We start from the raw sequence: 47,147 nt of genomic DNA, 5'->3' as shown, positions 1-47,147 counted from the left end.
TAGGCACGCCGCCAGCGTTCGTCCTGAGCCAGGATCAAACTCTCCGTAGAAAGTTCGATGTCTCTGACATCAAAATGAAAATTTATTGACGGGATATTTAAAATATCCCATGTTTCGCTTGGCTTCTGTTTAGTTTTCAAAGGTCAATAGATTTAAATGGTGGGCCTGAGTGGACTCGAACCACCGACCTCACGCTTATCAGGCGTGCGCTCTAACCAGCTGAGCTACAGGCCCTCAAGCAACGTTTTCTATCGTAGCATCTACGATTACGTTTTGCAAGAGGAAATTTTAAAAAGTTTTTATGGAGCGGGTGATGGGAATCGAACCCACGACATCAGCTTGGAAGGCTGAGGTTTTACCACTAAACTACACCCGCATATTTAGATTATCAGATGGTCGGGAAGACAGGATTTGAACCTGCGACCCCTTGGTCCCAAACCAAGTGCTCTGCCAAGCTGAGCTACTTCCCGTTCTATGTTCATAAAATGGCGCGCCCGAGAGGAGTCGAACCCCTAACCTTCTGATCCGTAGTCAGACGCTCTATCCAATTGAGCTACGGGCGCCTATATTTATAGGCGTTTATACTTTTCTATGATATTTTCTCTGTTTGAGAGCAAAAAAATAAAAGTATGTATGGTGCGGTTGAGAGGAGTCGAACCTCCACGGGGTTATCCCCCACTAGGCCCTCAACCTAGCGCGTCTGCCATTCCGCCACAACCGCGTGACATAACTTTTAAATAAAATATATATGGTGCGGGTGAAGGGACTTGAACCCCCACGTCCGAAGACACTAGATCCTAAGTCTAGCGCGTCTGCCAATTCCGCCACACCCGCATATATATGGCGGTCCCGACCGGGATCGAACCGGCGATCTCCTGCGTGACAGGCAGGCATGTTAACCGCTACACCACGGGACCTTTATGAGATGGTGGAGGATGACGGGCTCGAACCGCCGACCCCCTGCTTGTAAGGCAGATGCTCTCCCAACTGAGCTAATCCTCCATCTTTGTATGCACATTCTCAATGAACAGTAGATTTCAAAATTCAATATGGTGACCCGTACGGGATTCGAACCCGTGTTACCGCCGTGAAAGGGCGGTGTCTTAACCACTTGACCAACGGGCCACTTCTCTATAATGGATATATGGCGGAGAAGGAGGGATTTGAACCCTCGCGCCGCTTGCGCGACCTACACCCTTAGCAGGGGCGCCTCTTCAGCCACTTGAGTACTTCTCCGTATGGCTCCACAGGTAGGACTCGAACCTACGACCGATCGGTTAACAGCCGATTGCTCTACCACTGAGCTACTGTGGAATAATGTTTATTATCGGAAGCGACTTTTTATATTCTAAACAACCCGACGGAAAAAGTCAATAACTTTTTTAAAAAGTTTTTTGTTCCGCTTTGCGTGCCGCGCTGTTCTGTCAGCGACTTTTATAATGTAACACAGCCTGTATACTCAGTCAATGTTTTCTCTGAAAAATGTTTTTGTCTTTTTTAACCTGCCTTTGCAGCGGCCGCAGACGAAGCGTTTCACATTAATCTGTCTTTTACGGACGTACTCGGCACGGCATCCAGCACACACATATATATGTCTTTTACCGGACTGCCTTCTGGCACCGGGGATCATTTTGCAGTAGCGGGAACCGCCGACTTCCTCCAGCAGCTTTTTAAAATCCCGGTCCTGATGCCGATATCCTTTCCCCTCAAGATGGAGGTGATAGTGGCACAGTTCGTGCTTAATGATCTTTATAAATTCCTCTTTGCCGAAAAGCTCCAGCTGGGCAGGATTCATTTCAATGTTATGCGACCCGAGCATATACCTTCCGCCAGTGGTTCTGAGACGAGGGTTAAAGAGGGCACGGTGCCGGAAGTCCTTTTTAAAGGATGATCGGGAAATACCCTCTACCAGCTGCTGCAGTTCCTTTTCCTCCATCACTCTTCTGCCTCCTCATATCCCGTAAATCTTATCCTTTATTACAATAACACAGACAATCTGTCACGCATATATGTAGTAGTACTACTCATACCGGACGCCCGTTTCCCGTGCATGATCAGAAGGGAAGGAGGATCCCCCTATGCCCGGATGGCTGAAAAAACAGCTCAAGGAAGCCTATCTTAATAAAGACAGGCGAAGAATCAAGGTGCTCAATCAATGCTGGTTTTATTATAAGAGCAATAACATCACCTGACCCTCCTCCCGTATGACCACAGGACAAACACAGGGCACCGCCGTCGACTCCCGGTGCGCCCTTGCACAAAAAAACGGAAGGCGCATGGCCTTCCGTCTCTGCTCTCTGTGATCAGGTAGTCTGTTTTTCCGGCTGAAGCATCGTCAGGGCGATTCTCCCTTTGTTCAGGTCCACATCATTTACCCACACTGTAACAATGTCACCTACGGAGACAACCTCCATCGGATGCTTAACAAACCGGTTTGTGAGTTTCGAAATATGGACAAGACCGTCCTGCTTCACGCCTATATCCACAAAGGCACCAAAATCCACTACATTCCGGACCGTACCTTTAAGTTCCATACCCCGTTCCAGATCTTCCATGGAAAGGACGTCGGACTTAAGGATGGGGGCCGGAACGTCATCACGGGGGTCACGGCCGGGACGCACGAGGGCATCGAGGATATCCTTTAGTGTCGGTACACCGATCTCCATCTCCCGGGCCAGCTCACTCGGATTAATCCCTTCGAGCTTTTCCCGGGCCTGTTTTGTTCCGAGGTCATCCGGCTTAAGGCCGAATCTGGACATGATCTGTTTGGTCACCGGATAACTCTCCGGGTGGATGCCCGTGCCGTCAAGAGGCTGCTTTCCACCGGGGATCCGCATAAACCCAATCGCCTGCTCATACGTTTTCGCCCCAAGACGAGGGACTTTTTTCAGCTGGGCCCGGCTTTCGAATTTCCCCTCTTCCTCCCGCTTCTTCACAATATTGCCCGCAACTGCCTTTGAAAGGCCGGATACATACTGCAGAAGTGAAGCGGATGCGGTGTTTACATTCACACCAACCTGGTTTACCACCGTTTCCACGACAAAAGTAAGGGAATCGTTCAGCTGGGACTGGCTTACATCGTGCTGATACTGCCCCACCCCTACGGATTTAGGGTCAATTTTCACCAGCTCGGCAAGGGGGTCCTGAAGTCTGCGCCCGATGGAAACGGCACTCCGTTCCTCGACCTGAAGATCAGGAAACTCCTCTTTGGCAAGTTTTGAGGCTGAGTATACACTTGCCCCCGCTTCATTGACGATCACGTAAAAAACCTGTTTATCGATCTCCTTAATCGTATCGGCGATAAACTGTTCCGTTTCCCGGGAGGCTGTGCCGTTTCCGATAGCGATCACATCCACACCGTGACGGTCAACAAGCTTTTTCACGACACTCCGGCTTTTATCCACTTCACTTTTCGGCGGAGTCGGGTAAATAACCGTAATGTCGAGCACTTTTCCGGTGTCGTCAACAACCGCCAGTTTGCATCCCGTGCGGTAGGCAGGATCGACAGCGAGTACTTTCCGCTCCTTTAAAGGCGGCTGCAGCAGGAGGTTCCTCAGGTTTTCGGAAAAAATATGAATCGCCTGCTTTTCCGCTTTTTCTGTCGCTTCTTTGCGAATCTCCCGTTCCACCGCCGGCTCGATCAGCCGCTTGTACCCGTCTTCTGCAGCAAGCCGGATCTGCTCTTCCGTCACAGTCCGGGCAGTCAGGTACTGCTTTTCAATAAAGCGGATAACTTTATCCTTCGGCGGACGAATGCCCACTCTCAGGATTTTCTCTTTTTCTCCCCGGTTCATGGCCAGCACCCGGTGAGGCACGATCTTACGGACTTCTTCCTCATATGTATAGTACATTTCATAGATGCCTTTTTCGTCCGCTTCCTCGTCTTTCACTTTTGACTCAAACCAGCCTTCCCGATGCGTCATGGCCCGGGCCTGTTTGCGGATTTCCGGGTCATCGGAAATGACTTCGCTTATGATATCACGGGCTCCCTGGAGTGCTTGTTCTGCATCAGCCACTCCCTTATCCTCATCTGCAAAACCGGCAGCTTTTTCATAAGGGTCGCCTGATTCAGGCAGGGAAAGAAGCCACTCTGCAAGGGGGTCAAGCCCCTTTTCCTTCGCAACCGTCGCTTTCGTGCGTCGCTTCTGTTTATAGGGACGGTAAAGGTCTTCCACTTCCTGGAGCTTAGCTGCTTTCTCGATCTGCTTCTGCAGCTCCGGTGTCAGCTTGTCCTGCTCGCCGATCAGTCTGATAACTTCCTCTTTCCGGTCAGCGAGACTGTTCGCATATTCCCATTCCTTAAGGATCGAACGAATCTGATCCTCGTCCATTCCTCCGGTAAGTTCTTTTCTGTATCGCGCGATAAACGGAACTGTGTTTCCTTCCTCCGAAAGGTCAATTACGTTTTTTACGCGTTCTTTTCGCAGCTCAACCGAGGCCGTCACCTGGGTAAGCAGCGTTTCAAGGTCGTTCGTCCACTCCATCCGTAAACCTCCTCTGTTTCTGTAACGCTAACCTCAAGTCAGGTTAGGCAGAAGCTCAACTCCATGCCGTACGCTCTTTTCCAGCTTCACCTGCGGGGATTTTTCCCCGACGGCACTGCCTCCATTTTATCCAAGTCCCGGATGAAATACCACCTGCGAAAGAGGCAGTTTTACAGCAGGATCTGCATTCGGCCGTAGTAACACTGCAGCGTGGCCCAACTCTCTCATTTGAATCCGGACGTGCGCCCCGCCGATACCTTCGGGCATATCAGTTTAAGCAAAGGGAGCTTGGGAAACTCCCGGAAAACACAAATCGGGAAGGCAGCTCCTTCAACTTTCCGGAGCCACCTTCCCGATTAAAATTGTTGTATCGTCAGACTGATCGGAAATTCGGTCGATCACCTGCTGCATTGCCTTTTCCGTTGACGGCATGGCCGTCATATAAGCGTGGAATAAAGGATCGAAATGAAGTCCGTCTGAATACAGAATAAATGTTGTTCCTTCTTCGTACGGAATTCGCTGGGATTTGAACTTATGCTTCCGCCCCGACATGTATCCTCTCGATGGAATCGGCCGCACGAGCTTTCCGGACGGCGGATAAAAAATACAGCCGATGTTCCCCACATTGCTGTATACAATTTCCCTCGTGGATAAATCCAGTTTGATGATGGTCAGCACTGCTCCCCTTGTGTGCCAGAGAACGTTATTGCACCTGGCCATCAGATCTTCCACACTTTCCTCCCTGTGTTCCTCAATGCATTTTATGACGGCTGAAGAAGCTTCCATGGCTTCTTCTCCACTTCCAAGACCGTCTGCAATTGCACAAATAACAAAATCCTCATCACCGGCGATGTAATAGGCATCCCCTGAACACCAATTGCCCTTTTTGGCTGTATGATACGAGGTAACTTCCATATCCTGTAATTGGTGGTGTTTAATCATCTATAAACACTCCGAAGGTTCAGTTCTGATGGATTCTCTCAGTTTCTGCAGCGCTCTCCTTTGCAGGCGGGATACGTGCATTTGAGAGATTCCGAGTTTTTCACCCGTTTCCTTCTGGCTGAGGTTATCAAAATACGTCAGATAGAGAATCTGCTTTTCCCGCTCCGTCAGAACGTGAAAGGCTTTCTCGAGCAGCATCTGCTGGTCTGTTTTCTCATATCCTTCTTCTGTGGAGCCGACAAGATCAAGGAGCGTTACCGCACTTCCCTCATCATCAGCTTCGATGGAGCGGTCCACGGACAAAGCCTGATAGCTTTTTCCCATCTCCATTGTTTCCAGCACTTCCTCTTCGGAAACGCCTATATGACCGGCAATCTCCTCAACGCGGGGAGACCGCTGAAGCTCAATTGTAAGTTCCTCGACAGCTGCTTTAATCTTGGGACCAAGTTCCTTAATTCTTCTCGGAACGTGCACACTCCACGTTTTATCCCGGATGAAGCGTTTGATTTCACCTACAATTGTAGGAACAGCAAAGGATTCAAAACTTCTGGCAAAAGAAGGATCGAATCTCTTTAAGGCCGCAATCAGTCCGATCATCCCAACCTGTGTGAGATCTTCGTCGTGACGCTGTCCCTTCGAAAACTTCCGCGCGAGTGAGTGGACCAGGCCCTCGTACTCCAGGACGAGTTTGGTCTGGATTTCCTCATCACCTGTCTGCTGAAATTTTTCGATCCATTCGTAGATGTATTCTTTATTGCTGCGTTGCCGATGTTGAGATTCCGTTGCCATTGGGCTCCACCTCATCTCTGTGAAGGGACTTAGTCATCACAATAACGACCCCTGAATCGCCACTGATCTCAACTTTATCCATCAGTGTTTCAATTAGAAAGAGGCCAAGACCCCCTTCCTTGAGCTCCTCGACCGGCTGATCCCCGCTTACCGGGCCGAGATTCTTTTTTAGCTGGTTAACGTCAAAGCTCTTGCCCTGATCCGCCACCATGATTTCCATTCGGTCATCATACACGCCACAGCCCACAGTCATGACTGCCTGATCATCTTCTGTATTTTTATAAGCATGGTTCACCACGTTGGTGCATGCTTCTGCTACTGCAATTTTAATATCCTCAATATCGTCGTAGGAATAACCGAGCCTGTTTGCAACGCCGGACACAGTCAGCCGTACGACACCGACATACTCAGGTTTTGCAGGAAGCTTAATCTCAATAAAATCCGCTTGGGTACTCATATAGCTTACGCCTCCTCTCTTTCATTAACTTCGATGTCGATCACTTCATCGAGGCCAGTGATGGTAAACAGGCGTCTGACCCGGCTGTTTACGCCGGTAATTTTAAGATGGCTCCCGCTCTGGTCAGCCGATTTCAGGGCTCCAATAAACACACCAAGGCCTGTACTGTCTATATAATGCACACCGGAAAGGTCCACAATAATGTTTTTATTCTGTTCTTCTGTCAGAGGGAGTAATTCCTCTTTCAGTTTCGGTACTGTATAAACGTCAATTTCCCCGCTAAGGGACACAAGGTTTTCGTTCGTGTTCTCTTTAATATCAATTTGAAGATTCATAACTTCCCCTCCTGAGAAACTAATATAGGTACATTATTGTTAGTTACCCGTTCAGGCAAACAGTTAAACGTCCCTTTTTAAAATCAATAGTGTAAAATCATCGCGCAGCTGAAAATCCTGCATTTTCTCCAGTTCACGGTAGACCCGGTTCACGATGTCCTGCGCCGGGAGATGCTGATATTTTCGGATCATCTCCGTAATCTGCTCTCTTTCAATAAAGTCTTCTTCCGTCCGGCACTCCGTTACACCATCGGAAAGCAGCACGAAAAAGTCACCCGGCTGTACATCTTTTACGTACTCTTCGTAGGTGACTTTCTGGGAAAGACCGAGCACGAGGCCTTTGGTGGTCAGTTCCTCGAACGTATCTTTTGAGGCGGAATAGTAAAAGCCCGGTTCATGCCCGGCACCCGCATAGTAAAAACGGTGATCTCTCGGATCGTACGAGCCGTAGACCATTGTAATAAACATGTTGCTGTCGATGTTCCGTTCCACAACCCGATTGAGGCTTTCCAGGAGCGCTGCAGGCTGCAGACGCTGTTCCGGAATACTCTCCATCGCATATTTGATCATGGACATGCACATGGCTGCCGGGACACCTTTCCCGATCACGTCTGCGACAGCCACACCGATGCATCCATGCTCATCCTGAATGTAATGGTAATAATCGCCGCTCATTTTCCCTGCCGGCACACTGATGACCCCGAAGTCAATGCCCTTTGCATCAATATGCTCATCAGGAAGAAGTGTCTGCTGCATTTCCGCCGCAACATTCAGCTCCGATTCCAGCTGTTGCTGACGGTCCCTCAGGCTCTGGTGCTCCCGGTAGGCAAGGCCGTATCCGATCATAACTTCAAGAAGAAGGTCAAAAGAATCGACCACTTCTTCGGGAAGGTCGGGAACCATTTCCTGAAATACAGACATATGGAGGCTGACCATCTCCTCGGGAGACATGTCTTTTTCCATCATCTCTTTACTGAATTGCTGTGCGGCGTAGAGTGCATGTTCACTTTTGCTCTGCAGATAGTTGTCCAGCATATCTTTATAGAGCTGGTACATAGATAGTTTCGTTTTTTCCAAGGCAGGTCACCTCCTTAACGGAGCCACTTCACCGTAGTAATCGTCGTTCCCTCGTCCGGTTCCGAATCGATCTTGAACTCGTCCATTAGACGTTTGACGCCGGGCAGTCCTGCTCCAAGTCCTCCTGAAGTCGTATAGCCGTCTTCCATTACGCGCCTTACGTCTTTAATGCCGGGTCCTTCATCGGTTGCAATAATTTTTATTCCCCGCTTACCGGATGAGGTGGCTTCTTCAATGTGAATTTGTCCTTTATTTGCATATAGGTAGATATTACGGGCAAGTTCGGATATCGCTGTCGTCACTCTCGCCTGGTCTACAGATCCAAACCCGATTTCTCGGGCCAGTTTTCGACCTGCCTGCCGAGCAGCCACAATCCCCCACTCACTGTGTATATCCACATGGGTTTGGACTTGCATTCATCACCCCTCCAATTCTTGCTGGAGCCTGTCTAACCCCTGCTCAAGATCCAAGGCTGTCGGCACCTCTTCCAGCACAATTCCCATATCTATCAATGTAATTGCCACAGCGGGCTGTATACCAGTCAGTACAACTCGTGCGCCCATGAGATTGGACATGTCCACTACGTCACCGAGGACTTTGGCGATGAATGAATCAATCATATCCACCGATGTCAGGTCTATGACGACACCGCGCGAGCCTTCCTGATGTATTTTATTGAGTACATCCTCCTGAAATTGAAGGGCTGTCTGATCATCAAGATCCACCTGGACGGAAATGAGCAGATAGTCATGAAGTTTCAGTATCGGTATTCTCATATTTTACAGTTCCTCCTTATTCCTCGATCTCTACAATCTGATGTGATGTCATTTCAAGGGCAGATTCGATTCCTTTTTTCAGGCTGCTTTTCGTCGGAAATTTCCCGAGATCGATACCGAGGTTGACAATTGTCTGGGCGATCTCCGGACGAATGCCCACAAGAATGCATTTTGCCCCTACAAGTCTTACTGCCTCGGATGCCTGAATGATGTGGTGCGCGACCATCGTATCCACGACAGGAACACCGGTAATATCAATAAGAACGACCTGCGACCGGTGCTCGATTACGCCGGTAAGGAGGTTTTCCATAATCTGCTTTGCCCTTTCTGTATCGATCGTGCCGATCAGCGGCATCACACTAATATTATCGAAAACAGGGATCAGTGGGGCAGAAAGCTCTTTCAGTGCCATTTTCTGAAGAAAAACGGTATTTTCCCAGGAACCGGAGTAATGGCCGACCAGGATATTTACAACTTCATCGACCCAGTCTTCCACTTCCTGATAGAATTCGATGTCCCGGGTCTGGTCATCGTTTCGAATCAGGCTTTCAACGGCTACCTTCCGGAATTCCTGCATACCTCTGATGATATAGTTAAGGGGCCAGCCAAGCTGGATGAGCCGATCTGTGTAGTTGCTGATCGTCTCTTTTACGTCTTCACCTTCCTGCCCCACTGTGTTAAAGAGCATGTCCACAAATTCGCGATTTGTGTTTTGATATACCGTATCAGAAATACTCTGAAGATAGTCATCTTCACGGAATTTTTCCACTTCCTTCATCCACTCATCCGTGATGGTGGATTTATGGACGTGAATAAGCTCTCGGATCTGCTGATTCATTTACACTTTCCCCCATTTTATGCAACTTAGTTAATATCATTATTTCACTGATCACCTGTGATTGCAATGATTGTCTGCTCCCGCTCCAAGGTCAGTTTCGTTGTACCTATCCCCTGATAAGGGAAAAAAGCCCGTTCTCTTCCTTACGGGAGACCTAACCTTTTCCTGAAAAAGGAAGGGGGGTCCATTGGGGAGTCGGTCAACCGGATCCCCCGGTTCAGCTGCCTCCCCGGTGACCGGTCATTCAGTGTCAGCAGGAAATCTTAATGCAATCTCCGGAGAGAAGCAGAATCCAAAATAAAAAACTGCCCTCCACCAGGAAAGCAGCTTCTCCGTTACGACTTACGCAGCCTGGCGCGGTTTAAAAATCAATTAAACCTAGGCTGATCATCAGGGCATCATTCACTTTTGTCATCATATCATCATCCAGATGCGTGATCTTGTCTGTAAGTCTCTGTTTATCAATCGTTCGAATCTGTTCCAGTAAAATTACGGAATCCCTGTCAAAACCGTAGCGCTTCGCATTAATCTCCACATGAGTCGGAAGCTTGGCTTTTTGAATCTGAGCGGTGATTGCAGCGACAATCACGGTAGGACTGAAACGGTTGCCGATATCATTCTGAATGATTAAAACCGGGCGAACGCCTCCTTGCTCGGAACCAACGACGGGTGATAGGTCCGCAAAATAAACGTCACCGCGTTTGACTATCAACCGTTACACCCCACTAACTAAGCGATCCAGAGTGTGCTCTGCCTCCTCCTCAATAAGAAAGGCTTCCGTCGCAATGTTTAGATTAATTTTCGCCATTTCCATATAGCCCTGCTGCATCGTTTCTCTGATCTTACTTTTCTTTCGTTCCCGCAGGTACATCTTCGTTGCCTGATGAATGACTTCACTTCGATTGGCATCTTCCTTCTCGAGCAGTCCGTCCAGTTCATTCACCAGATGCTGTGGTAAACTCACCATAATTCTTTTTGTGTTCTCTTCGGACACAAAAAACACCTCCAACGCAGCTACACCCTGATTTTATTCCTTTTTAATCATATCACTGGTTTACGGCCTTTGCAAAGTCTCATTCGTACTTTTTACCGACATTTTGTCACAGTTCAGGTATTCCTGCACGAAACAGGGGACAAGCCTCAGTGGACTGCCCTTTTTAATACGCACTGTAAACCATATTCTCCGTTTATGCTGAATATCCTTCTTTTATTTTGTGAAATTTGTTGAAGTTTAGTCAGAATCCGGCAGAATTTCCGGACAGAAAATGAAATAATGTGTTCGCCTGTGCTAAAACACCTCGTTATGAAGATGAATGAGATGGCCGTCCCGGTAAATGGCCCGGGGTACACGATAGCTGATCATGCACGGGATTTCATAATTGATCGTATCAAGCCGCCTTGCCACTTCATCTGCAGAAATGACTTCCTTTCCCTGCTGTCCGATCAGCGTCACTCTCGTCCCCCGCGCCACTTCTTCCGGAAGCCTGATCATCATCTGATCCATACAGATCCGCCCGACAATCGGTGCGCGCTCTCCGTTTATAAGCACTTCCCCGCCACTGGCGTTAGCCCGGATCCAGCCGTCCGCGTAACCGATGGGGATCGTACCAATCCATTCGCCTTCATCTGAAGCACGGTAGGTGGCACCATAACTGACTGCCTCCCCCCTGTTGAGCTGCTTCACGTGGGTAATCCGGCTGTGGAGGGAAAAAGCCTGTTCCAGAGGAACCGTGATTTCCCCTGCAATCTCTTCGGAGGGAACGAGACCGTACATGGAAATCCCCACCCGGACCAGCGTATGGGCATACTCTCTGTACCGGAGGGCCGTCGCACTGTTGGCACTGTGAACAACCGGATTTCCAAGTCCCGTACGCTTTTTAAATGCGGTTAGGAAATGCTCAAACTTCCGGTGCTGTTCCCGTACGTAGGCGTCATCAATTTCGTCTGCTGTGGCAAAGTGGGTGTAGATTCCCTCCAGCTGAAAAAGAGAGCTGTATTTTTCCACTGCGGAGGCAAGAGCCTCCCATTCCCCGTCTGTACGGAGGCCGATCCGTCCCATCCCTGTATCCACTTTTACGTGACACTTCACAGGTCCGGTTCTCTCTGAAATCTGTACCGCAGCTTCTTCTATCCATTCGTGCTGGAATACTGTCAGCGTCACATTGTATTTCGCTGCAAGTGACGCATCTTCCGGCCGTACATAGCCAAGGACCAGAATAGGCGCCTCCACCCCTGCGTGACGGAGGGCCAGTGCTTCGTCCAAAATGGCGACCCCGAGGCAGGCGGCACCGGCACTGAGCGCCGTTTTTGCCACATCCACCGCTCCATGGCCGTAGGCGTTCGCTTTGACTACTGCCATAAATCCGGCACCTTCTGGAAGCCCCTGTTTAATACGTGTGACATTCTGTTCGATGGCATTTAGATTCACTTCCGCCCATGTATCGCGGTAAAAAGCATGATTCTTCCTGGTCCTCAACTTGACTGCCTCCTCCATCTGCATACCGTTCCTGGCTGACTGTAATCCATTATCTGACCGTTTCTTTTCTGTGTCAATACTGGGATTGAGGGCAGCCACCTCCTTGGTACAGTCAGGTCCGGGTGTGAAGTTGTCAGTGCCTCCTTCGATTTTACCGGCTGCCAAACCTGAAAAAGCCCCGGAACCTCAGCCCCGGGACTCACTATTTTATTTCTCCTCTGTTCCGTACACACTTCTTGCCACACTCATCATCTCTTCATCGCTCAGGTGCTTGGAAGCGAGGAAGAAGTCGGTTCCCTGATAGGACCAGGAAACGGTAGTTGTGTCACCTTCTCTTGAGATGGCCCCCACCGTAAAACCGAGCTCAACCGGAGAGCCGTCAGAGATGTGAACCGGGGTGGAAGCCGTCACAGCCCGGCTCTGCTGCTGCACCAGGGTAAACGGCTGGTCTCCCTCGTAGGAGAGAATCACGCGCTTGCCGTTGTCTGTTTCCAGCTCTCGGGATTCAGCAAAAGCTGTTCCCTGAGGAGCGTACATCGGGAAGAAGACAGTGAAAGAGTCGTCGCCCGCTTCCGGTGCTTCTTCTTCGGTTACTCCTCCGGCCGCTTCCTCTCCGGACACGTCGTCAGCATCCTCGGAAACATCCGCTCCGTCCACTTCCTCTGTTCCTTCTGTCTGGCCGTCAGTTTCTGCGTCGGCGTCAGCTTCGTCTTCTTCACCCAGAAGACCTTCTACGATGTCCTCAGCGTCACCGCCCATAACCGGCACATCTCCAGTAAGCTGTGCTGCCGTCATGTTGCGGTCCATGTCAAAGTCACCTTCCTCGAAAGCCGTGTTCAGCTCAAAATCACTGAAATTCACTTCCACGAGCGTTTCGAGATCCACATCCATAATTCTCACCGAAGACGGCGTGAGTGACTTTTTATCGAGCATAATCTCCTGCTGGTTCAGGTTTTTGTTCGTATAGTTGGTGTTTGTCTGAAACACGTAATGGTCATCTGTCGCTGTAAATGTGCGCTCAGGGTCCATTAGAATATCATTTACAAGTGATTCATACAGGTACACCTGACTGTTGTTTTCCGGCCAGTCGCTCTGGAATCGGAAACTCTTGTTCAGAGCAGGGGTGAGAACAAACACACCTTCATCGTTTCTCAGAATGATCTGGCTCTGGTCGCTTTCCGCATTGCTCAGGGCCACACGGTAAAATGCAGGCTGCTGATACCACACTTCAACCTCGTACGTCTGCGGCTCTTTTCCTGTCTGCAGTGTCATGGACGCATTCGCTTTGTATCCGGTCAGACCATCGAGACTTTTGTCGAGCGCTTCAATAACGTCTTCCTGACTCTTTTCCCCGCAGGCAGACAGCACCATTGCGAATGCAGCCAGCATAAGAAGTGAAACGATCTTTTTCATGTACTCAGCTCCTCTGTGTCATTTCGACGACAAAGGAGGGATTCGAGTTAAGGGTAACAGGCGGGCACGTGCCGGCTCTCTATTCTATGTTACAGTCTGCTGCTTTCCGCTCATTTCGCTCCCATTCCGCGGCGGTTCGGGAGCAGTCAGCTGAGCTCTAATACAACTGCTTTTTAAGAGAAGCCAGCGCAAATGGAAACTGTTCGATGACGTCGGATGCCGTCACCGATGCTTCGTGCCGCTCCAGGATCAGCTGATCGGCTGCCAGTCCGTGCACGTAAACGGCGTTTAAAACGCCCTCAATTGGATCGTTACTCTGCAGGGCTGCTGCCAGTATCATACCGGTCAGCGTATCGCCGCTTCCCCCTTTCGCAAGGGCGGGATTGCCTGTGGGGTTAACCCACTGCCGGCCGTCAGGATCGCTCACAATCGTGTACGCTCCCTTCAGCACAACCGTCATCCCGTATTCGGTCGCAAATTCCCTTGAAAGAGTGAACCGGTTTTTCTCCACCTCTTCAATCGTTTTTCCCGTCAGCATCGCCATCTCTCCCGGGTGGGGAGTAATAATGACAGAGGCCTTCCGCTTTTGACGCCAGTCGCCAAGCTCCCTGGCGAGATGGTAAAGGCCGTCTGCATCAATGACCACAAGTCCGCCAAATCCGTCAAAAAGACGGGACAGACTGTAAGGGTGTCTTCTTCCCATTCCCGGTCCGAGGGCGATTCCGTCGTAAGGGCTCAGGTCAAGGCCTGCCAGCGATCCGGAGGTGATCTCTCCTTCGTCTGATCTTAAAGGCAGACAGGTTGCTTCGGCTGCAGTCCCAGTCACAATGTGAAGAATGTCTTCAGGCAGGGCCGCCGTTAAGAGGCCGGTACCTGTTCTGAGCGCTGCTCGTGTAGTGAGACTGACTGCACCCGGCATCTGTTCTGACCCGCCGATGATCAGGCCTTTTCCGTAAGTTCCCTTATGGCCGTCCGCTTTTCTTTCCGGCACCGACGTGCGCACCTCTTCCCTCATGCGCATCCGGCAGTCTGCACCGCATGCCCTGAAGGCTTTGTCCGGAATCCCGATGTCTGCCACTGTCCATTCGCCGTAGTAATCTGCATACGGATAAAGAAAGGCAGTTTCCTTCGGGGCCTGAAGAACAACCGTTCTGTCTGCTTTCACAGCATCATCAAACGATCCGTTTTCCTCTGCAGGCAGCCCGCTCGGAATATCAATGGCGATCACTTCGGCACGGGATCCGTTCACCTCTTTTACGATCCGGTCGTACGGCTCTCTGAGCGGACCCTCCACTCCGGTTCCAAGCATCGCATCGATGATGCAGGTGTACCCTGGAAGAGCTCTGAACAGCTCGTCAGGATCGTCCGAAAAAGAAAGACAGCTGTGGCCCGAACTGGTGTAAATATCCATATGGACGCGTGCGGTACCCTGGATTTTTTCCAGAGGGGGTATGATCCAGACGTCAACAGCCGCACCTCTTTCCTTCAGATGCCTCGTGATGACGAATCCGTCTCCGCCGTTGTTTCCGGCTCCAATGAGGACTGCGGTTCTGCTTTCGGGTTTTACGATTGATTTGATCTGACGGAACGCGGCAGTGCCGGCACTTTCCATCAGGGTGGTTTCGCTGATTCCGATCTGATCCATGGTATAGCGGTCGATTTGGCGCATGCGTTCGCCTGTTACCACGTACATTCTTCGGTCCCTCCCATCCGCACTAACACTATATGAGGCTGTCCTGAACAATATGCAGACTGGCCATGACGAGCTGTGCATGTACTTTTTACTCGGTTTCCCAGATCACCTGGGCTGCAGCGGCAGTCTTTGTATGGGTAATGCTGACGTGAAAAATACCGTTTTTGGGCTTCTCACGGCTTGTAAAAATGACAGACGGTTTTCCCCTTTCGTCGGATAAAATTGCCGCATCCTGAAACGACAGCTCTTTTCCGATTCCACAGCCCAGTGCTTTGGCAAGTGCTTCTTTGGCGGCAAAGCGTCCGGCCAGATATTCCGTCCTGCGTCCCGGGCTCAGGGTTTCAAACCGGTCCAGTTCCCCCGCGGTTAATATCCGCCGGGCAAAAGCCGGCTTTCTGCCGTAGAGCGTCCTGATGCGGTCTGTATCCACAATATCCAGTCCAATTCCTCTGATCATCGCGGTGTTCTCCTTTTTCCTTATTTTGTCCAGTTTATCACGGCTGCCCTCTGTTTCCGAAGCCGACGGCATTCATAGGGACGTCCCGCACGGTCATATGCTACTATAGAAGAAACTCATTTCAACGTTAAAGGAGTCTGCCATGTATGTTTATCCGGCATGAAAGTTTTCAGTCGTTTACACGTCTGTACCCGGTTGTAACCATAATTATCGGTATTCATATCGTTCTTTTTTTATGGATGAATCTGCTCCCGGGTCTCGGGGGTAATCTCATTTATATGTACGGAATCGGATCAAACGCCCACGTCTACCTGGGGGAATACTGGCGTCTGCTGACACCGGTGTTTATGCACGTCGATCCGATGCATATGCTGTTCAACTCGTTTTCCCTCTTTCTGTTTGGTCCCGCACTTGAGCAGATGCTCGGGAGAACCCGATTCATTACCGCCTACCTGCTGACGGGAATTCTCGCCAATGTAGGCACGCTCGTCATGGGGGGCATCGGATTCGCTTTTCATCTCGGGGCCTCCGGCGCGATCTTCGGCCTCTTTGGTATCTATCTTTATATGGTCCTTTACAGAAAGGATCTGATTGATGCCGGGAACCAGCAGGTGGTCATGACTATTCTGATCATCGGTCTGATCATGACGTTTGTGAGTCCACGAAACATTAACATCTGGGCCCATATATTCGGCCTGATTGCCGGCGCCGCTATCGGTCCGGCCATTCTTTACAACGCCAGGCAGTTCAGCATGTTTGCCGCACCGCGGCGAAGGCCGCTGGATGACGGTGAGTTCGGGTTTGACCCCCAGCGCTGGCAGAAAAAAGCGAGGAACAAAAAACGACTGCGCGTCATCGTAATCACCGCTTTAGCTGTGCTGGTGGCAATCGGTCTCGCGTCGCAGTTTTTATAGACACTACTTTTAAACCCCTCCGCACCGGGCAGGCGCGGAGGGGTTTACTGTTTTCATATTATTTGACATAGAAGTGTTTATTTATAATAATTATAATTAAGTAATCGTTACAGTTACGTGCTCGGATCGTGTGCGGGAGGGATAATCGTATTATTTATTCCGATTCATTCTGAGTTATAATACGTTTCGCCGCTTATCGCATCACTTCCCACGATTTTTCCTGAGTTATAATACGATTCGCCGCTTATCGTATCTCTTCCCCCGCTTTTTCCGGAGTTATAATACGATTCGCCGCTTATCGTATCTCTTCCCCCGATTTTTCCTGAGTTATAATACGATTCGCCGCTTATCGCATCACTTCCCCCGCTTTCCCTGGAGTTATAATACGATTCGCCGCTTATCGCATCACTTCTCCCCCTTTTTCCGGAGTTATAATACGATTCCACACCTCCAATAAAAAACACCCGATCTCCCAAAAAGAAGATCAGGTGCTGTGTCTGCAGGGGGTTCTATTCCACCAGCGCCACCAGTTCAGGTGTGATATCGAACGAAACGATGGAGCCTACTTCCACGTCCTGCTCGATCGGGGCATATATAATCATTGGTTCTTTTGAAAGCATATGATCGGAGTGCAGACGTACATACAGCTCCTGGTACTCACCGCCGTAAGTTACCCTCTCCACCTTGCCGCAGTACTGGCCTTCTTTAGCGAGACGGCAGCCTTCGGGACGGATGGACAGCTTCACGTTTTCAAGCCGCTCCTTCCACTGCTCAGGCAGGTCGACTTTCCCGATATGCGTATGAATACTGCGCTGGTCGTTGTCCATAGTCCCGTCCAGAAGGTTCGTCTTTCCGACGAACTGGGCAACGAAGCAGTTTTTCGGGCAGCGGTACATTTCCTTCGGCGCTGCAATCTGCTGTATGACACCTTCGTTCATGACAACAACCCGGTCGGAGACGGCGAACGCATCCTTCTGGTCGTGTGTCACAATGATGGCCGTCGTATTGGCTTTGCGGAGAATGTTCGTTACATCGAACCGCATTTTCTCACGGAGACCGGCATCGAGGTTACTAAACGGCTCATCCATGAGCACCACGTGAGGCTTCGGCGCAAGAGCCCTGGCAAGAGCCACACGCTGCTGCTGGCCGCCTGAAAGCTCGGTGGGATAGCGCGTCGCATATTCCTCCAGGCCAACGAGCTCCAGTACTTCCTTCGCACGCTTTTTCTTCTCGCGCATTCCCCATTTATTCAGTCCGAACATCACATTCTTAATGATACTCATATGAGGAAACAGGGCGTAGTCCTGAAACACCATTCCGATTCCCCGCTTTTCGGGCGGAAGGGAATGACGGTCATTGAACACCTGCTGATCGTCGATGGAAATTTCACCTGTCGACGGCTGTTCAAAACCCGCTATCATCCGGAGCGTGGTTGTTTTACCACAGCCGCTTGGTCCGAGCAGGGTAATGATTTCACCTTTATTAATAGACAGGTCGAGTGAGTCGACTGCCGGTTTAAGCGTTTTGGAGAAAAACTTTGTAACATTTTTTAACTGAATGAAACTCATACATTTAACCCCCAGTTCGTTCAGTTGCAAACACAGTCATGTATACAAGCGTCATCTGCCCGCTCAAAAACAGCCTGTGTTGCCACAAGCCGCATCGGGGGCTTATTTAGAATCGTTATAAGTTAGTTGAGAATGATTTTCATTATATGTCTGAATTATAGCACAGCCCATTTTTTCAGGTCAATGCAGAAATCATCCACTGGAGGAAAAAATGAAAACGCTCTCTGCAGACTCCCTCCGCTTATAGTTTATTTCCACTCTCTCCGTGTCATTCGCTGTTTTTATTCCTCCTCCACTCAGTCATGGAAAAATCATGCATACTTTCCACCGATCTTCGCACGATAAGAAAAGCAATCAGCAGGACTGAACTTACAGAGGAGCGGTGAACGATGGATGAAGTACTGTTAGCACGAATGCTGTTCGGGTCCTCCATGGCATTCCACATTATTTTTGCCACACTCGGTGTGGGAATTACGCTAATGATTTTTATTGCGGAAATCATCCGTGCCATAAAAAAAGACGATCATTACGGTGTCATGGCCAAACGATGGACAAAGGGGTTTGCCATTCTTCTCGGTGTTGCTATTCCGTCCGGCACCATTGTCGGGGTGATGCTCTCCCTCCTCTGGCCGGGCTATATGGAAATCGTGGGCCGGGTTATTGCCCTGCCGTTCCAGATTGAAATCTTCGCATTTTTTCTTGAAGCAGTCTTTATGTCCATTTACGTGTATGCAGCAGACCGGCTTACGAACACGATGCGGATTATCAGCGTCGGTCTCGTTGCGATGGGGGCTACTGCCAGTGCGGTTCTTATTACCGATGCCCACGCGTGGATGAACACACCGGCCGGTTTTGACGTCGTTGATGGGACCATTACCAACGTCAGCCCCTGGGACGCGGTTTTTAATCCGAGTGTCGGAGTGACGGTACTGCACGTAGTGAGCACCGCTTATATGGCCGGTGCATTTGTGATCGGATCTGTTGCTGCTTTTATGCTTCTTAAAAAGAACCGTTCCGAAAACGAGCGTTCCTACCATAAAAAAGGCCTCACCCTGGCGCTTATCGTCGGTGCGGCCATGAGCCTCTACACCTCTGTGAACGGCCACGATACGGCAAAAATGCTGTACGAGTATCTCCCGGTGAAACTCGCTGCCGCGGAAGGCCTCTTTGAAACGCAGGATAATGCGCCCCTGGCCATTTTCGGGATTCCGGATCCGGAGCGCGGAGAAGTAGTCGGGGGAATTGAAATCCCGGGCATGCTCAGCTGGCTCGCCTCCGGATCCACAGACGGGGTTGTCCAGGGGCTCAATGATTTCCCGAGGGAGGAGTGGCCGCCGCTCTTTGTCCATACGCTGTTTAACGTGATGGTGGGTATCGGCTTCACACTGCTCGGCCTGTCCTTTGCAGCGCTGTTCTGGCGCTTTGTCTGGCCACGGAAGGAGTTTCCGAAGTGGGCGTTGGTTCCTCTCGTGGCAGGCGGCCCCCTCGCTATGATCGGAATAGAAACCGGATGGATATTCAGCTGTACGGGCCGGCAGCCTTGGACGATTTACGGTGTTCAGCTCACAGCTGAGGCAGCAACCGAATCAGGAAATCTCGGCTTTCTCTTCTTCCTGTTCGTCACGCTGTACGCCACCCTGCTCGTCCTTACCGCCCTTGTGCTGAAGTTTTACTTTGGGCGCAATCCGGTTGCCAATGATCTGAAGAAAGCTGACGTTTAGGAGGCGCGCCTGACATGACAGAACCGTATATTGCCATCACGATAATCTGGGTGTTTCTCTTCGTTTATGCTATTGCCGGCTCCATCGATTTCGGTGCCGGCTTCTGGGCTATGTACTACACGCGGAAAGATAATACAGAGGCTTCAGTGATTGCCAACCGCTACCTTTCCCCGTCGTGGGAGGTAACCAATGTATTTCTCGTTCTTCTTGTAATAGCGCTGGTAGGCTTTTTTCCGGGCGCTGCGTCTTACCTGGGCACACTCATGATTCTTCCGTTCAGCCTTGTGCTGATCCTGCTCACCATCCGGGGGACGTTTATGATCTACGCCTTCTCGTCGAAAAAATACAGCCGGATGCTGACAATCATTTCAGGAACGACCGGCCTGTTCATCCCTGCCCTCCTGGTGGCGACACTGCCGATTGCCATCGGCGGTTTTGTCAGTATGGGGGAAGGGACACGGGATTATCTGCTTTTTGACCGGATCTTTACGAGCCCGACTCTCTATACACACGTCGGATTCGGCCTGAGCACCGAGCTGTTTCTTTCCGCCCTTTTACTGGCAGATTACTCCCGGGAGGCAAAATCCGAGCAGACGTACCTAGTCTACCGGCGCAACGCTCTCTGGCTCGGCCCTGTTACCCTGCTGTTTGCCGTTGCCGCCACCTTCACTCTTCTGCCGGAAGCCGGCTGGATGGTGGATAACATGGCAAGCGTCTGGTACCTGTTCGCTCTTTCCCTGGCGGCGTTTCTGATCGGCTATGGAGCGCTGTTTATGAAATCGGGACGTGAAAATCCCGGGCGGGCCCGGCTTGCCGTCATAATGATTGTGATTCAGTTCGGCCTGGCAAGCTTCGGGTACGGCTTCTCCCACATGCCCTACATTCTTTATCCGGATCTTACAATTCAGGACGCATTCACCGATCCGGCCATGTTCCGCTGGCTGCTTGCAGGCTACGGGGCCGGCCTGGCAATTCTCGTCCCTGCGTTTGTTGTGTTCTGGCGCCTGTTTATGAAAGACAAGCGGTACGTGCAGGCCGAAAAATAAATACAGCATAAGTATCGCTCCGTGCCAGTGTGCTGGCCGGGGCGATTTTTGTGATGGAAAATTCCGGTTAGTCGTGGTTTGCTTTTTAAAATGGCGGGTATTGGAAATAAAGAAATTTTTCTTTACCTGCTACATAAAAGTAGAATCAGAAGAATAAAAGGAGGAAGATCTCTTGTCAGATCAAAGTCCGTTTTGGATCCAGTCAGAAATCGGGCAGCTGGATAGTGTCATAGTAAAGCGCCCGGGATATGAAGTTGAGAATTTAACACCAGATACACTAAAACGTCTCCTGTTTGATGACATCCCCTACCTCCCTGCCATTCAGCGGGAGCACGATGAGTTTACGAAACGCCTTCGTGAACGGGGCACGGAAGTTCTCTATCTTGAAAAACTGCTGGCGGAAACTCTTGAAGACGCGACGATCCGGGAGCAGTTCCTCGACCAGATTATTACAGAGAGCCAGTCGGATCTCCATTGTTCACGTCAGACCCTGAAAGAGTACCTCCGCTCTTTTTCCACTGATGGGCTTGTGGCAAAAGTGATGGGCGGGGTGCGGAAATCCGAGATCAGTCAGGAACGCAAAACAAATCTGTACGAGCTGATGGACGATCATCAGCCGTTTTACCTTGATCCGATGCCTAACCTCTATTTCACCCGCGATCCTTCCTGTGTAATCGGAAACGGCATCTCCATTAACGCAATGTCCGAGCCTGCCCGGAGACGGGAATCGGTGTTTATGGATTATATTGTCCGCTACCATCCTGCATTTGCAGAAAACGAGATTCCGAGATGGTTTGACCGCACGTCCCGTTATGCACTTGAAGGGGGAGATCAGCTCATCCTGAACGAGGAAACGGTGGCAGTTGGCGTCAGTGCACGGACGACCCCTCAGGCGATTGAGGAAATGGCCCGGAACCTGTTTGCCGGGAATCCCTCCTTTACCCGGGTCGTCGCAGTTGAGATTCCGAAATCCAGAGCGTTCATGCACCTGGACACCGTATTTACAATGGTGGACAAAGAGCAGTTCACCATCCACCCTGCCATTCACGGACCCGGCGGGGAAATGCGCATTTATGTGATCCGCCCCGGCATGGAAAAAGGCAGCGTGGAAATCGAGGAGCGGACCCATATCGTGGACACACTAAAGGAAGTACTCAACCTATCCGAAGTTGGGCTCATTCAGTGCGGCGGAGGGGATGAAATCGCAGCTGCACGGGAGCAGTGGAACGACGGCTCGAATACTCTCGCAATTGCACCCGGAGTCGTTGTCACCTATGACCGTAACTACATTTCAAACGAATGCCTCCGGGAGGCGGGTATTGAAGTGATCGAAATCCCGAGCTCTGAGCTGTCCCGGGGACGAGGCGGCCCAAGGTGTATGAGCATGCCGATCCGGCGAAAGGATTTATAGTCTGGAGATCACAAAAAGCGGCCGGCACCTCCAGAAAGGAGATACCGGCCGCCTGTGATAACCGCTGTATTATTATAGAAGTTTCTCGCCGAACAGGGAGCCGATCAGACCGACTGCGGCTTCAGCTGTCTGGTTTTTATCGTCAAGAATCGGGTTTACTTCCACAAACTCGGCACTGGTTACGATGTTGCGTTCAGCCAGCATTTCCATAGCCAGATGCGTTTCGCGGTAGCTTGTCCCGCCGATGACCGGAGTACCGACACCCGGGGCATCATGAGGATCAAGGGCATCCAGATCCAGGCTCAAATGAACACCATCAGTATTTTTGGAGACATGTTCGATCGCTTCCTCCATGACTTTTGTCATTCCCATACGGTCGATCTCGTGCATGGTAAAGACTTTAATGCCTTTTTCGCGAATCAGCTCACGCTCACCCTCATCCAGTGAACGGGCACCGACAAGAACGAGGTTCTCCGGTTTAATCTTCGGTGCGTAGCTGCCGATTTCAGTGAGTGAAGGGTGACCGATGCCGAGGCTTACGGCAAGCGGCATCCCGTGAATATTCCCGGACGGAGACGTTTCTCCCGTATTGAGATCGCCGTGTGCGTCGTACCAGATCACGCCGAGGTTGTCCGACTTGTTGGAAACACCTGCAAGAGTGCCGATCGCGATACTGTGGTCGCCGCCGAGAATAAGCGGGAACTCACCGTCGCCAAAAGATTTTGTAATTGTATCGGCCAGGGCCTGATTCGCTTTTACCACTTCGTTTAGATCCTTCAGATTCCCCTCTTCAACCACGTCAAATTTATCCGGACGGCCGATTTCAATATCCCCGCGGTCGTGTACTTCATATCCGATTTTTTCAAGACGTTCCACAACACCGGCATAGCGGATCGCACTCGGTCCCATATCCACGCCTCTTCGTCGCTGGCCAAGGTCCATCGGCACGCCGATAATCGATATACGTTTATTATTCATTTGAGACTGCACCTCACCTTTTGATGTCATTTCTGTACATGTTCTATCCCGAAAAAAACGATCTATCCGCCTTTCGGACGATCGCTTTTCCTGCGCCTTCTATAGTATTACGAAAGTTCATACCTTCACGCAAACGGGATTAATCAGGATAAAGACGGATCGCAACGCTCAATTACATGCTGACCTTTCCGAGCGTGCGCGATCCGCCTGTATGCAACCGGATACACCGGTTTACTTCTTGATTGTGGAGATTTATCTCCGTTAATGTCTACTTGGAGAAAAATCCTCTCAGGGCAAAAGTCACGTTCTGAGGGCGCTCGGCAAGGCGGCGCATAAAGTACCCGTACCAGTCTTCACCAAACGGGATATAGACGCGCATTTTATATCCTTCAGCAGCGATTTCCTTCTGCAGCTCTGAACGGAAACCGTACAGCATCTGGAATTCAAACTGGTCTCTCGGTATATTATTCTCCTCGGCAAACTTTTTAACCTCGGCAATAATATTATGATCGTGTGTAGCCACCGCTGCATAACTGCCGTTAAGCAGGTGCGTTTTTATGATATTCATATAGTTATTGTCGATATCCTCGGTCCGCTGGTGGGCAACCGTCGGACTTTCCTTGTATGCCCCTTTAATGAGACGGAGGTTCACACCTTTTAAGCTGCGCACATCTTTCTCGGCACGGAAAAGGTAGGCCTGAATGGCTGTTCCCACGTTATCATACTGTTCCCGGAGATCTGCCAGAAGGTCGAGTGTCGGCTGAAGATGTGAGTAATCCTCCATATCAATCCGGACAAAGTTGTTGAATTTCTTCGCTGTTTCCAGAATACGGACCATGTTATCACGGCAAAGATTGTAGTCCACATCCAGACCCAGCTGTGTGAGCTTCAGGGACAGGTTGCAGTTGACTCCTGTTTCGTCCATCGCTTCAAGTGTACGAATACAGTAGTCAGCCGATTCGATCGCCTCTTCACGGTTGTAGACAAATTCACCAAGATGATCGACAGTGCACACCAGCCCGTCCTCGTTCAGTTTGGCCGCCGTTTCCATCGCCTCTCGGATCGATTCCCCGGCAATCACCTGCTTGGCACCAAGTTTTGGGCCCCATTTCGTTGCTCTGTTCTTTATAAACTGATTCTGTGACAGAAACAGAAAGAAATTCCTTGTGATCATTTCCATTCTTGAACCTCCTTACCCTGCACGCTGTGCGCGCCTCGTTGTATTATCTTATTGGCTTTCCCGCCGGTGAAACACGGCAGAAGCCTTTGATGATGAAATTGCCTGTTGGAAAAGCGGCGTCTACGCCTTACGCTCGCATTCCTGCAGCAGATTGATTCTGAATAACGGTATTATTCAGACCGTCTACTCTTTCTTTTCACTATTTCACTAAAATTCAAACAACTAAGCGAAGTAATCTGTAAGCGCTTACTTAACCTTATATTACAGCCCGGCGGACTTTAGTCCGCCCGGGCCTTTATACATTACCTGGTGCTCCTTTTTACGATGCGGAAAGGACTTTGCGGATACGCTCAAGAGCCCACTCCAGATCTTCTTCCGAAATCACAAGCGGCGGGGCAAAGCGGATCACATTTTCGTGAGTTTCCTTACAGAGAAGACCAAGTTCCTTCAGTTCCTCACAGTAGGAACGGGCAGGTTCAGTCAGTTCCACTCCGATAAAAAGTCCTTTTCCGCGCACTTCTTTGATTTTCGGATTATCAATCTTTTTCAGTTCTCCCATGAAGTAGTTTCCAAGCTTCAGGGAGCGTTCCACCAGGTTTTCCTCTTCGATCACTTCAAGAGAGGCTACTGAAACAGCACTGGCAAGCGGATTTCCGCCGAAAGTGGAGCCATGGGAACCCGGTTCGAAGACTCCAAGTACATCGTCGTTGGCCGCCACAACACTGATCGGCATCACGCCTCCGCCGAGAGCTTTACCGAGAATGTACATATCAGGTTCAACGTTCTCCCAGTCGCAGGCGAACATTTTTCCGGTACGGGCAAGGCCTGCCTGGATTTCGTCGGCTACGTAAAGAACGTTATTTTCCTTACAGATGTCAAACGCCTCTTTCAGGAAGCCTTCCGGAGGAATATTGATTCCCGCTTCTCCCTGAATAGGTTCGAAAATAAAGGCGGCTGTGTTCGGTGTAATCGCTTCTTTCAGGGCCTGGGCATCACCGTAGGGGATCACTTTAATACCAGGAAGCATGGGCCCGAAATCGGACTTGTACTCATCGTTTGACGAGAGGGATACTGCAGTCATCGTGCGTCCGTGGAAGTTTTCCTCACAGACGATGATCTCGGCTTTGTCCGATTCCACGCCCTTCACGCGGTATGCCCAGCGGCGTACGGCTTTAACAGCCGTTTCAACTGCCTCTGCGCCTGTATTCATTGGAAGAATCATATTCTTTTTTGTAAGCGACGTTACTTTTTCATAAAATCGGCCAAGCTGATCGTTGTGAAAGGCACGGGAGGTTAGCGTAATCATATCGGCCTGATCCTTCAGGGCCTGAATGATTTTCGGATGCCTGTGCCCCTGGTTCAGTGCCGAGTAGGCGCTGAGCATGTCGATATAGCGGTTGCCTTCAGGATCTTCCACCCAGACGCCTTCCGCTTTGGAAATGACGATCGGAAGCGGATGATAGTTTTTTGCACCGTATTTTTCCGTCAGGCCGATAATTTCCTCTGTTTTTGCCATTTAACTGCCTCCTTTTAAAGGTCTCTTTAGCCCAAAAGGGGGGTGCCCCAGATATACTGCGTGTCTGGACACCCCGGCCTTTCTGTATTGATCTGCACGCCGATTGAGGTTCAGATCGCTGCACTGCGGACAAGCCGGACACCACGTCCGCCGCACCGTTATGCTTTTGCTTCTCTTTCTCTCAATTCGGCTGAACTATTACTGCTGCTTTAAAAGCGATTAAGATTGACTTCAGTCATTTCGCTGCAATAGTAATTATAAGAAGATTCCATCCTTAAAATATGGAGCGGAAGGCGGCGACTCCGGCGGGAAAAGCAAGAGCCGAAGACCCCGCAGGGCGCTTTTCCCGAGGAGGCTGAGGCCTTGCCCGCGGAAAGCGTCCGCCTGCAGCGAAACAAATCACCGTAAACTCTTATTAAAACTGGTCTGTTACGGTTTTCGGCTGCAGGAAGTGAAGCAGATAGTCAGGTCCGCCTGCTTTTGAGTCGGTACCGGACATGTTGAATCCGCCAAACGGCTGGTAACCTACGATTGCAGCTGTACAGCCGCGGTTGAAGTAAAGGTTTCCTACATGGAAGTCCTCACGCGCCTGCTCAAGACGGGCACGGTTGTTGGAAATCACAGCACCTGTAAGACCGTAGTCGGTGTTGTTTGCGATTTCAAGAGCATGATCGAAGTCTTTTGCTTTTGTGAACGCTACAACCGGTCCGAAGATTTCCTCCTGCATCAGGCGTGCTTTTGGATCTACATCCGCAACGATTGTCGGCTGAACGAAGTATCCTTCAGATGCATCGCCTTCGCCGCCTGTCATGAGGCGTCCTTCTTCTTTTCCGATTTCAACGTACTTCATCACTTTGTCAAAGGCCGCCTTATCGTTTACAGGACCCATGAAGTTGGAGTTATCGTTGAACGTTGCGCCAACAGTAAGCTCTTTTGTTTTTTCAACAGAACGCTCAAGCACTTCGTCGTAAACATCTTCATGAATAACCGCGCGGGAACATGCAGAACACTTCTGTCCTGAGAAGCCGAACGCCGACATAACGATGGATTCGGCAGCAAGCTCAAGGTCTGCTTCCTTGTCCACAACGATTGTGTCTTTTCCGCCCATCTCGGCGATTACGCGCTTAAGCCACTTCTGGCCTTCCTGTACTTTTGCTGCGCGCTCGTAAATGCGGACACCAACGTCACGGGAGCCTGTGAAGTTCACAAAGCGCGTGCGCGGGTTGTCAACGAGGAAGTCACCGATTTCGGAGCCGCTTCCAGGAATGTAGTTCACTACCCCTGCAGGCATGCCCGCTTCTTCGAGTACTTCCATAAATTTATATGCAATTACCGGAGTCGTACTTGCCGGCTTGAGAAGGATGGTGTTACCTGCCACCATCGGGCCGACAACCGTTCCTGCCATGATCGCAAATGCGAAGTTCCATGGGGAGATTGTGACACCGACACCGAGCGGGATATATCTGAACTGGTTGTCTTCAATATCACGGGAGTTGATTGGCATGCCGTCCTTCAGGCGAAGAATCTGGCGTGCATAGTACTCAAGGAAGTCAATCGCTTCTGCTGTATCAGCATCTGCTTCCTTCCATGGCTTCCCGGCTTCATACACAAGGTAAGCTGAGAATTCATGCTTACGTCGGCGAATCATAGCCGCTGCACGAAACAGAACATTGGCACGGGACTCCACTTTCCACTTTTTCCATGTTTCAAAAGTTTCGTCTGCAATCTTGTGTGCTTTTTCAGCATGTTCACGAGTTGCTTTTGAAACGTAACCAACAACCTCTTTATGGTTGGCCGGGTTTTCGGAAACGAACTTGTCATCAGTCATGACGCGCTCGCCGCCAATAATTAACGGATATTCCTTGCCGAGTTCACCGCCGACAAATTTCAGCGCTGCTTCCATTTCTTTGCGGTTTTCCTCAACTGTGAAATCCGTGAATGGTTCGTGTGTGTAAGGTACTACCATGGATCAATCCACTCCTTTTAAAAAAGATTCAAACCTTTTCGGTTACGCTTATCTATAGTTGCAAGATTCGTGCCAATCCGAAAACCCTTACATGACTGAGTGTTCAGTCTTCGAAAGTGCAAAATCACATGGCACTGACAAAATATTTTGCATATTTTGCGCAAAATGTGTTTGCGCCTCCAAAAGAGGGAAAGGTAAAATAAAAGACAGAAGTCTGAACGGACGGGGGAAAACTATGGCAGCCAAAGAACGGATGTTACCAAAGCTCGATCACATTTATCACCAGCTTCTCGATGCGGTGGATGCAGGCATACATATTGTAGATCACGAAGGCATTTCGATTGTTTATAACCGGAAGATGAGTGAAATCGAGGATATGGACAAAGTTGACGTACTGCACAGGCGGATTATGGACATTTTTATGTTCGCAGACGAGGAGGAAAGCCGACTCATGCTTGCTCTTCGCAACGGGGATGTGCGGAAGAACGCCAAACAGACTTACTTTAATTACAAGGGCCAGGAGATTACGACGATTAATGATACATTTCCTCTTCGGAGTGACGGGGGCGAAATCATCGGTGCTGTGGAAATTGCGAAGGACATTACCCGTCTGGAGCGGCTCACACGGGAGAACGCCCGTGAAAAACCCGATGCAAAATTTACGTTCGACCAGATCATCGGCAAAAGCCTCCCCTTCCTTGAAGTGATTGAAAACGCAAAGCGGGCGACACGAACCACCTCATCTGTTCTGATCACCGGCGAAACCGGGACGGGAAAAGAACTGTTTGCCCAGAGTATTCATAATGGAAGCGAGCGCTCATCCAAGCCGTTTATCAGCCAGAACTGCGCAGCGCTACCCGATACGCTTATCGAGAGCATCCTTTTCGGTACGGTAAAAGGTGCGTTTACGGGCGCCTCCGAGCACCCGGGACTGTTTGAGCAGGCTGACGGCGGCACACTTATGCTCGATGAGATCAATTCACTCAGTGCACCGCTCCAGGCGAAACTGCTGCGGGCGATACAGGAGAAAACGATACGGCGGATCGGCGATACGAAAGACCGCCCGGTTGATGTCCGGATTCTTGCAACAGTAAACGAGGATCCTCTCGTTTCCATGAATAACAACCACCTGCGGGAAGACCTTTACTACCGTCTGAGCGTAGTTTCCATTGTCATTCCGCCTCTCCGGAAGCGAAAAGATGACCTCCCCCGTCTTGTGGAGCACTTTACGGCAAAGTACAATCACCGCTTTCAGCTTGCTGTACCCGGTGTATCACAGGGAGTGATGGAGCTGTTTGCCGAATACGACTGGCCGGGGAACGTCAGGGAACTTGAGCACATGATTGAAGGTGCGATGAACATGATTTCCTACGACGAGGAAATCGATTTTTCCCACCTGCCCCCTCATGTCCGGCACAAGTTCCCTCTATACGCCACCTACTCCTTCACCCCTTCGGCTCCTGCACCCGGAGCGGGACAGGGGGAGAAAAAAACAAACAGAACGCTCCAGTCATTTATGGAAGAGGCAGAGCGCGCCTATATAGAAGAAATCCTGGAACAGTGCGAACATAACGTTACCCAGGCAGCTAAAGAACTGGGTATCAGCCGCCAGAGTCTGCAGTATCGGCTGAAGAAGTATGAGATAAACAAACACCAATAGGTGCAGTGAGGCTGGGACAGAAGTGTTTTTACGGTTCAAAATCCGAACGATCCATATGTGATGCAGGTTAATTGCTCCTGAAATATTCGCCGCTTGTCAGCTTTTTGTCCGGATACTAATCTAAACACTTTACTTATGTCCCAGCCTTTATATTTGGACGTTTATCCGCCTCAAGCAGCAACAGCGATTTTACCTACAGCTTTGAGGACTTAGTTTCCCTTTTGGCGGGCTTAATCAAAACTTTAACGGACTTAATGCCTTTTCAGCCCCTCAGCCCCCTCAACCTCTACACTTCTTCTCCTCCAAACCCACGCTGCGCTCTAACCCTCATCTCCATTACCTGCTGCAAACTGCTGAGAAGCAAGGCGCCGGTACAGAGGATTGGATTCCAGAAGTTCGGCGTGCGTGCCGGTCCCTGTAATTCTGCCTTTTTCCATGACGATAATCTGATCGGCTCCGAGCACCGTGGACAGCCGGTGGGCAATGACGATCGTCGTCCGCCCCTCCATTACATTGTCGAGTGCTTCCTGAATTTTCCGCTCCGATTCACTGTCGAGGCTGGATGTGGCTTCATCGAGCATAAGCAGGGACGGGTTCCTGAGAATCGCACGGGCAATCGCAACCCGCTGGCGCTGACCGCCGCTCAGTTTGATTCCCCGCTCCCCTACTTCGGTTTCGTAACTGTCCGGGAGCTCCGATACAAAATCATGAACGTTTGCGAGACGACCGGCATGCTCAAGCTCCGGGTCTGTCACTTCCCTGTTCACACCGTACGTCATATTCTCCCGGATACTCCCTGCCATAAGAGGACTTTCCTGGGACACGTAGCCGATCTGCTGCCGCCAGTCCTTCAGATGAATTTCCCGGACAGGCACACCGCCAAGATAAAACGCCCCTTCCGACGGTTCATAAAACCGTTCAACAAGGGAAAACAGCGTCGTCTTTCCGCTTCCACTCGGGCCGACAATGGCAGTCACCCGATTACGGGGAACAGTGAAACTTACGTCCCGCAGCACCGGATCTCCACTGCCATATTGGAAGGCGATATGCTCAGCTGTAAGGTCGCCGCTGCTGGGCTTCCGCTCACGTTCGTATTCCTCTTCCTTCATATTGTACAGCGCGCTGATCCGCTCTGTAGCCCCCATTGCTTTCTGCACCTCTGCAAAGAACGAGGCAAAACGGCTTACCGGAATGATGATCATGAACAGATAAAGAATAAAAGCGACCAGCTGGCCCGCAGTTATAGCGCCTGCCGCTACGCGGACACCACCGTAACCGATAATAAATACGAGAACCCCCATCATGGCGAGTGTAATCAGAGGATTAAGAACGGCAAATACCCGGGCCTCTTTCAGACCGAAACGGAACAGGCCGCTCACACGCTCATGTCCCGAAGCTGTTTCCCTCTCCTCGGCACTGTACGCCTTTACAAGTCTGATTTCCGAGAGAACCTGAGTAAGGACCGTTGTAAAATTCGCCATCTCCTTCTGAATCGACTTCGACACTCTGTACATTTTCCTGCCGAGGGGGATGATAATAAACAGCATCACTGGGACGACTGCCAGCATAACAAGGGTCATCTGCCAGTCCAGAACGAGCAGAATCGCTACAGCCCCGACGATGGAAATTACACCGGTCACCGCTGTCACGAGATGTCGTGTAATCAGGCCTTTGACAATATTCGTATCGTTTGTAATTCTGCTGATCGTCTCCCCTGTCCGGTTCGAATCGTAGTAGGATACCGGCAGGCGGAGCACCCTTCTCCACAGCTTAAGGCGAAGCTCTCTTACGACATGTTCCCCCACATAGGTAAGGAGGTAAATCGAGAAGCCTGTCGCAACGGCCTGGAGAACAAACAGGCTGATAAAGAGGACAATCAATCCCGGCTCGAGTGCTGCTTCCGCCAGCTGATCCACTACGCTCTGGGTAAAAAGGGGAATCACAAGGCCCACCCCGGTCTCGATCAGGCTCAGAATCACCGCCGCGAAAACGATCCATTTCGGCGGCTTTGTACTCTTCACCATTTCCCAGAACACGCGGAACGATATTTTTTCAGAACCTGCTCTATCTGTGTCGTTTTTCAGACTCACGTTTATTCACACCCTATCGACATCATCATTTCCCGGGAAACACCCTTCGACTGTATGCCGGAAAGGCTGTCGCATAACAAAGGATTCCGGATAATTTCCCGAATGCAGGAAGGAAATTCCGTTTCGTTCGTCAACTGCTATTCAGTATAGCAGGAATATACAGCAAAAGAGAAATTCCGCTCCATTCGTCATCCTCACCTGTCAGCGCTTCAGAAAAAGACCCCGGAGCTTCATTACCGGGGCCTGAAAAATTCTTATCTATTCCATTCCGTTATACATTGTTTCCGGTCGAAGTGGTTTGCCGATCGCCACGGGGTGAGTATCTCCGTCACGTGAAACCTCTTCTGCACCGTCACCTTCAAACAGGACAAAATCAAGGTCGAAGTCTGCCGCTGTAAAAAGGATGGCACGAAGCATTCTGTACTGCTCCGCATTCACTTCCTCAAACGTCAGGCTATCTGCGAAACTGACTGTGGCGCCCTCATCATGAAGGTCAACTTCCTCAATCAGCGGCTCTTCGTTTTCCATCCGGTCACCTGGGAATGGGGAGCGGAAGGAGCTGCTTTCGCTTTCGTATGCCTGCATCCATTCAAGAACGGCTTCAAAGTTTTCTGCTCCGGGCTGTTCAGTCTGTACCTGAGAAGCGTGGACAAACAGTGTTTCTTCTCCTGTTTCAAAGAGAAGATAGCCGTTTCGAACCGCTTCTTCACGGATGTTCCATTCTGCTCCGTACTGTCCAAATGCAAATCCGTCTTCCTCTTCACCCTTGACTTCCACACGGTCATATCCGAGTGAAGCGAAAACTTCGTCCAGACCCTGCCGGTAGTAGATGGACTCGGTTGATGAAAGGGCAAGATAGCGCTCTTCCTCCGCCTCTTCAAACGTCAGCTGAACCGTCCCCTCTTCTGAAAGAGCGATATCGGTGAGGCCCGGAAGGAAGAGTCTGTTTTCTTCATCGGAAGCAGTAAGTCTCTCCAGAAGGAGTTCATCAAGTCCCTCTTCGGGATCCATGGTTTCGTGCTTCAGCGCTACAACAAACTCTTCCTCGTCTGTTGTGTACACGTATGGTACCGGCACGGAAACCATCTCTTCATCCGCTTCGGGAACTTCAAGCTCTGCTGTACGTATTTCTTCGTCGCTTCCGTTTTCCTCCGATTCACCATTTCCTGCCGGATCATCGGCTTCCTCAGATGTCTCTTCTTCCTCTTCTTCTGTCCCGGCAATTTCAATGCTCTCTTCACCGTTTTCATTGCCGGTCCCAGTGTCTGACTCTCCTGCAGTGTCTGAGTCTCCTGCAGTGTCTGAATCTCCAGCAGAGCCTCCATCATGTCCGATGCCATCTTCTCCTGCAGAGTCATCATTATTTTCAGCGAACTGCTCAACTGAACCGGACTCCGTTCCGTCTCCGGCAGTGCTGTCCTGTGATGAATCAAGTGTCAGTGTGTCATTCTGGTCCGTGAGCAGCGACGGAACAATAAGAACGAGCAGAAAGAGAGCGGCAGCACTTGCCATAACCGGAAACAGCCATGCGGGCTTCTGTTTCTTTCCGCTTCTCAGCTGAGGCGGCTCTTCCTGGGCACGTTTTTCAATCTTCGCAAAAAGGTCGTCTTTTGACTGCCTGTCTTTTATGGGAGGGAGGTCGTGCAGTGTATCTTCAATTTCCCGGTCATTCCATCGTGACTTTTTGGTCATCCTCATCCCTCCTTTTCTGCAATTTCGGTTTCAAGGTGTTTTTTAAGCGCTTTCACCGCTCTGTGCTGCGTCGTCTTTACTTTGCTTTCGGTCCAGTCGAGAACCGCAGCGGTTTCCTGGATCGACATGGACTGGATATAGCGAAGAATCAGCACCTGCTTCTGGTCCTCAGTACACTTTTCCATCATCCGGTACACGTGCTGAACATCGTCATTCTGCTCGACAATCTCGTCAGGAAGCGGAGAAGGATCCCTCATTTCAAAGGCCCGCTCCGACAGTTCATACTGTTTCCCGAGCCATTTTCGCTTCTTTCGGTTCTGACTTCGCATCCAGTCGATAGCGACATGCTTGGCAATCGAGTAGAGCCACGTTTTCTCCGAGCTCTTCCCTTCAAAGCCTTTATATGAATGAAGTACTTTAATGTACACTTCCTGCACTAATTCTTCTGCTGTTTCACGGTTTCTAACCATATAAAACAGGTACTGGAACAGGGCCTGATGATACGTTTCATACAGGCGTTCGAACTCCTCCCGCACAGTTTTCCCTCCCTGTCACTTAAATTTGTCGAGAACCGACCTGAATAGTTACATCTTTTTTTAGATTTACTGTTACCTTTTAAGTTCTTCATCCGCCCTGGTGATGCAGGCAGCTTTTAAAGTAAACACAGGCAGGCTTTTACTGGGTAAGGAATACCCAGACCCAGTACAGTGATCCGCCGATAAAGCCCAGAATCAGCAGGAGTATGGCTAATTTAATATTCTGTCCGCGCACGTGCTTGTCCACCTTCCTCATAATCTGTCCGTTTATTATATCAAACGATGACATCCGGGGAATAGCGTAACATAGAGTGATGATGCTGTACGCGTTACTTTTTGTGAAATAATGTAGTGCTCAAGGAATTTTCCGCTCTGCCCTTTACGTAAAAGAAACCTGCCCGGTTCAGCTCATCCAGGCAGGTTCCTACTCTGATTATTTTCCTTTTCTTATATCGACTGCAGAACGGGGATCATCCGTCATCACGGCTGTAACACCCTGTTTCAGGAAGTAAGCCAGCCAGTCGGGATCGTTCACTGTATACAGCCTGAGAGCAAGCCCCCTGCCGATGATGGCCTCTGCCGTCTGTTCATCAATCATCGGATAGTAAACGTGAAGACCGCTGAAATGGTTTTGAACGGCGTACTTTTCCGCGTCAATTATAGTACCGCCGATAAGTGCTGCCCGTTCGGTATCCGGCGAAAGTCTCTCAAGCACTTTAAGAGCCAGATGATCAAAGCTCGAATAGATCACCTTTTTGGAAACCCCGCATTTCCGCACAAGCTGTTCAACGGCTTCCGCCAGCTCCTGCCGGTCCCATGCAGGGCACTTCAGTTCAATATTCAGCTTGAGTGGTGTGGAGCTGATCCACTCAAGCACCTCGAGTAAAGACGGCACCCGCTCCTCTGAAAAAGCCGGTGAAAACCAGGACCCGGCCGAGTACTGCCGGATTTCATCCATTGTATGGCTGCGGACAAGTCCCGTGCCTGTGGTTGTCCGGTCAAGTACATGATCGTGGATTACAGCCACCTGTCCATCTCCAGTGAGCTGGACGTCGAGCTCAATTCCATCTGCCCCATCTGCCTGTGCACCATAAAAGGCAGCCATAGTATTTTCCGGACACCTTGCCGACGAACCTCTGTGGGCAAAAATTTCAGAATGTCTGTGACTCAATGGGGCCCTCTCCTTTCATCAGGTAAGTGAGTATGTAAAAGTATACGCTTTACTTCCTCCCTCCTTTACTGTATTTCTTTTTTCCCTTATTGCTAATCCCTAAAATACGCCCAGGCCTTTCGACACCCGCCCCCTCCTTTCGACTCATTCTGGATGAAAAACCTGCTAATCCTGTAACCTATTTCTTCTGTAACCGTCTAACGAGAAAGCAGACAAAATTTTCTTCGAAAGAAGGGGTCAACTATGAAAAAAGCAAAATGGCTATTTGTTACACTGAGCACAGCACTCGTACTGTCTGCATGCGGCCAGGGAGACAACGGGGAAGATACGCCGGCATCTGCAGACGAGGATGTTACTGAAGAGCAGACCGAAGGCGATGAGAACACAGAGCAGGATGACGAAGAGCTCGGTGATGAAGAACTGGATGATGAAGAAAATGACGAAGATGAAGAGGTTTCTGACGATGAGGAGGCCGAAGAAGACGGCCAGGAAGAGGAAACCGAAGAATCTTTAGAGGAAGAGGATAGCAGTGAGGGCGAAGGCTCTGACAGCAGTGAAGGTGAAGAAGCCGCTGTTCTGGAAGGTGTGGACTACTACTTCAGCGACGACCAGCTGATGGAGACATACCGTGTTTCCACGGACGAAACGGTTACACATAATGAAGAGGGAGCAAAACAGGTACTGGAGGGCTGGATCAACGGACCGGAACACAGCGGTCTTACTGGTCTGTTTCACGGAGCTGACGTGACTGTTCAGTCTGTAACTTTTGAGGGCGATACTGCCTTTGTTTCTTTTTCATCCGAAGTGTTTGAACTGAACCTCGGTTCGTCAGGAGAGCTGATGTTCTATGAACAGCTTGCCATGCATATGAGCCAATTCGGCTACGATAAAACCCAGCTTCAGGTTGACGGTGAAGTTCCGGAAGAATTCCTTGGCCACCTCGATGTAAGTGAGCCGTTTACAGCCGGAGATGCCGCTGACTACGACGTTTTCAACTGATGACTGGCTGCGATGGATAGAGCGCCGCGCTTCCAACCCGGGAGCGCGGCTTTTATAATAGAGTCAGACCGATCTGGAAAGGACGTTTTGACTATGCTTACAAGTACGGAAAAGACCGTCATGCACAGCTATCCGGGCCTCGTTGCTCTCGTTACTGCCCGCTCCGGCAGCACGCAGAATATTATGGCCGCCGGCTGGCACTCCTATATTTCCTTCGATCCTCCGATATATGGAGTAGCTGTAGCCGAAGAGCGTTTCACCCACCACCTGATCAAGGAATCCGGCAGCTTTGCCATCAATTTTGTACCTGCCGAGTTTGCTCGATATATCGACGGTGCCGGTAAGGAAACCGGAGCGGACGGGGACAAATTCGAACGCCTCGGGATCGGCTGGAAAACCGGCGAAACAGTAAATGCACCGATACTGACCGACGCCTACGTGGCGTATGAATGCCGTGTACGTGATGTTAACCGCTATGGAGACCATGACTGGATTGTGGGAGATATGACCCGTTTTCACCGGGATGAAGATGTATTCGGATCTGACCGCCTCCCGGACTTCGAAAAGGTAAACCTCCCCCTCTATCTCGGCCGGTCAAAATACCTCGTCGCCGACCACAGTACCACAACGGTGGAAATGCCCTACAAGCGGGAAAAATAAGACTGTTTTCGGATGGATTGCTTCAATTCAAAATAGACTTTACAAAAAGAATGAAATAACGATAAAAAGCGCTAACGGGCACTTTCCGCAGCGTTTTTTCCGTTCTGTACAGGCTCCTCTTCTATTTCCCCCTTCAAATGAATATGCCAGTAGGAGGACAGGTTTTATTCAATATATAAAGGAGGCGCGGGTATATGTGGTCCATTGCTCTTACTGCTGTTATTTCTGTATTTTTTATCATGACTGCAATTAAAACCGAAAAAGCCGTTACACAGATGGAAAAAATGATGACTGTAATGGCCCTCTCCATGCTTGCAGGACTTACTGCCGGAGTGACCGCCGGTGGTCTCCACCATGGGGAGTTCGCATCCTCCCTTTTATACGGAATCTCAGCAGGGACACTGACCGGTACCGCAGCCGGGCTCCCGTTCAAAGGGCTTGCAGTAACGGAAGGCGCATTTACCGGGGGCATGGCAGGTATGATGGGGGCAATGACCGCTGAAATGCTGTCCCGTGGGGCAGCATCTGCCGCTATCCTTGTATCCCTTCTTCTTACAGGAGCAGCCTTTCTCTGGACCTGCCAGTGGCTGGAAAGCAGACAACAGCTGAAGGAGAGGGCAAGTAAAAACGCAGAAAAAGCCGGCCGGAACTTTTCCTTTCCCCGGCTGGCATTGAGCTGTATTTTCCTTGCTGCTGTTTTTACGGTCTACCTGCTGTTTCCGCTGCTTCCCTCCCATGAGACGGAGAGCGGAAACACTGGTCACGAGCACAGCCTGGACGAATCGGGCAGAACTGTATTGTCCTAAAACAGTTATGTAAAATCTCTGCCGCACATGCTGCGCACCGCTTCCCAAAACCGATGCTCCCCGGCTGCACCTGCGGGGAGCGGGCCCCGAAGCCCCCGCATTCGGACAGCCTCCTTAAAAGCAGATCCAACCAAAAAAATATTCCTCCCTGCACCGTACGACTGCTCCGCCTATACCCCTCTAATGATAGGTTTTAACAGCAGCTCGCAGGGTTCTGAAGGATCCTCTCCCATGTAAATCTCAAAGGTGGCACCCGGAGACAGGTGCAGGTAATCCCTGATCTCCTTCGGAAGATAAAATGAACCGTTTTCATTCAGGTGGCTCTGAATATCCAGTGTTTCATCAATTGTTTTAGTCGAGACGAGTACCTGTTCATGGTCGATGAGGAGAATCACTTTACTATGGGATTCAAGTTCCAGCTGCTCCCGGAGCTTCTTGGGCACTGTTACGGAAAAGGCCTTGTTCATCCGGCACACCAGGTTGGTATTCACCCAATCCTGTGATGTCAGATCACGTGCGTTTGCTCCCATGGCCGTATCCCTCCTTATCCGTCCTTTACCCGCTCAGGTATTCTTAAACCTTCTGCAGAAAGAAAAAAGGTACCGGATAAAGGAACTGCTCCCTTTACCGGTACCTCGCAGTAAAATCAGATTTATATAACCTGAAATCAGGCTGGCTCTGCCTCCAGCGTTTTAAACCTCTTCAGGCGAAGGGTGTTCAGGACGACGGATACAGAGCTGAACGCCATGGCTGCCCCGGCAAGCATCGGGTTAAGGAGGAGCCCGAAAAACGGATAAAGCAGTCCTGCAGCAACCGGAATGAGAATAATGTTGTAGCCGAATGCCCAGCCGAGGTTCTGCCAGATCATTCTCATTGTGGACCTGGAGAGCCTGAGCGCTGTGACGACGCTCATCATATCTCCCCGCATAAGCGTAATGTTCGCTGTTTCCATCGCCACGTCAGTTCCCGTTCCTACTGCAATACTGATATCAGCCTGGGCAAGGGCAGGTGCATCGTTGATTCCATCCCCTACCATAGCCACCCGCCGGCCGTCTTTCTGGAGTTTTTTCACGTACCCCGCTTTGTCTTCCGGCAGAACTTCCGCTTCAAACTGCGTGATCCCTGCTTCACGGGCAATCGCTTCGGCAGTCTGCCTGTTATCGCCCGTGAGCATGACAACCTCAATTCCAAGATCCTTCATGGCTTTTACCGAGCGGGCTGCATCCGGTTTCAGGCGGTCTGCGACAGCCACAATTCCCGCAATGTGCCCGTCTGCCGCAATATACATCGGCGTTTTCCCCTGTGCAGCAAGGGATGAAGCTGCAGCGTCCATGCCGGACAGGTCGATGCCGCGCTCGCGCATAAGCTTCTCGTTACCCGCCAGACAGTCACGGCCATTCCAGCGCGCTTCAATGCCGTGTCCGGTAATGGAATTGAATGACTCCGGCTCTGACAGAGAAAGTGACTTTTCCTTTGCTCCTCTTACAACAGCTTCGCCAAGTGGATGCTCGGAGGCTGTTTCGATGGATGCTGCCATTGTGAGCAGTTCGGTTTCATCGTAACGCTCCGCTGCCACGATGTCAGTCAGAGCCGGTTTACCTTCTGTAATTGTGCCTGTTTTATCTAGAACGACAGTGTTCACTTTGTGAGCCTGCTCAAGACTGGAGGCATCTTTAATAAGGACGCCGTGATCTGCCCCTTTCTCCGTTCCGACCATAATGGCCGTCGGTGTGGCAAGGCCGAGAGCACACGGACAGGCAATAATAAGAATCGCAATGAACGTGGTCAGGGCAAAGATAAACGACGGATCGGGTCCAAATACAAGCCAGACGAGAAAGCTTACAGTGGCAATGGCCACTACGGCAGGAACGAAGTAGGCACTGATGACATCCACCATCCGCTGAATCGGCGCCTTCGAGCCCTGGGCTTCATTTACCATTCTGATAATCTGGGAAAGTGTCGTATCTTTCCCCACTTTCGATGCCCTGAACGTAAAACTTCCCGTTTTGTTAATTGTAGCTCCGATCACCTGATCGTCTGTCCCTTTGGAGACAGGAATCGATTCTCCGGTGAGCATCGATTCATCCACAGATGATGTTCCCTTGACGATCACACCGTCCACAGGAACCCTCTCTCCCGGACGGACAACGATATGGTCCCCTTCCTTAACGTCATCGACAGGGATTTCACGCTCTTCCCCATCTCGGACGACGCGGGCGGTTTTTGCCTGCAGATTCATGAGCTTTTTAATGGCGGTGGAAGTTTCCCCTTTAGCCTTCGCTTCAAAATAACGGCCGAGAAGAATGAGTGTCGTAATGACTGTCGTCACATCGTAGTAAAGCTGGTACGGAAACCCCGCCCCGGTCAGGAAGCCCGGAAAAAGTGTCATTGCAGCTGAGTAGAGCCACGCCGAGGTCGTACCCATTGCAACAAGAACGTTCATATCAGCAGATTTACTCCGGAGAACTTTGTAGCTGTTTTTATAAAAACGCCACCCGGGTACGAGCTGCACGTAGGTGGTGAGAATCAGCAGGAAGAACGGGTTGCTCATCCACCCTGGTACCCACGTCCCCCACGTGTGCATCATGTGGGGGATACTCCCGATCAGGACGATGGCTGTTACAGCTGCCGCGAACGTAAAATCCCTGAACAGCTTTTTCGATTCGGCCGCCTGTTTTTTTGAGAGATCCTCTTCCTTTTCATCGCTGAGCGGCTTTGCACCGAATCCGATCTTTTCCACAGATGCGATGATCTCCCCAATCCTTTCCTCCGAAAGATCCCCGGTGACCTGGGCCTGGTGAGTTGCCAGGTTCACATTCACCGATTCTACGCCGTCCACTTTCGATATCTTCTTTTCAACCCTGTTCACACAGGATGCGCAGTGCATCCCCTCTATTCCAAACCGCTGCTTTGCCATAAGCGGAACCTCCTGTTTTTTTACTGCTGTAGTTACCCTCAATATACCTCATAGGGGTATATGAATCAAGGGTGAAGTTTCCGCAAGCGGCGAAGAGGAAAGGGACAGACTCCCTGCTCTGCCATCGGGAAATCCCAAGTCAAAACCTCACCGCAATCTGAAAAAACACACAGCCACTCCAGACTGTGTGTTCAGAAAAAATTAAATTAATGTTCATCCCCGTGTACGCCGCCGCCTTCAATAATCTGCTTCCACTCGGCACCGCTGTCCTCACTCAGAAAACCGTCGCCCATGAAGGTCGTAACAGCTATTTCCTCGCGATACTCAGGGTTAACGGCAATGTACTGAATGCCGTCCTGCTCGTCGATTTCAGGCATGTTCAGTTCTGTCACTTCTTCGCCGTCAAGCTGGACAAGACGGACTTCACCGTCCCAGACTGCTGCATACACCTGTTCCTCGTGAAACACAGCACTCATGACCGGCAGATCCACTGTTGTCTGTTCAAACGTATTCCCATAATCCTCCGAGAGAAAAAGTCCTTCCGCTGTACCGACAGCAAGCGTACTCTCTTCTACAGGATGCACGGCAACTGAGTAATCCGGGTATCCTCCCTGATCGTAATTGGCTTCGGGCAGGCCGTCACCTTCCGCTTTTTCCCACGACTCTGCGTCGTCCAGCGTATAATAAAGACCTGTTTCCTCAAGTCGGTCGCTCGGAGCCGGGTTATAGACGTAAACCGCATTGGAGTAATAGCCCGTACCTTTTACATGGAAATCTGTTTCCCCGAGAAGATCAAGGGATTCCAGCGTCTTTCCTCCATCGGTGCTTTTCACGAGACCGATCGGATCCACATCAAAGCTTGACGCTTCCCCCGGGTGACCGCTGGTGTAAAAACCTGATTCTACAGCGTTGAAGCCCATGTAGTCATTTTTCTCCTCGGCAGTTTCGTACCAGGAACCGTCATCGTAAATCGCCAGTCCGTGATGAGTGGCCACATAAAGCAGCCCATCGTTCCCTGCGTACCCGAGTCCGTGAATATGGGTCATCTGGAGTTCGTCGTTGTGGACGTAAAATTCGTCACCGTCCAGATCGACCGCTTCCTCCTGAGAGGCATCCCCGTTTTCTTCAGGATCGGCTTCCCCGTTCGCGGCCCCGTTTTCAGGAGCGTCTTCGTTCTGACAGGCAGCCGCTGCAACTGCCAGTGCAAAAGAGAGACCAAACCATGCTGTTTTTTTCATTTATGTTACCCCCTGGCGGTATTAATTCATAGAGTCTACTTTCTAATATAAAGCCGGGAGGCCCGGCTTTCAAGAAGGGTTTGTGACATCTTTATAACATTCATTCAGATGAGTATACCTTTCAGGCAGTGAACCTCTGGTCCCGCGAAGCTGAACGCCGGCAGCCCTACATCCGGTCAGGCGCTTTAACCCCGAGAAGACCGAGACCTTCTTTCAGGACATCCGTAACCGCTTTTACGAGAGCGAGTCTCGCCTGAAGCTGGTCGTCGTCTTCAAGAATGCGTACCTTCCCGTAGTACGAATTAAACGCTGAGGAAAGTCCTAGCACATATTTGGCAATGACAGACGGTTCATACTGGGACCACGCCCGTTCCACTGCGGAAGGAAATGCAAGAAGTTCCTTTACAACCGCCCATGCTTCATCACCGTCGAGAGCACCCGGATCAGGATCCGCTTCCGCCCGCTCCAGAAGCGTCATGGCACGGGCATGGGTATACTGCACGTAAGGCCCCGTTTCCCCTTCAAAAGTGAGCATGTGTTCGAGGTTAAATTCGACGCTGTTGATCCGCTCATTTTTCAGGTCATGAAACACAACAGCACCTGTACCTACATCCATCGCTACTTCCTCCCGGTTTTCAAGGGACGGATTCTTTTCGACAATATTCCTCTCTGCTCTCCCTATCGCATCACGCAGGACATCCTCAAGCAGGACGATCTTTCCTTTACGGGTGGACATCTTTTTTCCTCCCTGAAGGATCAGCCCGAACGGGACATGGACAAGATCGTCTGTCCAGTTATACCCCATCCTGCCAAGGACCGTTTTCACCTGGGAAAAATGCAGCTGCTGCTCGGCTCCGACCACGTAGACACACTTGTGGAAATCAAACTGCTTTTTCCGGTAAATCGCTGCCGCCAGGTCACGGGTGGCGTAAAGCGTCGTACCGTCTTTTTTCTTAATCAGACACGGCGGTTCATCTTCACCGGTCTCCACCACCATGGCACCGTCTGACTCCACAAGCAGATTCTTTTCTTCCAGCTCAGCTGCTACAGGCGCCATCTTATCGTTATAGAATGACTCCCCCTGCATATGATCAAACTCAATACCAAGGAGATCGTAAACTTTGCTGAACTCCTTGAGTGATTCCTCCTTGAACCAGTTCCAGAGCTTGACCGCCTCAACATCCTGGTCCTCGAGCTTTTTAAACCACGCCCGTGCTTCATCATCCAGCTCGGGAGCTTTTTCCGCTTCTTCGTGGTACCGCACATAGTAGCGCATCAGGGCCGGAATCGGGTTTTCCCGGACTTCCGCTTCGGACCCCCACCGGGTATAAGCGCACATGAGCTTCCCGAACTGCGTCCCCCAGTCACCAAGGTGATTGATCTTTACGGCGTTGTATCCGTTCTTTTCTGCGATACCGGCAAGGGACCGTCCGATGATTGTCGAGCGCAGATGCCCCATTGAAAACGGCTTGGCAATGTTAGGTGAGGAAAAATCAAACACGACGTTCTTCTCTTTTCGAAGCCCGTCCCCGAATTTAGGCCCGAGTACTTCGAGCTGCCTGAGAGCTTCCGTGCTTACTTCTTTACGGTTAAAGAAAATGTTCACATAGGGACCGGCCGCTTCCGCCCGTTCAATAAGCGGATCCGAAAGCTTCCCCGCCACATCAGCGGAAATTACGTTTGGAGCCTGCTTTCTGACGGAGGCAAGTCTGAAACAGGGAAACGCCAGATCTCCGTGTGCTTCGTGCTTCGGAAATTCAATCAGTGCCTCGACTTCCTTTTCGCTCAGGTCTTCCTTCAGTACGTTAAACAGTGCTTTCGTATAAACTGCTTTCAGATTCATCTGATCAGTCTCCCTTTCCTGTCTGGCTCTCTTCTTTTATACCAGTCGCTGGAGGCGAACGTTTTCCGGGTTCAGGCCGGAAAAGTACCCTGCAGGCGGACGCTTTCCGCGGGCATCGCTTCAGCCTCCTCGGGAAAAACGCCCTGCGGGGTCTTCAGCTTATGCTATTCCCGCTGGAGTCGCCGCCTTTCGCTGCATCATTAATTTGGTTAATAACAACAATGTATACGAACACAGCATTACAAAAAAACAGACACCCGTCTCCTTTTACAGAGACGGGTGTCTGCCCGCGGTGCCACTCTATTTGTACAACGACCACTCTTACGGATAACGGGGTGAATAACCCCGGCTGCCGGCTCAGACAGCGTCCTCGGAAATGCGGTTCACCGGAAGGGTTCCGCCGGGCTTACACCATCCCCGGCTCGCTGAAGGCTTCCTTCCGGCTACTCTTTTCGTCAGCGGAATTCGTATCATATCTTTTCTGTATCATACCCCGTTAAGAAAAAAATGACAAGGCCGTTCAGGACAGCAGCCGGAACCCGTGCGCATACCAGGTCGGACGTGGTAAACTGAGAAAGGGAAATTTGAGGTTCCCTGATACGAAAGGAGCTCCGCAATGAACGACCGAACCCTTAAATCACTGTTAAAAAAAGAAGACAGGCGCATCAGCCGGATTATTGGATCAAACGATACATATTACAAAGACAAGTGGCAGACCCACAGCCAGCCTGAACGTTATGCCGGCCTCAACACAGCGGCTCTGCTCGTGTCCCCGTTCTGGTTTGCCTACCGGCGGATGTATGGCTGGATGACGCTTTACTTTACAATACTTGTCCTGTTTACAACAGCTGCTTCCTTTTTCCCTTACATCCAGTACACAACCGGGATTACCGCACCACTGGAGCTGATTGGTTTCATCGTCATTCTCACGGTTCTTCACCTGCTTTCCGGTCTGAAAGGGAATGCCCTTTACGGAACAAAAGTAAGAAAAGCTGCGGAAGCCGAACGGGCACAGAAGCCTGACCGTGCACAGGTGCCTTTATTTTCCCAGACCGGGGCCAGCTGGATTTCAGCCGTTTTTGCCCCCGCGGTGGTAATCGTGTTTGCCGTATACCCATGGACCCTTCTTGCCGAGTGGGAATACTCCCCCGGCCTTCCGGAAGGTGCCTTTGTATACATGGATGAATTGAACACCCCGGACGCCCCGTGGGAAATCGAAGAAGAACCCGTTTTTCAGCTGTTCAGCTCGGGACTCGTTCTCTACTATGAAAATGGGGACCCGATCGGCACTGACGGCATCCATGTGGAGCTTTACCGGGTCGGTGAAGGAGAGCGTGAGCTCGTCTACGAGCGGTCCGACACGTTCTTCCGCTCAAGCAGCATAAATATCCCCCTCCTGGATACAGGCGACCACAACCTGTCATCAGGGGAATACGAAGTTGACGTGTATGTAGGAGATGAACTTCAGGACACTGCCTCCTTCAGGCTCGTCTCCCCTCATGAAAATATCGAAACCCAGTAAACTGAGAGGCTGGAACACAAGGAAAGTGTTTAGATTATTAGCCGAACAAAAAGCTGACCAGCGGATGAAATATTCGCCGACTCCTGCGGGAGGAAAAGCGCAGGTGAGACCCCGCAGTGCGAAGCACGCGGAGGCTCATCCGCTTCCCGCGGAAAGCGGCGAATATTTCAGGAGCGATTTACCTGCTCCGCATATTGATTGTTTGGATTTTCGTCTGGAAAACACTTCTGTCTCAGCCTCTTTCTACTAAGGAAAAACTGCAGAGCATCACCGCTCCGGATACGTTTCCTTTAGCCAGGAAACCGACCGTCGGATCATTTCCACCAGCACCTCTTCATCTACATCCTCCAGCTTATTGATGTACACACATGCCTTCCCTGCTTTATGCTTTCCGAGCTTATCGAGAAACTTCTCCCGCTCCGGATCGCCGGTTGCCATATACAGACTGAACCTGGTCTTTTTCGGTGAAAATCCGGTTAAGGGCGCCTGTCCCTCATGACCGGAAACATATTTATAGTTATAGGAGCCGAAGCCGATTATTCCCGCCCCCCACATCTTCGCCTCATAACCCGTGGTTTCCGAAAACAGATCGAGAAGCCGGTAGGCATCGGCTTTTTTCCTCTCACTTTCCACCAGCTCAATACATGCAAAAACATCCCCGTCGTTCTGCTTCGTCTTCAGTTCATAGCCCATCCGCTTATCCCCCCCCTCCTGTTATTCACCCGATTCTCGTTCCGTTCGCCACGGGTTCATCAACCCCCAGTAGAACGACATCCTCCTCTCCCGGAACCGCCCCCATTACAAGCACTTCCGACTTGAATCCGGCAATCCGCATCGGAGGAAAATTCGTCACCGCCACGATCTGACGGCCTACAAGCTGATCGGGAGTGTACCTCATCGTCACCTGGGCGCTGGACTGCTTTACGCCCCCTTCTTCACCAAAATCAATTTTCATCTTAATAGCAGGCTTACGTGCGCCGTCAAGAGGCTCTGCCTCCAGAATCGTACCAACCCGCATTTCCACATCGAGAAACTGTTCAAATGAAATCGAATCTGACACAATAACCACTCCTTTGTTTTATACCTTTCTATTTATTCCCGCCTCTTCCTTCTTCAAAATCCAATGCAGGAATATATCTGACTGAACACCCACAATATAACCCCGGGAAAATCCCGACACTTCTGTTGACTAACCGTACATAAAGTTTTTATTATAAAAGTGTACAATTTTTGTTTAACTATTGTTTAACCTTTTGAAAACCCGGGTACAGGTTAACGCAGGAACAAAACCAAATAACTTTCAGGAGATGATTCATTTGAAAATGTTTAAACGTTTATCACTGTCCATGCTGTCCGGTGTTCTGGCTTTCTCGATGTTTTCCGTAACCGCTGCTGCAGACAGTCATGATTACGATGAGAATGACGCCTGGGTAAGGATTGTACACGCCTCCCCTGACGCTCCGGCTGTTGACGTAACAGTGAACGGTGACGTTGTAGTGGAAGGCGCAGATTTCAAAGACGCGACCGATTATTTAGAACTCCCGGCCGGTGAACACGAAGTTGCCATTTATCCTGCCGGTGAACACGACGAACCGGTCTATGAAACATATCTCGAAGTCTCTGCAGGCGGTGCCTACACTGTTGCAGCAATCGACACACTTGAGAACCTCGACCTTTACGTCATTGAAGACGAAACATCTGCGACTGAAGGAATGGCCTGGGTCCGCGTCGGTCACCTTTCCCCTGACGCTCCGGCCGTTGATGTGACAGCAGGCGGCGACATCCTGTTTGAAGGCGCCGAATTCCCGGGCGTAACCGGCTATGAGGAAGTTGAACCAGGGACATATGACCTTGATGTCCGCGTATCCGGCACTGAAGACGTTGTCCTTGACCTTTCCGGCACTGAGCTCTCAGGCGACATGCTTTACACTGTACTTGCAGTAGGCTTCGCTGACGGCGAACCGGGCCTGGATACA

Annotated in this window: 43 protein-coding genes, 11 tRNA genes and 1 other annotated feature (1 of these 55 only partly in view); of the genes, 11 read left to right on the top strand and 43 right to left on the bottom strand. The window is 50.6% G+C overall.

Features of this window, described 5'->3' with window-relative positions; translation table 11 throughout:
- Positions 1–157 precede the first annotated feature (157 nt).
- The 12 genes from FGB90_RS18750 to FGB90_RS18695 form a co-directional block, all read right to left on the bottom strand.
- Positions 158–234: transfer RNA gene (locus FGB90_RS18750), tRNA-Ile, on the bottom strand.
- 68 nt (positions 235–302) lie between these two features.
- Positions 303–376: transfer RNA gene (locus tag FGB90_RS18745), tRNA-Gly, on the bottom strand.
- Positions 377–393: 17 nt separating this feature from the next.
- Positions 394–470: transfer RNA gene (locus tag FGB90_RS18740), tRNA-Pro, on the bottom strand.
- Between the two features lie 16 nt (positions 471–486).
- Positions 487–563, bottom strand: a tRNA-Arg gene (locus FGB90_RS18735).
- A gap of 71 nt (positions 564–634) precedes the next feature.
- Positions 635–721, bottom strand: a tRNA-Leu gene (locus FGB90_RS18730).
- 28 nt (positions 722–749) lie between these two features.
- Positions 750–834: transfer RNA gene (locus FGB90_RS18725), tRNA-Leu, on the bottom strand.
- 7 nt (positions 835–841) lie between these two features.
- Positions 842–917: transfer RNA gene (locus tag FGB90_RS18720), tRNA-Asp, on the bottom strand.
- A 9-nt stretch (positions 918–926) separates the two neighbouring features.
- Positions 927–1,002: transfer RNA gene (locus FGB90_RS18715), tRNA-Val, on the bottom strand.
- Between the two features lie 48 nt (positions 1,003–1,050).
- Positions 1,051–1,125: transfer RNA gene (locus FGB90_RS18710), tRNA-Glu, on the bottom strand.
- A gap of 20 nt (positions 1,126–1,145) precedes the next feature.
- A tRNA-Ser gene (locus FGB90_RS18705) sits at positions 1,146–1,236 on the bottom strand.
- A 3-nt stretch (positions 1,237–1,239) separates the two neighbouring features.
- Positions 1,240–1,314, bottom strand: a tRNA-Asn gene (locus FGB90_RS18700).
- A 145-nt stretch (positions 1,315–1,459) separates the two neighbouring features.
- A complete protein-coding gene (locus FGB90_RS18695; protein WP_138812392.1) occupies positions 1,460–1,936 on the bottom strand; it encodes a SprT family protein in 477 nt (158 codons plus the stop codon).
- Positions 1,937–2,078: 142 nt separating this feature from the next.
- Between FGB90_RS18695 and cmpA the strand changes: the two genes are divergently transcribed.
- Positions 2,079–2,192: a cortex morphogenetic protein CmpA gene (gene cmpA / locus FGB90_RS18690; RefSeq protein WP_138812373.1), complete on the top strand. Its 114-nt coding sequence runs from the start codon at positions 2,079–2,081 to the stop codon at positions 2,190–2,192.
- 111 nt (positions 2,193–2,303) lie between these two features.
- On the opposite strand, the gene FGB90_RS18685 is transcribed toward cmpA, so the two are convergent.
- From FGB90_RS18685 to acpS, 15 genes are all read right to left on the bottom strand, one after another.
- Entirely contained in the window at positions 2,304–4,484 is a 2,181-nt protein-coding gene (locus FGB90_RS18685) for a Tex family protein (RefSeq protein ID WP_138812372.1), read from the bottom strand.
- 330 nt (positions 4,485–4,814) lie between these two features.
- Positions 4,815–5,426: a PP2C family serine/threonine-protein phosphatase gene (locus tag FGB90_RS18680; protein WP_138812371.1), complete on the bottom strand. Its 612-nt coding sequence runs from the start codon at positions 5,424–5,426 to the stop codon at positions 4,815–4,817.
- Positions 5,427–6,215: an RNA polymerase sigma factor SigB gene (gene sigB, locus FGB90_RS18675; RefSeq protein WP_138812370.1), complete on the bottom strand. Its 789-nt coding sequence runs from the start codon at positions 6,213–6,215 to the stop codon at positions 5,427–5,429.
- Complete coding sequence (gene rsbW, locus FGB90_RS18670; RefSeq protein ID WP_138812369.1) at positions 6,178–6,672, bottom strand: anti-sigma B factor RsbW; 495 nt, start codon at positions 6,670–6,672, stop codon at positions 6,178–6,180. Before rsbW ends, sigB begins: the two co-directional genes overlap by 38 nt.
- Positions 6,673–6,677: 5 nt before the next feature.
- The gene (locus FGB90_RS18665) at positions 6,678–7,007 is read right to left on the bottom strand and encodes an STAS domain-containing protein (protein ID WP_138812368.1); all 330 of its coding nucleotides are present in this window, start codon (positions 7,005–7,007) and stop codon (positions 6,678–6,680) included.
- Between the two features lie 63 nt (positions 7,008–7,070).
- Entirely contained in the window at positions 7,071–8,084 is a 1,014-nt protein-coding gene (locus FGB90_RS18660; RefSeq protein WP_138812367.1) for a PP2C family protein-serine/threonine phosphatase, read from the bottom strand.
- A gap of 14 nt (positions 8,085–8,098) precedes the next feature.
- Complete coding sequence (locus FGB90_RS18655; RefSeq protein WP_138812366.1) at positions 8,099–8,500, bottom strand: anti-sigma regulatory factor; 402 nt, start codon at positions 8,498–8,500, stop codon at positions 8,099–8,101.
- A gap of 3 nt (positions 8,501–8,503) precedes the next feature.
- Positions 8,504–8,860 carry an STAS domain-containing protein gene (locus FGB90_RS18650; protein WP_110521599.1) on the bottom strand — a complete coding sequence of 119 codons (357 nt, stop codon included), beginning with the start codon at positions 8,858–8,860 and terminating at the stop codon, positions 8,504–8,506.
- Positions 8,861–8,876: 16 nt separating this feature from the next.
- Positions 8,877–9,698 carry an RsbT co-antagonist protein RsbRA gene (gene rsbRA / locus FGB90_RS18645; RefSeq protein ID WP_138812365.1) on the bottom strand — a complete coding sequence of 274 codons (822 nt, stop codon included), beginning with the start codon at positions 9,696–9,698 and terminating at the stop codon, positions 8,877–8,879.
- Between the two features lie 361 nt (positions 9,699–10,059).
- Entirely contained in the window at positions 10,060–10,410 is a 351-nt protein-coding gene (locus tag FGB90_RS18640) for a type II toxin-antitoxin system PemK/MazF family toxin (protein ID WP_138812364.1), read from the bottom strand.
- 3 nt (positions 10,411–10,413) lie between these two features.
- Positions 10,414–10,692: a CopG family ribbon-helix-helix protein gene (locus tag FGB90_RS18635; RefSeq protein ID WP_138812363.1), complete on the bottom strand. Its 279-nt coding sequence runs from the start codon at positions 10,690–10,692 to the stop codon at positions 10,414–10,416.
- Positions 10,693–10,986: 294 nt separating this feature from the next.
- On the bottom strand, positions 10,987–12,174 hold the full coding sequence (alr, locus tag FGB90_RS18630) for an alanine racemase (protein ID WP_246056264.1): 1,188 nt from the start codon (positions 12,172–12,174) through the stop codon (positions 10,987–10,989).
- Positions 12,175–12,381: 207 nt separating this feature from the next.
- A complete protein-coding gene (locus FGB90_RS19860) occupies positions 12,382–13,587 on the bottom strand; it encodes a LolA family protein (RefSeq protein ID WP_210237262.1) in 1,206 nt (401 codons plus the stop codon).
- A 157-nt stretch (positions 13,588–13,744) separates the two neighbouring features.
- Positions 13,745–15,280, bottom strand: a complete 1,536-nt coding sequence (locus tag FGB90_RS18620) for an NAD(P)H-hydrate dehydratase (protein WP_171051913.1) — start codon at positions 15,278–15,280, stop codon at positions 13,745–13,747.
- Between the two features lie 88 nt (positions 15,281–15,368).
- Positions 15,369–15,737 carry a holo-ACP synthase gene (acpS, locus tag FGB90_RS18615; RefSeq protein ID WP_138812361.1) on the bottom strand — a complete coding sequence of 123 codons (369 nt, stop codon included), beginning with the start codon at positions 15,735–15,737 and terminating at the stop codon, positions 15,369–15,371.
- 146 nt (positions 15,738–15,883) lie between these two features.
- Between acpS and FGB90_RS18610 the strand changes: the two genes are divergently transcribed.
- Positions 15,884–16,651, top strand: coding sequence for a rhomboid family intramembrane serine protease (locus tag FGB90_RS18610; RefSeq protein WP_138812360.1), 768 nt, complete (start codon positions 15,884–15,886; stop codon positions 16,649–16,651).
- Positions 16,652–16,815: 164 nt separating this feature from the next.
- Here FGB90_RS18610 and FGB90_RS18605 read toward each other — a convergent pair whose 3' ends face one another.
- Both FGB90_RS18605 and FGB90_RS18600 read right to left on the bottom strand, forming a co-directional pair.
- Positions 16,816–17,115, bottom strand: coding sequence for a hypothetical protein (locus FGB90_RS18605; protein ID WP_138812359.1), 300 nt, complete (start codon positions 17,113–17,115; stop codon positions 16,816–16,818).
- A 45-nt stretch (positions 17,116–17,160) separates the two neighbouring features.
- Entirely contained in the window at positions 17,161–18,219 is a 1,059-nt protein-coding gene (locus tag FGB90_RS18600) for an ABC transporter ATP-binding protein (protein WP_138812358.1), read from the bottom strand.
- Between the two features lie 389 nt (positions 18,220–18,608).
- Between FGB90_RS18600 and FGB90_RS18595 the strand changes: the two genes are divergently transcribed.
- The 3 genes from FGB90_RS18595 to arcA all read left to right on the top strand — a co-directional run bounded on the left by FGB90_RS18595 (position 18,609) and on the right by arcA (position 22,397).
- Positions 18,609–19,940: a cytochrome ubiquinol oxidase subunit I gene (locus FGB90_RS18595; protein WP_138812357.1), complete on the top strand. Its 1,332-nt coding sequence runs from the start codon at positions 18,609–18,611 to the stop codon at positions 19,938–19,940.
- Positions 19,941–19,954: 14 nt separating this feature from the next.
- Positions 19,955–20,986 (top strand): cytochrome d ubiquinol oxidase subunit II, encoded by a 1,032-nt coding sequence (locus tag FGB90_RS18590; protein WP_138812356.1) that lies wholly within the window; start codon positions 19,955–19,957, stop codon positions 20,984–20,986.
- Between the two features lie 172 nt (positions 20,987–21,158).
- Positions 21,159–22,397, top strand: coding sequence for an arginine deiminase (arcA, locus tag FGB90_RS18585; protein WP_138812355.1), 1,239 nt, complete (start codon positions 21,159–21,161; stop codon positions 22,395–22,397).
- 72 nt (positions 22,398–22,469) lie between these two features.
- On the opposite strand, the gene rocF is transcribed toward arcA, so the two are convergent.
- The 4 genes from rocF to pruA all read right to left on the bottom strand — a co-directional run bounded on the left by rocF (position 22,470) and on the right by pruA (position 28,037).
- Positions 22,470–23,375 carry an arginase gene (gene rocF, locus FGB90_RS18580; RefSeq protein ID WP_138812354.1) on the bottom strand — a complete coding sequence of 302 codons (906 nt, stop codon included), beginning with the start codon at positions 23,373–23,375 and terminating at the stop codon, positions 22,470–22,472.
- A 268-nt stretch (positions 23,376–23,643) separates the two neighbouring features.
- Complete coding sequence (locus tag FGB90_RS18575) at positions 23,644–24,555, bottom strand: proline dehydrogenase family protein (protein WP_138812353.1); 912 nt, start codon at positions 24,553–24,555, stop codon at positions 23,644–23,646.
- Between the two features lie 319 nt (positions 24,556–24,874).
- On the bottom strand, positions 24,875–26,071 hold the full coding sequence (locus tag FGB90_RS18570; protein ID WP_138812352.1) for an ornithine--oxo-acid transaminase: 1,197 nt from the start codon (positions 26,069–26,071) through the stop codon (positions 24,875–24,877).
- A gap of 415 nt (positions 26,072–26,486) precedes the next feature.
- Positions 26,487–28,037, bottom strand: coding sequence for an L-glutamate gamma-semialdehyde dehydrogenase (gene pruA / locus FGB90_RS18565; protein WP_138812351.1), 1,551 nt, complete (start codon positions 28,035–28,037; stop codon positions 26,487–26,489).
- A 235-nt stretch (positions 28,038–28,272) separates the two neighbouring features.
- Here pruA and FGB90_RS18560 point away from each other — a divergent pair, with 235 nt between their 5' ends.
- Positions 28,273–29,697, top strand: coding sequence for a sigma-54 interaction domain-containing protein (locus FGB90_RS18560; RefSeq protein ID WP_246056262.1), 1,425 nt, complete (start codon positions 28,273–28,275; stop codon positions 29,695–29,697).
- A 320-nt stretch (positions 29,698–30,017) separates the two neighbouring features.
- Here the strand turns inward: FGB90_RS18560 and FGB90_RS18555 are convergent, their stop codons facing one another.
- From FGB90_RS18555 to FGB90_RS18540, 4 genes are all read right to left on the bottom strand, one after another.
- Positions 30,018–31,721, bottom strand: a complete 1,704-nt coding sequence (locus FGB90_RS18555) for an ABC transporter ATP-binding protein (protein ID WP_138812389.1) — start codon at positions 31,719–31,721, stop codon at positions 30,018–30,020.
- Between the two features lie 324 nt (positions 31,722–32,045).
- A complete protein-coding gene (locus FGB90_RS18550; protein ID WP_138812350.1) occupies positions 32,046–33,479 on the bottom strand; it encodes a hypothetical protein in 1,434 nt (477 codons plus the stop codon).
- 2 nt (positions 33,480–33,481) lie between these two features.
- The gene (gene sigX, locus FGB90_RS18545; RefSeq protein ID WP_138812349.1) at positions 33,482–34,015 is read right to left on the bottom strand and encodes an RNA polymerase sigma factor SigX; all 534 of its coding nucleotides are present in this window, start codon (positions 34,013–34,015) and stop codon (positions 33,482–33,484) included.
- Between the two features lie 433 nt (positions 34,016–34,448).
- A complete protein-coding gene (locus FGB90_RS18540) occupies positions 34,449–35,186 on the bottom strand; it encodes a glycerophosphodiester phosphodiesterase family protein (protein WP_138812348.1) in 738 nt (245 codons plus the stop codon).
- 243 nt (positions 35,187–35,429) lie between these two features.
- On the opposite strand from FGB90_RS18540, the gene FGB90_RS18535 reads away from it, so the two are divergent.
- The 3 genes from FGB90_RS18535 (at position 35,430) to FGB90_RS18525 (ending at position 37,651) form a co-directional block, all read left to right on the top strand.
- Positions 35,430–36,185, top strand: coding sequence for a GerMN domain-containing protein (locus FGB90_RS18535; RefSeq protein WP_138812347.1), 756 nt, complete (start codon positions 35,430–35,432; stop codon positions 36,183–36,185).
- A gap of 93 nt (positions 36,186–36,278) precedes the next feature.
- Entirely contained in the window at positions 36,279–36,845 is a 567-nt protein-coding gene (locus tag FGB90_RS18530) for a flavin reductase family protein (RefSeq protein WP_138812346.1), read from the top strand.
- A 194-nt stretch (positions 36,846–37,039) separates the two neighbouring features.
- On the top strand, positions 37,040–37,651 hold the full coding sequence (locus FGB90_RS18525; protein WP_138812345.1) for a hypothetical protein: 612 nt from the start codon (positions 37,040–37,042) through the stop codon (positions 37,649–37,651).
- A gap of 170 nt (positions 37,652–37,821) precedes the next feature.
- On the opposite strand, the gene FGB90_RS18520 is transcribed toward FGB90_RS18525, so the two are convergent.
- The 4 genes from FGB90_RS18520 to argS all read right to left on the bottom strand — a co-directional run bounded on the left by FGB90_RS18520 (position 37,822) and on the right by argS (position 43,649).
- A complete protein-coding gene (locus FGB90_RS18520) occupies positions 37,822–38,181 on the bottom strand; it encodes an AbrB/MazE/SpoVT family DNA-binding domain-containing protein (protein ID WP_138812344.1) in 360 nt (119 codons plus the stop codon).
- 137 nt (positions 38,182–38,318) lie between these two features.
- Entirely contained in the window at positions 38,319–40,568 is a 2,250-nt protein-coding gene (locus FGB90_RS18515; RefSeq protein ID WP_138812343.1) for a heavy metal translocating P-type ATPase, read from the bottom strand.
- Between the two features lie 206 nt (positions 40,569–40,774).
- Entirely contained in the window at positions 40,775–41,806 is a 1,032-nt protein-coding gene (locus FGB90_RS18510) for a F510_1955 family glycosylhydrolase (protein WP_138812342.1), read from the bottom strand.
- A gap of 166 nt (positions 41,807–41,972) precedes the next feature.
- A complete protein-coding gene (argS, locus tag FGB90_RS18505) occupies positions 41,973–43,649 on the bottom strand; it encodes an arginine--tRNA ligase (protein WP_138812341.1) in 1,677 nt (558 codons plus the stop codon).
- A 268-nt stretch (positions 43,650–43,917) separates the two neighbouring features.
- Positions 43,918–44,117, bottom strand: a binding site (T-box leader).
- A gap of 148 nt (positions 44,118–44,265) precedes the next feature.
- Here argS and FGB90_RS18500 point away from each other — a divergent pair.
- Positions 44,266–45,171 (top strand): DUF2628 domain-containing protein, encoded by a 906-nt coding sequence (locus FGB90_RS18500; protein ID WP_138812340.1) that lies wholly within the window; start codon positions 44,266–44,268, stop codon positions 45,169–45,171.
- A 267-nt stretch (positions 45,172–45,438) separates the two neighbouring features.
- On the opposite strand, the gene FGB90_RS18495 is transcribed toward FGB90_RS18500, so the two are convergent.
- Together FGB90_RS18495 and FGB90_RS18490 are read right to left on the bottom strand one after the other, a co-directional pair.
- Entirely contained in the window at positions 45,439–45,864 is a 426-nt protein-coding gene (locus FGB90_RS18495; protein WP_138812339.1) for a DUF1801 domain-containing protein, read from the bottom strand.
- Between the two features lie 25 nt (positions 45,865–45,889).
- Positions 45,890–46,231 carry a tRNA-binding protein gene (locus FGB90_RS18490; protein ID WP_281280077.1) on the bottom strand — a complete coding sequence of 114 codons (342 nt, stop codon included), beginning with the start codon at positions 46,229–46,231 and terminating at the stop codon, positions 45,890–45,892.
- Between the two features lie 262 nt (positions 46,232–46,493).
- Here FGB90_RS18490 and FGB90_RS18485 point away from each other — a divergent pair, with 262 nt between their 5' ends.
- Positions 46,494–47,147, top strand: the 5' portion of a protein-coding gene (locus FGB90_RS18485) for a DUF4397 domain-containing protein (RefSeq protein ID WP_246056271.1). It continues 171 nt past the right edge of the window; the window shows 654 of its 825 coding nt (coding positions 1–654); its start codon is at positions 46,494–46,496; the stop codon falls past the right edge of the window.

The sequence above is a fragment of the Alteribacter natronophilus genome, from assembly GCF_006007885.1.
Classification (GTDB): domain Bacteria; phylum Bacillota; class Bacilli; order Bacillales; family Salisediminibacteriaceae; genus Alteribacter; species Alteribacter natronophilus.
Note: the sequence above shows the minus strand (reverse complement) of the source record. Positions and strands in the feature narration are given on the sequence as shown.

Coding starts and splice junctions, on each gene's coding strand:
- FGB90_RS18695 (WP_138812392.1), bottom strand. CDS start 1,936: ATGGAGGAAAAGGAACTGCAGCAGCTGGTAGAGGGTATTTCCCGATCA.
- cmpA (WP_138812373.1), top strand. CDS start 2,079: ATGCCCGGATGGCTGAAAAAACAGCTCAAGGAAGCCTATCTTAATAAA.
- FGB90_RS18685 (WP_138812372.1), bottom strand. CDS start 4,484: ATGGAGTGGACGAACGACCTTGAAACGCTGCTTACCCAGGTGACGGCC.
- FGB90_RS18680 (WP_138812371.1), bottom strand. CDS start 5,426: ATGATTAAACACCACCAATTACAGGATATGGAAGTTACCTCGTATCAT.
- sigB (WP_138812370.1), bottom strand. CDS start 6,215: ATGGCAACGGAATCTCAACATCGGCAACGCAGCAATAAAGAATACATC.
- rsbW (WP_138812369.1), bottom strand. CDS start 6,672: ATGAGTACCCAAGCGGATTTTATTGAGATTAAGCTTCCTGCAAAACCT.
- FGB90_RS18665 (WP_138812368.1), bottom strand. CDS start 7,007: ATGAATCTTCAAATTGATATTAAAGAGAACACGAACGAAAACCTTGTG.
- FGB90_RS18655 (WP_138812366.1), bottom strand. CDS start 8,500: ATGCAAGTCCAAACCCATGTGGATATACACAGTGAGTGGGGGATTGTG.
- FGB90_RS18650 (WP_110521599.1), bottom strand. CDS start 8,860: ATGAGAATACCGATACTGAAACTTCATGACTATCTGCTCATTTCCGTC.
- rsbRA (WP_138812365.1), bottom strand. CDS start 9,698: ATGAATCAGCAGATCCGAGAGCTTATTCACGTCCATAAATCCACCATC.
- FGB90_RS19860 (WP_210237262.1), bottom strand. CDS start 13,587: ATGAAAAAGATCGTTTCACTTCTTATGCTGGCTGCATTCGCAATGGTG.
- FGB90_RS18620 (WP_171051913.1), bottom strand. CDS start 15,280: ATGTACGTGGTAACAGGCGAACGCATGCGCCAAATCGACCGCTATACC.
- acpS (WP_138812361.1), bottom strand. CDS start 15,737: ATGATCAGAGGAATTGGACTGGATATTGTGGATACAGACCGCATCAGG.
- FGB90_RS18610 (WP_138812360.1), top strand. CDS start 15,884: ATGTTTATCCGGCATGAAAGTTTTCAGTCGTTTACACGTCTGTACCCG.
- FGB90_RS18600 (WP_138812358.1), bottom strand. CDS start 18,219: ATGAGTTTCATTCAGTTAAAAAATGTTACAAAGTTTTTCTCCAAAACG.
- FGB90_RS18595 (WP_138812357.1), top strand. CDS start 18,609: ATGGATGAAGTACTGTTAGCACGAATGCTGTTCGGGTCCTCCATGGCA.
- FGB90_RS18590 (WP_138812356.1), top strand. CDS start 19,955: ATGACAGAACCGTATATTGCCATCACGATAATCTGGGTGTTTCTCTTC.
- rocF (WP_138812354.1), bottom strand. CDS start 23,375: ATGAATAATAAACGTATATCGATTATCGGCGTGCCGATGGACCTTGGC.
- FGB90_RS18575 (WP_138812353.1), bottom strand. CDS start 24,555: ATGGAAATGATCACAAGGAATTTCTTTCTGTTTCTGTCACAGAATCAG.
- FGB90_RS18570 (WP_138812352.1), bottom strand. CDS start 26,071: ATGGCAAAAACAGAGGAAATTATCGGCCTGACGGAAAAATACGGTGCA.
- pruA (WP_138812351.1), bottom strand. CDS start 28,037: ATGGTAGTACCTTACACACACGAACCATTCACGGATTTCACAGTTGAG.
- FGB90_RS18560 (WP_246056262.1), top strand. CDS start 28,273: ATGGCAGCCAAAGAACGGATGTTACCAAAGCTCGATCACATTTATCAC.
- FGB90_RS18555 (WP_138812389.1), bottom strand. CDS start 31,721: ATGGTGAAGAGTACAAAGCCGCCGAAATGGATCGTTTTCGCGGCGGTG.
- FGB90_RS18550 (WP_138812350.1), bottom strand. CDS start 33,479: ATGACCAAAAAGTCACGATGGAATGACCGGGAAATTGAAGATACACTG.
- FGB90_RS18535 (WP_138812347.1), top strand. CDS start 35,430: ATGAAAAAAGCAAAATGGCTATTTGTTACACTGAGCACAGCACTCGTA.
- FGB90_RS18530 (WP_138812346.1), top strand. CDS start 36,279: ATGCTTACAAGTACGGAAAAGACCGTCATGCACAGCTATCCGGGCCTC.
- FGB90_RS18525 (WP_138812345.1), top strand. CDS start 37,040: ATGTGGTCCATTGCTCTTACTGCTGTTATTTCTGTATTTTTTATCATG.
- FGB90_RS18520 (WP_138812344.1), bottom strand. CDS start 38,181: ATGGGAGCAAACGCACGTGATCTGACATCACAGGATTGGGTGAATACC.
- FGB90_RS18515 (WP_138812343.1), bottom strand. CDS start 40,568: ATGGCAAAGCAGCGGTTTGGAATAGAGGGGATGCACTGCGCATCCTGT.
- FGB90_RS18510 (WP_138812342.1), bottom strand. CDS start 41,806: ATGAAAAAAACAGCATGGTTTGGTCTCTCTTTTGCACTGGCAGTTGCA.
- argS (WP_138812341.1), bottom strand. CDS start 43,649: ATGAATCTGAAAGCAGTTTATACGAAAGCACTGTTTAACGTACTGAAG.
- FGB90_RS18500 (WP_138812340.1), top strand. CDS start 44,266: ATGAACGACCGAACCCTTAAATCACTGTTAAAAAAAGAAGACAGGCGC.
- FGB90_RS18495 (WP_138812339.1), bottom strand. CDS start 45,864: ATGGGCTATGAACTGAAGACGAAGCAGAACGACGGGGATGTTTTTGCA.